The 55,614-nt window shown below is 71.0% G+C and carries 58 protein-coding genes and 1 pseudogene (2 of these 59 cut by a window edge); 34 read left to right on the top strand and 25 right to left on the bottom strand.

The window, feature by feature from the left end; all coding sequences use genetic code 11:
- Together melA and AB0J88_RS33410 are read left to right on the top strand one after the other, a co-directional pair.
- On the top strand, positions 1–170 hold the end of the coding sequence (melA, locus tag AB0J88_RS33415; RefSeq protein WP_364356746.1) for an alpha-galactosidase. The gene continues 1,117 nt to the left of window position 1, outside the view; only the last 170 of its 1,287 coding nucleotides appear in the window; its start codon lies off the left edge, out of view; its stop codon occupies positions 168–170.
- Positions 167–1,204 (top strand): amidohydrolase family protein, encoded by a 1,038-nt coding sequence (locus AB0J88_RS33410; protein ID WP_364356749.1) that lies wholly within the window; start codon positions 167–169, stop codon positions 1,202–1,204. Before melA ends, AB0J88_RS33410 begins: the two co-directional genes overlap by 4 nt.
- Before the next feature lie 41 nt (positions 1,205–1,245).
- Here AB0J88_RS33410 and AB0J88_RS33405 read toward each other — a convergent pair whose 3' ends face one another.
- Entirely contained in the window at positions 1,246–1,662 is a 417-nt protein-coding gene (locus tag AB0J88_RS33405; RefSeq protein WP_364356752.1) for a DUF6069 family protein, read from the bottom strand.
- A gap of 182 nt (positions 1,663–1,844) precedes the next feature.
- On the opposite strand from AB0J88_RS33405, the gene AB0J88_RS33400 reads away from it, so the two are divergent.
- Together AB0J88_RS33400 and AB0J88_RS33395 are read left to right on the top strand one after the other, a co-directional pair.
- Positions 1,845–2,951, top strand: coding sequence for a histidine kinase (locus AB0J88_RS33400; protein ID WP_364356755.1), 1,107 nt, complete (start codon positions 1,845–1,847; stop codon positions 2,949–2,951).
- Positions 2,948–3,607 carry a response regulator transcription factor gene (locus AB0J88_RS33395; protein WP_364356758.1) on the top strand — a complete coding sequence of 220 codons (660 nt, stop codon included), beginning with the start codon at positions 2,948–2,950 and terminating at the stop codon, positions 3,605–3,607. Before AB0J88_RS33400 ends, AB0J88_RS33395 begins: the two co-directional genes overlap by 4 nt.
- A 59-nt stretch (positions 3,608–3,666) precedes the next feature.
- Here AB0J88_RS33395 and AB0J88_RS33390 read toward each other — a convergent pair whose 3' ends face one another.
- The 7 genes from AB0J88_RS33390 to AB0J88_RS33360 all read right to left on the bottom strand — a co-directional run bounded on the left by AB0J88_RS33390 (position 3,667) and on the right by AB0J88_RS33360 (position 8,607).
- On the bottom strand, positions 3,667–3,879 hold the full coding sequence (locus AB0J88_RS33390; RefSeq protein WP_364356761.1) for a hypothetical protein: 213 nt from the start codon (positions 3,877–3,879) through the stop codon (positions 3,667–3,669).
- Between the two features lie 165 nt (positions 3,880–4,044).
- Entirely contained in the window at positions 4,045–4,569 is a 525-nt protein-coding gene (locus AB0J88_RS33385) for a hypothetical protein (RefSeq protein WP_364356764.1), read from the bottom strand.
- 51 nt (positions 4,570–4,620) lie between these two features.
- Positions 4,621–5,517: a DMT family transporter gene (locus AB0J88_RS33380; RefSeq protein ID WP_364356767.1), complete on the bottom strand. Its 897-nt coding sequence runs from the start codon at positions 5,515–5,517 to the stop codon at positions 4,621–4,623.
- A gap of 73 nt (positions 5,518–5,590) precedes the next feature.
- Positions 5,591–6,085 (bottom strand): PepSY domain-containing protein, encoded by a 495-nt coding sequence (locus tag AB0J88_RS33375; RefSeq protein ID WP_364356770.1) that lies wholly within the window; start codon positions 6,083–6,085, stop codon positions 5,591–5,593.
- Between the two features lie 57 nt (positions 6,086–6,142).
- A complete protein-coding gene (locus AB0J88_RS33370) occupies positions 6,143–7,453 on the bottom strand; it encodes an ATP-binding protein (protein WP_364356773.1) in 1,311 nt (436 codons plus the stop codon).
- Positions 7,446–8,111, bottom strand: coding sequence for a response regulator transcription factor (locus AB0J88_RS33365; protein ID WP_364357403.1), 666 nt, complete (start codon positions 8,109–8,111; stop codon positions 7,446–7,448). The genes AB0J88_RS33370 and AB0J88_RS33365 overlap by 8 nt, the downstream gene beginning before the upstream one ends.
- Positions 8,112–8,172: 61 nt before the next feature.
- Positions 8,173–8,607: a nucleoside 2-deoxyribosyltransferase domain-containing protein gene (locus AB0J88_RS33360; protein ID WP_364356776.1), complete on the bottom strand. Its 435-nt coding sequence runs from the start codon at positions 8,605–8,607 to the stop codon at positions 8,173–8,175.
- A gap of 259 nt (positions 8,608–8,866) precedes the next feature.
- Between AB0J88_RS33360 and AB0J88_RS33355 the strand changes: the two genes are divergently transcribed.
- The 4 genes from AB0J88_RS33355 to AB0J88_RS33340 all read left to right on the top strand — a co-directional run bounded on the left by AB0J88_RS33355 (position 8,867) and on the right by AB0J88_RS33340 (position 14,300).
- Positions 8,867–10,609 carry a VanW family protein gene (locus tag AB0J88_RS33355; protein WP_364356779.1) on the top strand — a complete coding sequence of 581 codons (1,743 nt, stop codon included), beginning with the start codon at positions 8,867–8,869 and terminating at the stop codon, positions 10,607–10,609.
- A 24-nt stretch (positions 10,610–10,633) separates the two neighbouring features.
- Positions 10,634–11,566, top strand: a complete 933-nt coding sequence (locus AB0J88_RS33350) for an arabinan endo-1,5-alpha-L-arabinosidase (RefSeq protein WP_364356782.1) — start codon at positions 10,634–10,636, stop codon at positions 11,564–11,566.
- Between the two features lie 171 nt (positions 11,567–11,737).
- Positions 11,738–12,907 (top strand): TerB family tellurite resistance protein, encoded by a 1,170-nt coding sequence (locus tag AB0J88_RS33345; RefSeq protein WP_364356785.1) that lies wholly within the window; start codon positions 11,738–11,740, stop codon positions 12,905–12,907.
- Entirely contained in the window at positions 12,897–14,300 is a 1,404-nt protein-coding gene (locus tag AB0J88_RS33340; protein WP_364356788.1) for a hypothetical protein, read from the top strand. Before AB0J88_RS33345 ends, AB0J88_RS33340 begins: the two co-directional genes overlap by 11 nt.
- A gap of 20 nt (positions 14,301–14,320) precedes the next feature.
- On the opposite strand, the gene AB0J88_RS33335 is transcribed toward AB0J88_RS33340, so the two are convergent.
- Complete coding sequence (locus tag AB0J88_RS33335) at positions 14,321–14,935, bottom strand: helix-turn-helix transcriptional regulator (RefSeq protein ID WP_364356791.1); 615 nt, start codon at positions 14,933–14,935, stop codon at positions 14,321–14,323.
- Positions 14,932–17,046, bottom strand: coding sequence for an AAA family ATPase (locus tag AB0J88_RS33330; protein ID WP_364356794.1), 2,115 nt, complete (start codon positions 17,044–17,046; stop codon positions 14,932–14,934). The genes AB0J88_RS33335 and AB0J88_RS33330 overlap by 4 nt, the downstream gene beginning before the upstream one ends.
- Before the next feature lie 100 nt (positions 17,047–17,146).
- Between AB0J88_RS33330 and AB0J88_RS33325 the strand changes: the two genes are divergently transcribed.
- From AB0J88_RS33325 to AB0J88_RS33305, 5 genes and pseudogenes are all read left to right on the top strand, one after another.
- Positions 17,147–17,866 (top strand): SDR family oxidoreductase, encoded by a 720-nt coding sequence (locus tag AB0J88_RS33325; protein WP_364356797.1) that lies wholly within the window; start codon positions 17,147–17,149, stop codon positions 17,864–17,866.
- Positions 17,867–17,885: 19 nt separating this feature from the next.
- A pseudogene (locus AB0J88_RS33320) lies at positions 17,886–18,077 on the top strand (hypothetical protein); the annotation flags it as partial.
- 128 nt (positions 18,078–18,205) lie between these two features.
- Positions 18,206–18,577 carry a DUF427 domain-containing protein gene (locus tag AB0J88_RS33315; RefSeq protein WP_364356800.1) on the top strand — a complete coding sequence of 124 codons (372 nt, stop codon included), beginning with the start codon at positions 18,206–18,208 and terminating at the stop codon, positions 18,575–18,577.
- A 13-nt stretch (positions 18,578–18,590) separates the two neighbouring features.
- Positions 18,591–19,304, top strand: coding sequence for an SDR family oxidoreductase (locus AB0J88_RS33310; RefSeq protein ID WP_364356803.1), 714 nt, complete (start codon positions 18,591–18,593; stop codon positions 19,302–19,304).
- A gap of 14 nt (positions 19,305–19,318) precedes the next feature.
- Entirely contained in the window at positions 19,319–20,209 is an 891-nt protein-coding gene (locus AB0J88_RS33305; protein WP_364356806.1) for an alpha/beta hydrolase, read from the top strand.
- Here the strand turns inward: AB0J88_RS33305 and AB0J88_RS33300 are convergent.
- On the bottom strand, positions 20,178–20,786 hold the full coding sequence (locus AB0J88_RS33300; protein ID WP_364356809.1) for a pyridoxal-dependent decarboxylase: 609 nt from the start codon (positions 20,784–20,786) through the stop codon (positions 20,178–20,180). The two genes, AB0J88_RS33305 and AB0J88_RS33300, sit on opposite strands and share 32 nt — an antisense overlap.
- 28 nt (positions 20,787–20,814) lie before the next feature.
- On the opposite strand from AB0J88_RS33300, the gene AB0J88_RS33295 reads away from it, so the two are divergent.
- From AB0J88_RS33295 to AB0J88_RS33270, 6 genes are all read left to right on the top strand, one after another.
- Positions 20,815–21,978: an agmatinase family protein gene (locus tag AB0J88_RS33295; protein WP_364356812.1), complete on the top strand. Its 1,164-nt coding sequence runs from the start codon at positions 20,815–20,817 to the stop codon at positions 21,976–21,978.
- Positions 21,979–22,075: 97 nt separating this feature from the next.
- Positions 22,076–23,182, top strand: a complete 1,107-nt coding sequence (pstS, locus tag AB0J88_RS33290; RefSeq protein WP_364356815.1) for a phosphate ABC transporter substrate-binding protein PstS — start codon at positions 22,076–22,078, stop codon at positions 23,180–23,182.
- Between the two features lie 4 nt (positions 23,183–23,186).
- Positions 23,187–24,125 (top strand): phosphate ABC transporter permease subunit PstC, encoded by a 939-nt coding sequence (gene pstC / locus AB0J88_RS33285; protein ID WP_364356818.1) that lies wholly within the window; start codon positions 23,187–23,189, stop codon positions 24,123–24,125.
- Positions 24,126–24,225: 100 nt separating this feature from the next.
- Positions 24,226–25,260, top strand: coding sequence for a phosphate ABC transporter permease PstA (gene pstA / locus AB0J88_RS33280; protein ID WP_364357406.1), 1,035 nt, complete (start codon positions 24,226–24,228; stop codon positions 25,258–25,260).
- Between the two features lie 22 nt (positions 25,261–25,282).
- On the top strand, positions 25,283–26,059 hold the full coding sequence (gene pstB / locus AB0J88_RS33275) for a phosphate ABC transporter ATP-binding protein PstB (RefSeq protein WP_364356821.1): 777 nt from the start codon (positions 25,283–25,285) through the stop codon (positions 26,057–26,059).
- 52 nt (positions 26,060–26,111) lie between these two features.
- A complete protein-coding gene (locus AB0J88_RS33270; RefSeq protein ID WP_364356824.1) occupies positions 26,112–26,468 on the top strand; it encodes a DoxX family protein in 357 nt (118 codons plus the stop codon).
- Between the two features lie 3 nt (positions 26,469–26,471).
- Here AB0J88_RS33270 and AB0J88_RS33265 read toward each other — a convergent pair whose 3' ends face one another.
- Positions 26,472–28,979, bottom strand: coding sequence for a helix-turn-helix domain-containing protein (locus AB0J88_RS33265; RefSeq protein ID WP_364356827.1), 2,508 nt, complete (start codon positions 28,977–28,979; stop codon positions 26,472–26,474).
- A 166-nt stretch (positions 28,980–29,145) separates the two neighbouring features.
- Here AB0J88_RS33265 and AB0J88_RS33260 point away from each other — a divergent pair, with 166 nt between their 5' ends.
- Positions 29,146–30,372, top strand: a complete 1,227-nt coding sequence (locus AB0J88_RS33260) for a hypothetical protein (protein WP_364356830.1) — start codon at positions 29,146–29,148, stop codon at positions 30,370–30,372.
- A 59-nt stretch (positions 30,373–30,431) separates the two neighbouring features.
- Positions 30,432–31,874 (top strand): FG-GAP-like repeat-containing protein, encoded by a 1,443-nt coding sequence (locus AB0J88_RS33255; protein WP_364356833.1) that lies wholly within the window; start codon positions 30,432–30,434, stop codon positions 31,872–31,874.
- 53 nt (positions 31,875–31,927) lie between these two features.
- Here the strand turns inward: AB0J88_RS33255 and AB0J88_RS33250 are convergent, their stop codons facing one another.
- From AB0J88_RS33250 to AB0J88_RS33235, 4 genes are all read right to left on the bottom strand, one after another.
- Positions 31,928–32,572 (bottom strand): response regulator transcription factor, encoded by a 645-nt coding sequence (locus AB0J88_RS33250; protein WP_364356836.1) that lies wholly within the window; start codon positions 32,570–32,572, stop codon positions 31,928–31,930.
- Positions 32,569–33,699 carry a histidine kinase gene (locus AB0J88_RS33245; RefSeq protein ID WP_364356839.1) on the bottom strand — a complete coding sequence of 377 codons (1,131 nt, stop codon included), beginning with the start codon at positions 33,697–33,699 and terminating at the stop codon, positions 32,569–32,571. The genes AB0J88_RS33250 and AB0J88_RS33245 overlap by 4 nt, the downstream gene beginning before the upstream one ends.
- Positions 33,696–34,736 carry a DUF418 domain-containing protein gene (locus tag AB0J88_RS33240; protein WP_364356842.1) on the bottom strand — a complete coding sequence of 347 codons (1,041 nt, stop codon included), beginning with the start codon at positions 34,734–34,736 and terminating at the stop codon, positions 33,696–33,698. The genes AB0J88_RS33245 and AB0J88_RS33240 overlap by 4 nt, the downstream gene beginning before the upstream one ends.
- 90 nt (positions 34,737–34,826) lie before the next feature.
- Positions 34,827–35,294, bottom strand: a complete 468-nt coding sequence (locus AB0J88_RS33235; protein ID WP_364356845.1) for a DUF417 family protein — start codon at positions 35,292–35,294, stop codon at positions 34,827–34,829.
- 87 nt (positions 35,295–35,381) lie between these two features.
- Between AB0J88_RS33235 and AB0J88_RS33230 the strand changes: the two genes are divergently transcribed.
- The gene (locus AB0J88_RS33230; RefSeq protein ID WP_364356848.1) at positions 35,382–37,115 is read left to right on the top strand and encodes an FAD-dependent oxidoreductase; all 1,734 of its coding nucleotides are present in this window, start codon (positions 35,382–35,384) and stop codon (positions 37,113–37,115) included.
- Here AB0J88_RS33230 and AB0J88_RS33225 read toward each other — a convergent pair.
- Genes AB0J88_RS33225 through AB0J88_RS33195 form a run of 7 tightly spaced genes read right to left on the bottom strand, consistent with a single transcriptional unit; the run spans position 37,075 to position 42,661 of the window.
- Complete coding sequence (locus tag AB0J88_RS33225; RefSeq protein WP_364356851.1) at positions 37,075–38,022, bottom strand: hypothetical protein; 948 nt, start codon at positions 38,020–38,022, stop codon at positions 37,075–37,077. The genes AB0J88_RS33230 and AB0J88_RS33225 overlap by 41 nt on opposite strands.
- A complete protein-coding gene (locus AB0J88_RS33220) occupies positions 38,010–38,501 on the bottom strand; it encodes a hypothetical protein (RefSeq protein WP_364356854.1) in 492 nt (163 codons plus the stop codon). Before AB0J88_RS33220 ends, AB0J88_RS33225 begins: the two co-directional genes overlap by 13 nt.
- A 3-nt stretch (positions 38,502–38,504) precedes the next feature.
- Positions 38,505–39,671, bottom strand: a complete 1,167-nt coding sequence (locus tag AB0J88_RS33215; protein WP_364356857.1) for a macrolide family glycosyltransferase — start codon at positions 39,669–39,671, stop codon at positions 38,505–38,507.
- A complete protein-coding gene (locus AB0J88_RS33210) occupies positions 39,668–40,531 on the bottom strand; it encodes a patatin-like phospholipase family protein (RefSeq protein WP_364356860.1) in 864 nt (287 codons plus the stop codon). The genes AB0J88_RS33215 and AB0J88_RS33210 overlap by 4 nt, the downstream gene beginning before the upstream one ends.
- Before the next feature lie 10 nt (positions 40,532–40,541).
- Positions 40,542–41,399 (bottom strand): aldo/keto reductase, encoded by an 858-nt coding sequence (locus tag AB0J88_RS33205; RefSeq protein ID WP_364356863.1) that lies wholly within the window; start codon positions 41,397–41,399, stop codon positions 40,542–40,544.
- A 13-nt stretch (positions 41,400–41,412) separates the two neighbouring features.
- Positions 41,413–42,051: a helix-turn-helix domain-containing protein gene (locus AB0J88_RS33200; protein WP_364356866.1), complete on the bottom strand. Its 639-nt coding sequence runs from the start codon at positions 42,049–42,051 to the stop codon at positions 41,413–41,415.
- A gap of 34 nt (positions 42,052–42,085) precedes the next feature.
- A complete protein-coding gene (locus AB0J88_RS33195) occupies positions 42,086–42,661 on the bottom strand; it encodes a TetR family transcriptional regulator (protein ID WP_364356869.1) in 576 nt (191 codons plus the stop codon).
- A gap of 90 nt (positions 42,662–42,751) precedes the next feature.
- On the opposite strand from AB0J88_RS33195, the gene AB0J88_RS33190 reads away from it, so the two are divergent.
- On the top strand, positions 42,752–44,140 hold the full coding sequence (locus AB0J88_RS33190; RefSeq protein WP_364356872.1) for an MFS transporter: 1,389 nt from the start codon (positions 42,752–42,754) through the stop codon (positions 44,138–44,140).
- Positions 44,141–44,159: 19 nt separating this feature from the next.
- Here the strand turns inward: AB0J88_RS33190 and AB0J88_RS33185 are convergent, their stop codons facing one another.
- The gene (locus AB0J88_RS33185; protein WP_364356875.1) at positions 44,160–44,984 is read right to left on the bottom strand and encodes an MBL fold metallo-hydrolase; all 825 of its coding nucleotides are present in this window, start codon (positions 44,982–44,984) and stop codon (positions 44,160–44,162) included.
- A gap of 100 nt (positions 44,985–45,084) precedes the next feature.
- Between AB0J88_RS33185 and lepB the strand changes: the two genes are divergently transcribed.
- The 8 genes from lepB (at position 45,085) to AB0J88_RS33145 (ending at position 51,654) form a co-directional block, all read left to right on the top strand.
- Positions 45,085–45,630, top strand: a complete 546-nt coding sequence (gene lepB, locus AB0J88_RS33180) for a signal peptidase I (RefSeq protein ID WP_364356878.1) — start codon at positions 45,085–45,087, stop codon at positions 45,628–45,630.
- Positions 45,631–45,723: 93 nt separating this feature from the next.
- Positions 45,724–47,511: a CocE/NonD family hydrolase gene (locus tag AB0J88_RS33175; protein WP_364356881.1), complete on the top strand. Its 1,788-nt coding sequence runs from the start codon at positions 45,724–45,726 to the stop codon at positions 47,509–47,511.
- A gap of 61 nt (positions 47,512–47,572) precedes the next feature.
- On the top strand, positions 47,573–48,460 hold the full coding sequence (locus AB0J88_RS33170) for a fructose bisphosphate aldolase (RefSeq protein WP_364356884.1): 888 nt from the start codon (positions 47,573–47,575) through the stop codon (positions 48,458–48,460).
- An 84-nt stretch (positions 48,461–48,544) separates the two neighbouring features.
- Positions 48,545–49,486: an NAD(P)-dependent oxidoreductase gene (locus tag AB0J88_RS33165; protein WP_364356887.1), complete on the top strand. Its 942-nt coding sequence runs from the start codon at positions 48,545–48,547 to the stop codon at positions 49,484–49,486.
- Entirely contained in the window at positions 49,487–50,401 is a 915-nt protein-coding gene (gene sigJ, locus AB0J88_RS33160) for an RNA polymerase sigma factor SigJ (protein ID WP_364356890.1), read from the top strand.
- A gap of 72 nt (positions 50,402–50,473) precedes the next feature.
- The gene (locus AB0J88_RS33155; RefSeq protein WP_364356893.1) at positions 50,474–50,857 is read left to right on the top strand and encodes a DoxX family protein; all 384 of its coding nucleotides are present in this window, start codon (positions 50,474–50,476) and stop codon (positions 50,855–50,857) included.
- A 31-nt stretch (positions 50,858–50,888) separates the two neighbouring features.
- A complete protein-coding gene (locus AB0J88_RS33150; protein WP_364356896.1) occupies positions 50,889–51,230 on the top strand; it encodes a PadR family transcriptional regulator in 342 nt (113 codons plus the stop codon).
- Positions 51,231–51,246: 16 nt separating this feature from the next.
- Positions 51,247–51,654: a hypothetical protein gene (locus tag AB0J88_RS33145; RefSeq protein ID WP_364738112.1), complete on the top strand. Its 408-nt coding sequence runs from the start codon at positions 51,247–51,249 to the stop codon at positions 51,652–51,654.
- Positions 51,655–51,674: 20 nt separating this feature from the next.
- Here the strand turns inward: AB0J88_RS33145 and AB0J88_RS33140 are convergent, their stop codons facing one another.
- Positions 51,675–52,706, bottom strand: a complete 1,032-nt coding sequence (locus tag AB0J88_RS33140; protein ID WP_364356902.1) for a Gfo/Idh/MocA family oxidoreductase — start codon at positions 52,704–52,706, stop codon at positions 51,675–51,677.
- A gap of 168 nt (positions 52,707–52,874) precedes the next feature.
- Between AB0J88_RS33140 and AB0J88_RS33135 the strand changes: the two genes are divergently transcribed.
- The 3 genes in view from AB0J88_RS33135 to AB0J88_RS33125 are tightly spaced (at most 57 nt apart) and all read left to right on the top strand, a layout consistent with a single transcriptional unit that may run on beyond the window.
- Positions 52,875–54,149 (top strand): extracellular solute-binding protein, encoded by a 1,275-nt coding sequence (locus AB0J88_RS33135; protein ID WP_364356905.1) that lies wholly within the window; start codon positions 52,875–52,877, stop codon positions 54,147–54,149.
- Between the two features lie 57 nt (positions 54,150–54,206).
- On the top strand, positions 54,207–55,085 hold the full coding sequence (locus AB0J88_RS33130) for a sugar ABC transporter permease (protein WP_364356908.1): 879 nt from the start codon (positions 54,207–54,209) through the stop codon (positions 55,083–55,085).
- 11 nt (positions 55,086–55,096) lie between these two features.
- On the top strand, positions 55,097–55,614 hold the 5' portion of the coding sequence (locus tag AB0J88_RS33125; protein WP_364356911.1) for a carbohydrate ABC transporter permease. Its footprint extends 316 nt past the window's final position; only the first 518 of its 834 coding nucleotides appear in the window; its start codon is at positions 55,097–55,099; the stop codon falls past the right edge of the window.

Below are 55,614 nucleotides of genomic sequence, written 5' to 3'. Positions count from 1 at the left end.
GCGACCTCACCGTCGCCGCCGCGGTGACCGGCGACCGACGGCTCGTGCGTCAGGCCGCGATGGTCGACCCCAACACCGCCGCCTCACTGACCGTCGACGCGATCTGGGAGCTGTGCGACGCCCTGACCGAGGCGCACGGCGACCTTCTCCCCGAAGGGCTGCGCGCATGACGGAGCTGCGGCTGCGTGACTACACGCCCGTGCCGGCCATTCGCCGACCGTTGTCCCACGTGCCGCGGGCGGCGGTGCCCGCCGTCGACGTGCACAACCACCTCGGCCGCTGGCTGGGCGGCGGGGACTGGCTGGTGCGGGACGTGCCCGCGTTGGTCGCCCTGATGGACGAGGTCAACGTGCGCACGATCGTCAACCTCGACGGCCGCTGGGACGGCGAGCTCTCCGCCAATGTCGCTCGCCTCGATGACGCGTACCCTGGACGTTTTGTGACTTTTTGTCATCTCGACTGGTCGCTGCTGCACGGCCCGGACCCGACCGGCGCGCTGATCGCCTCGTTGCGACGCGCCCGCGATGCCGGCGCGCGCGGGGTCAAGGTGTGGAAGGACTTCGGGCTGACCGTCACCGACGCGTCCGGCGCGAAGGTGCTGCCCGACGACCCGCGCCTGACCGACGTGTTCGCGGCGGCGGGAGAGCTGAACCTGCCGATCCTCATCCACACGGCGGACCCGATCGCGTTCTTCCGGCCGCTCGACGCGCGCAACGAGCGGTTGGAGGAGCTGGCGGAGAACCCGTCGTGGTGGTTCGGCGCACCCGGCTATCCCACGTTCGACCGCCTGATGGCCGCGCTGGAGGCGGTGGTGTCCCGTGCGGCGGGCACGACGTTCATCGGGGCGCACGTCGGCTGCGCGGCCGAGGATCTCGGCTGGGTCGACGGCATGCTGACGCGCTACCCCAACTTCCACGTCGACCTGGGCGGCCGGCTGGCCGAGCTGGGCCGGCAGCCGCGCGCCACCCGCCGCCTGATCCTGGCCCACCCGGACCGCGTCCTGTTCGGCTCGGACGCGTTCCCCCCGAGTCGCGCGGCGTACGAGGTCTACTGGCGCTTCCTCGAGACCGAGGACGAGTGCTTCCCGTACGCGCCGGGCAGCCCGATCCCTCCGCAGGGTCGCTGGGACATCTCGGCCGTCGGTCTGCCGCCGGACGTCCTGTCCCAGGTGTACGCGGGCAACGCGCGGCGCCTACTGGGCTGAGCCGGCCCCGGGTGTCGCCCCGCGGCCGGCTCACTGTGGGGTCAGGCGTTCTTGTTACTTCGGGCCATGATCGGGATCAGCACCGCGCCGGTCGCCAGGTGCATCGCCAGCAGGGCGATCGTCGCGCCGGCTCCTTCCGCCGAGCCGAGCGGTCCGAGCAGCGACACCGCCAGGAAGGCCGTGGCGATCCACGTCCAGGTCCTCGTGCCCCGGCTGGTGAACCGCTCGAGCAGAGCCAGCAGCCCCCACCCGGCCAGGCCGGCGAGCACCGTCACGAGGACGACGGCGGCTGGGGTCACGGTGGTGGCGCCGTTGTCGACGACCAGGTCGACGCCGGCGATCTGGTGCGCGACGGTCCAGACCGTGAAGGTGGCCGCGGCGGCCGCCACCACGGCGAGGCCACGGGCGCGGCGGCGCTTGCGGGCGCATTCGGCGGCGGTGATGGTGGTGGTCGTCATGGGGCTCTCCTCGGATCGGGTTCGTCGTGTCGTTGTCGGCACCTACGATCCGTGGCGCGGGCCTCATCCCGGATCGGGCGCGGGACGGGACCCGATCTCCGTCTGCGGACGGATGCGCGCGGGCGACGGAGTCGGTCTCGCGGCCGATGGCCCGTTGCCGCCGGCCGCCTACCGTGAAGCGCATGAAGTCTTCCCGGGTTCCTCCGAGGGCGGTCGGCGCGACCTGGGCCGGCGTGGTCGCGGTCGTGCTGACGGTGCTGATCCTGCTGGTGCCCGACGGCCCCGCCACACCGCTGACGACCGCTCTGGCCCTGGCCTGCGGGCTCGCGCAGGCGGCGTCCGTCCTGTTGATCGGGCGGCGGCCGGAGTGGGCGATCACCCTGGCGATCGCCGCGGGCATCGGCGTCGAGGCGTTCGCGCCGCAGGTCGGCTGGCTGGGCCTGGCCGCGGGTCCGCTGATCGCGTACGCCCGGATCCGGCCGCCGCGGCGCTCGCTCTGGGCGCTCGGCGTGATGGTCGCGCTGACCCCGTGGAAGCTCGTCGACGGCGGCTGGCGCGAGGTGGTCATCGCCGTGTTCGCGTCGCTGCTCGGCTGGACGTGGGGCGAGCTCGACCGGTCCCGCTGCATCCGCCGCGAACAGGAGCGTCGCCGGATCGTCTCGGACGAGCGCGCCCGGCTGGCCCGGGAGCTGCACGACGTGGTCGCGCACAACGTGTCGCTGATGGTGGTGCAGGCCGGCGCGGCCGCCGACGTCTTCGCACGGCGGCCCGAGCAGGCCCTGGCGGCCCTGGACACGATCCAGGAGGCGGGCCGCTCGGCCCTGGGCGAACTGCGGGCGATGCTGCAGACACTGCGCCCGGACGGCACCGAGCCGAGGGCGCCGCAACCGGGCCTGGACCAGCTCGACTCCCTGGCGGCGTCGCTCGGCGCGGTCGGGCTGCCGGTGGCGGTCACCCGGGCGGGGGAGGCCCGCGCGGTGCCGGCCGACGTGAGCCTGTCGGTCTATCGGATCGTCCAGGAGTCCCTGACCAACACCCTGCGCCACGCCCGCGCGACCAGGGCCGAGGTCCAGTTGCGCTGGACCGACGCGGAGCTGCACGTCGAGATCACCGACGACGGCACGGCCGGCGCGGCCCGCGTACCGGCGGCGTTCGGTGGGGGTTCCGGCGCGGGCCTGGCCGGCATGCGCGAACGCGCCCGCCTGGTCGGCGGTAGCCTCGACGCCGGTCCGCTGCACGAGGGCGGGTTCCGTGTCTCGGCCAGCCTGCCCCTGGGAGCGCCCGCGTGACCGTCAACGTCCTGCTCGCCGACGACCAGGAGCTGGTCCGAGCCGGCTTCGCGATGATCCTCGGCGCCCGCGACGACATCGAGGTGGTCGGTCAGGCCGCCGACGGCCTGGAAGCGGTAGCGCTGACCGCCGAAGCCAAGCCCGACGTGGTGCTGATGGACGTCCGGATGCCCCGCCTCGACGGCATCGAGGCGACCCGCCGGATTGTGGCGGCGGGCAGCCTTGCCCGGGTCGTCATGCTCACGACCTTCGACCTGGACGAGCCGGTGTTCGCGGCACTGCGGGCGGGAGCCAGCGGCTTCCTGCTGAAGGACATCCGCCCGGCCGACCTGGCGGACGCGGTGCGGGTAGTGGCCCGCGGCGAGGCCCTGCTCGCCCCGACGGTGACCCGACGCCTCCTGGACCGGTTCGCGACCGGCCTGCCGGCGCGCTCGGCTCCGGATCGGCGCCTCGAACCACTGACCGCCCGGGAGGTGGAGGTGTTGACGCTGGTCGCGAGGGCCATGACGAACGCCGAGATCGCCGAGCGCCTCTTCCTCACCCAGGCGACGGTCAAGACCCACGTCTCGGCCATCCTGACCAAGCTCGACCTGCGCGACCGCGTCCAGGCGGCGGTGCTGGCCTACGAGACCGGCCTGGTGCGGCCAGGCTCCTGAGGACCGGTCCTCGGAACGACAGGATCTGGAACCCGGCAGTCCGGCCTTGATGGAACGGGTCAGGGGTAGAACGAGACCCGGGTGTCGACGGCGATGGCCAGCACCTGCTCGACGGTCAACACCGCGCCCGCCGGGCTCTCCAGGTAGATGCTCACCATGGATCCGTCCGGCCGGTCGACCCGCATGTCGCAGGAGTCCGCGATCAGGCGCTCCAGGGAGACGCTGATGTTGCCCCGCCTGCCCGCCACCTCAACGCCCAGCGGCGTCGGCATGTCGTAGAAGAACCTGGCCGGATAGGTGCCGCCGGCCCGGTCGGAGTGGCAGGCACGTTCCGCCGAATGACGGTGGGATCACCAGCGAGGTGCACACCCGGGACGGCGTCGCGGATCGCCTGCGGAATGGCGGATCTCAGGCGAGCGATGGCGTGCGTGGGGCGTTCATGGGATTCGGCTCCGCGCAAGATCGAGGGAACCGGAGGGCGGGGGCTGGGCGACGCTGAGGTGGGCGTCGCCGTCATCACGGGAGTGACCGGCGTTCCCGGCCTGGACGCGACCGCGAAACCGCCCGCTTCGACGATCACGATCCCGCCGGCGGCCGCTCCGAGGCGCTGGAGCGCGAGCCTGCGCCGCGCCCGGCCGATGACAACGTCCACTGTGTCCCGCGTCGGCGGCGTCGACCGTGCCGTCGGCCGGGAACTCGTCGACCAGGTGCTCGCGACGCCACGGCCGGCGCGTCTCGTCGACGACCGCACGCGCCAGCATCCCGTTGACGTAGGCATCGACGTCATTGATCTCCGAACGGCGGCGCCAGCGCCGGTAGAGCCTGCCCAGCACCGTGCCCACCAGGTCGTCGGCCAGGTGCCAGTCGCGGCACATCAGGTAGGCGGTGCGCCGCCAGGTTGGCATCCGTGCGCTGACGTAGTCGCGGAACGACGCCTCGTCCGCGGCCGTCATGCGGTTCATCTCCACCCCATGTAGTTGGGACGGAGGCAGTAGGCGTCGAGGTTGCCGGTGTCAGCTCAGAACGGGTCGGGGAGTACGGACCAACGGTGAGTGGGCCAGCCCGATGGCTCCCAAGGCGATGAGGGTGCCCGCGACCGCCAGGCCGAGCAGGGCTCCGGCGGTGCTGGGCGGCGAGACCGCGAACGCGTAGACGCCCAGGAGATAGCTGGCCACCGGGTTCGTGATGGACATCGCGGCGACCGCTGACGGCAGTGAGCCCGCTGCCAGGGCGCCCTGGCCCAGGATCAGGCCGCTGACCGTGGAGACCGCCAGCAGGTAGCCCGGCCAGTCCCGGGCCGTCGCCAGCACGCCGCGTACCAGCAGGTCGTCCGTCGTCAGTTTGATCATCGCGGCGCTGATCGCGTAGCAGATGCCCGCCGCGATCGCGATCATGGTGGCGCGGACCAGGCGCGGGCGGCCTTCGCTCAGGGGCAGGATCAACAGCACCGCGGCCGCCGCGACGATGCAGCCCAGCAGCACGTGGGACCGGTTGGGCTCGCCGTCCTGCGGTGCGATCCCGCGCACCGCGAAGAAGGTGGCCAGGCCGCCGCAGATCAGGATTCCGGCTGTCCAGTCCCGTCGGCCGGGGCGGCGTCGTTGCCACGCGGCCGCCATCGGCAGCGCGAACAGCAACTGCGTGACCAGCAGCGGCTGGACCAGCGCGACCGACCCGAACCGCAGCGCGATCGCCTGAGCGCCGAAGCCGCCCAGGTTGGTGAGCCAGCCGATCAGCCACAGCGGCTCCCGGACCAGTCGCCGGATGAGCCGCCACAGGCCCACGAAAACGTCCGAGCGCCGGTGCGGGCCGTCGTCCTCCGGTTGGTGCCACTGCGCCGCCTGCTGCTGGAGTGAGGCGGCGGCGGCGAACAGGAACGCCGCGAGCACGCCGAATCCAACAGCCAGGGTCACGCCGCGGGACTCTACGACGCGGGCCGGGGCGGTGGCCATCCGGCTGCCGCCCCGGCGCTCCTGCTCACACCGGTCAGTTGTCGGCCGTCTTGCTCAGCACCTTGAATCCCGCGTCGAGGTCGACGTCCCACTCGGCGTTCGCGGCGTCGCGGACGTCGACCTCGTAGGCCGCCTCACCCTCGTCGCCGGCCTCCACCGAGGTGACCGTGCCGCCGCCGACCGCGGCCAGGGCCGCCTGCTCGGCCGATGCCCGCTCGGCAGCGCTGAGCACGCGACCGTCGCTGTCGGAGGATCCCTGGCCGATCACCTTGAGGTCCTTGTCGAGGGCGACGTCCACCTCGGTGCCGTCGTCCTTGCGGACCTCCACCTCGTACGCCTCGCCGGGGTCGTCGCTGGTCTCGACGTCCTGCACGGTCCCGGGGACCGCCTGCGTGGCCGCGTTGGCGACCCGCTCCCGCTCGCCGCCGTCGACATCGGCGCTCGCCGTGGTGGCCCAGACCGTCCCACCGATCCCGAGGACGACGACGGCCGCGACGGTGGAGATGACAACGCGCTTGGAAATCTTCATGAGACGCAGCGTGCCTGAAGGTCCCTGAAACCAACCTGAATGCACCTGAAGTCCGTTTCAGCTGGGGAGCCGGACGAGGAACCTCGCCCCGCCCAACGCCGCCGACGACGACGCCCCGACCGTTCCGCCGTGGGCCGTGACGATCTCCTTCACGATCGCCAGGCCGAGACCACTGCCGCCGGCATCCCGGGTACGCGCCTCGTCGAGCCGCACGAACCGCTCGAAGATCCGCTCGCGCTCGGACACCGGCACCCCGAGACCGTCGTCCTCGACCACCAGCTCGACCACACGGTCCGTCGCCCGCACCGCCACGGCCATCCGCCCCTCGGCGTGCCGGGCGGCGTTGTCGACGAGGTTGCGTACGACCTGGGCCAGCGACGTCGCATCGCCCCGCACCCGCCCGGCCCCGACGCCGGCCGTGTCGACCTCGAGCCCGGACCAGGCGACGCGCCGAGCCTCCGCGAGCACCAGGTCGTCCAGGTCGACATCCTGCCGCGTCGGGGCGACTCCCCGGGTGAGCAGCAGCAGCTGCTCGACGAGCCGCTGCATCCGTGCCGACTCCTCCAGCACGGCCGCGGCGAGCTCACCCTCGGGCAGGGCGCCCGGGTGGTCGCGGGTCACCTCGGCCACCTGGCGGATGGAGGCCAGCGGCGAGCGGAGCTCGTGGGAGGCGTCGGCGACGAACCGCTGCTGGCGGTCGCGCGCGTCCTCCAGCCGGCCCAGCATCTGGTTCATGGTGCGGGCCATGCGGTGGACCTCGTCGCGGGAGCGCGGCTCGGGCACCCGCCGGTCGAGCCGGTCACCGGTGATCTCCTCGACCTCGCGCCGGATGCGCTCGATCGGTGCCAGCGCCCGGCCCGCCACCACCCAGACGGTGCCGCCGACCAGCAGCAGGAGCGACGGCACGCCGACCAGCAGCGGGGTGACCAGCGCGTCCGTCGAGTCGTCGACCTCCTCGAGGGAGACGGCCACGGAGACGACGTAGTCCTCGGCGTCGGAGGTCACCACGAGATAGCGGTCGTCCTCGACGGTCGCCGAGCGCTCGTCCTCCGTGGGCAACGGCTCGCGCAAAGGTTGGGACGACCGCAGAACAATGCCGCGGGCGTCGGCCACCTGCCAGACGAGCTCGTCGAGCTCGTCGTCCGCCGACCCGTCTGCCGGCCCGTCCGCCGACCCGTCCGCCGGCAGGCCAGAGACCGCGATCTGCTCGGCGAGACCCGAGGCGCGCTGCTGGGCAGTGGTCTCCAGGCCGTCCCGCAGTGACGCGCGCACGAGCGCCACGAGCGCGACCGCGCCCACCAGCAGGGCGACCGCGACCACGAGCACCGCTACCGCCGTCGTCCGGAGCCGCACCGAGAGCTCAGCCACGGTCCCTCCGCAGCCGGTACCCCGCACCCCGCAGGGTCTCGATCGCCTCCCGACCGATCTTGTTCCGCAGATGCCGGACGTACACCTCGACGATGTTGGGGTCCCCGACGAAGTCGACGTCCCACACCCCGTCGAGGATCTGCCGTTTCGAGACCACGTCGCCGGGGCGGCGGGCCAGGAACGCGAGCAACGCGAACTCGCGGGCGGTGAGCTCGACCTCGACGCCGGAACGCCACACCCGCCGCGCGGCCGGGTCGATCCGGATGTCGCCGACCTCGAGGGTGGCGGGTCGCTCGCGCGCGCCCCGCCGGGCCACCGCACGCAGGCGCGCCACGAGCACCGGGAACGAGAAGGGCTTGGTCAGGTAGTCGTCGGCTCCGGTGTCGAGCCCTTCCACCTGGTCCCACTCACCGTCCTTGGCGGTGAGCATCACGATCGGCGTCCAGTCGCGCTCGGCGCGCAGCGTCGCGCAGACCTGATAGCCGTTCATTCCGGGCAACATCAGGTCGAGGACCATCACGTCGTACGTGTTCTCGCGCGCCAGCCACAGCCCGTCGGTGCCGTCGTGGGCGAGGTCGACCGCGAAGCCCTCCGCCACCAGTCCGGCCCGCAGGGACGCGGCGAACCGCTTCTCGTCGTCGACGACGAGCACGCGCATGGGCTCCTCCGGGCGGTCGGGAAAGACCATCCTCGCCCACCCGGGCTGAACCCGCGCTGAATCAGAGCGCCCGAACGACGTCTTCCAGCAGCTGGTCGAGGCGATTTCGCAACGGTACGCCGTACACCTCGGCGGTTATCTCGAGGTTGCGCCGGCGGCCGTAGGTCTCGTCGGCCCCGAGGACGAGCCTCCCGGACCGCAGGTGCAGACCGGTCTCGAGCAGCGAGATGGGTGCCGACGAACCCGCCGGGAACCACATGAGGATCAGGTCGGCGGCCTCGAGGGCGTGCAGCTCCCAGCGGATCTGGTGGTCGAGGTCGGCAAGGTCGAACTCGGGCCGGCGGGGGTTGAGCAGGACCAGGCCGTCGTGACCGGCCAGCGCCCGAACGACGTCGGCCTGCCAGTCCGGCGCCGCACCCAGATCGATGGCACCGCCGAGGAAGACCCGTTTCCCGGGCACGTCGATCGGATCGGGTGGGCCGATCACCACCGTCACCGGGTGACCTCGGGCTCACCCGGCGACGGGCGGCACGTCAGGTCGCTCTGGCCGTGGATCACGCCGAGCATCTCCAGTGTGAGCACACCGCCAAGGTACGCCCGTGCGAGGCGCCCCGCTGCCGTCGATCTCTGGTGCGTGCCGTCGACGAACGCTCGACGGTTGCGGCGGTGCGGCGGCTTTCTCGCTAGCATCCCGACGGGCGTTCGTCCGGGCGCCCGTCGGCCGTCGGCCGACCCGGCCGAGCCCGAGGTGGCGTGTGAGCCAGCACCCGCGAGCCAGCGACGCACCGACCGTGCAGTTCCCGGCGCCAGCCCTGGACGAGAAGCGTTCGCCGCGCCGGCGGCTGTTCATGGCGGGCGTCGTCGTCGCGGCCGTGCTGGGCGCCATCGGTGGCGCGGGCGCCTACGCGTACGCCGGTGAGGTCCCGCGTGGCACGTCGGTCCTCGGTGTCGACATCGGCGGCAAGAGCCGGTCCGAGGCGGTCGCCGCGCTCACGTCGGGGCTGGCCTGGAAGGTGCAGACCCTCGGCGCCCCGGTGCCGGTGCGGGTGGGCTCGCGTGACGCCGAGATCAACCCGGCCGACGTGGGGCTCGCGGTCGACGTCGAGGCGACCGTCGCGGCGGCCATCGAGCGCAGCACCGACCCGGTCAGCCTGCTGTTCGGCTCGCACGCGCTCGACCCCGTCGTCACGGTCGACGAGGGCAAGCTCCACGACGTGCTGGGCGCGGCCCTCGGCAAGGACTCGCGGGCGATGAAGCTGCCGTCGATCACGTTCGCGGGCACCACGCCCAAGGCGACCTATCCGGCGCCGGGGCGTGGCCTGCACGCGGAGAAGTCGGCGGACGCGCTGCGCAGCGGCTGGCTCGGCGAGGCCCCTGTGGTCGTGCCGATCGTCGACATCCACCCGGCGACCTCGACGGACGACGTCGACAAGCTGATCGCCGAGTTCGCCCGGCCGGCGGTCGCGGCCCCGGTCACCGTGACCACCGAGCGGGGCGACGTGACGGTGTCCCCGGCGGCGATCGCGAAGAGCCTGCGGCTGGTCGCCGACAAGTCCGGCCGGATCGAGCCGGGCCTGGACGCGAAGAAGCTACGCGCCGCGCTGGCCGGCCCGCTCGGCGCGGTCGAGGTGGCGCCGAAGGACGCGCAGGTCTCGATCGTGGGCGGAAAGCCCCGGGTGACGCAGGGCGCGGAGGGCCGGCAGCTCGACCTCGGCGCGCTCACCCCCGCGCTGCTGGAGGTGCTGCCGCTGCGGGACGGGCGCACGGTCGCCGGCACGCTCGTGACCGCGAAGCCCGCGACGACCGCGGCCGACATCGCCAAGCTCGGCATCAGGGAGCGCGTCTCGACGTTCACGACGAGGTTCACCGGCGGCCTGTCCGCGCCGCGCAGCCAGAACATCGTGCAGGCCGCCAAGGAGGTCGACGGTGCGCTGGTCAAGCCGGGTGCCGTGTTCTCGCTCAACGGGCGCACGGGCGAGCGCGGCTACGCGCAGGGCTACCGGGACGCGCCGGTCATCCTCGACGGCAAGCTCGTGCCGGGTGTCGGCGGCGGCACCTCGCAGTTCACCACCACCCTGTTCAACGCGGCCTACTACGCGGGGCTCGAGGACATCGAGCACAAGCCGCACTCGTACTATTTCGACCGTTATCCCGCGGTCATCGAGTCGACGATCTTCTGGCCGAACCTGGACCTGAAGTTCCGGAACGACACGGAGTACGGCATCGCCATCGACACCTCGTGGACCGCCGACTCGATCACGGTGTCGATGTACAGCACGAAGGTCTGGGACAGCGTGACGACCCAGTACGGCCCACGGCGAAACATCACCACCCCGAAGGTGACGAAGCTGCCGAAGAGCCCGACCTGCATCGCGACCAACGGCATCCCGGGCTTCACCCAGGACGCGTTCCGCGTCTTCAAGAAGGCCGGCAAGGAGGTCAAGCGCGAGAGGTTCACCTGGACCTACCTCGCGGAGCCGCGCTTCACGTGCGGATAGACGTACGTCTATGATGTGGGCATCATGGTCTCACTCGCGCACCTCGCCGTCGTGGTCGTCGCCGCCGTGGCCGTGGCGTACCCGAATCCGGGCCGGGTGACCGGCGACGTCAGCGTTCACGATCCGGCGATGGTGCGTCGGCCGAGCGGCGGATATCTGGTCGCGCACACCGGCAACGGCATCAGCCTGAAGACCTCGACGGACCGCACGGCGTTCCGCAACGCGGGCGCTGCGTTCCCGGGCGGCGCCCCTTGGACGACGACCTACACGGCCGGCAGCCGCAACTTGTGGGCACCGGACCTGACCTACGCCAACGGCCGCTACTGGATGTACTACTCGGCGTCCACCTTCGGCTCCAACCGGTCGGCCATCTTCCTGGCGACCAGTACCACCGGCGCCTCGGGCACGTGGGCGCACGCCGGCCTGGTCGTCGAGTCCCGCCCGACGGACACCTTCAACGCCATCGACCCCAACCTGGTGGTCGACGCCGCGGGCCGATGGTGGCTGAGCTTCGGATCGTTCTGGTCGGGGCTCAAGATGATCGCGCTCAACCCGTCGACGGGCCTGCGCTCCGGCACCACGACGGTGAGCATCGCGGGCCGCAACGGCGGCGCGATCGAAGCACCCTTCATCGCGCGACGAGGCGCGTACTACTACCTCTGGGTGTCGTTCGACCGCTGCTGCCAGGGAGCGGCAAGCACGTACCGCGTGATGGTCGGTCGTTCGGCCGACGTCACAGGCCCGTACGTGGACCGAAACGGAGTGGCGATGACCGCCGGCGGCGGCACGGAGGTGCTGGCCGGGCACGGCAGCATCCACGGCCCAGGCCACCAGGCGGTGCTCACCGACACAGACGGAGACGTGCTCGTCTACCACTACTACGCCGACAACGGCGCCGCACTGCTGGGCATCAACCTGGTCGCGTACGACACCACCGGTTGGCCGTACGTCTACTGAGGAACATCGCTGACCCGGAACGGACAACCGTTACAACGTGCGTGGGTCGCCTCGCAATGCCACCCATCGCCATTTCGTGGATGAGGACGTGGGCCAAGCTCGTCTGAAAGGACGTCGTCTTTCGTCGGTGGGTGCCGATAGCCTCTCGCCACAAGACGCGAAAGGGCTGGCGTGGACTCTCTTGAAGTCGGGCTCGGACGGTTGAAGGGCGTTGCCGGCGCCGCTGGACGGAAGGTTGCCGACACCACGAGCGTCGCGAGGCAATTTGTCGCCGATGCTGCTGACGATGCCCACGGGAGAGTGAAGCAGTCCGCCGAGCTGGTGAAGGCGAAGGCCGCGGGAGTCAAGGACAGCTTGTCGGAGCGGTCGGCCCGCACCCGCGCCGACTCGTTTGACGTGTCCACGCTCGACGTCGACGCGAGGTTGATTTACTGCCGGGTGTTGGTGAGTTTGGCGCTGGTCGACGGCCTTCTCGATCCTCGCGAGATCGCGAATCTGTACTTGTTCGCGTCGGCGATCGGTCTTGACGGCGAAGCTCGCTCGGAGTTACGCGGTGAGATCACCGGGGCGCAACGTGACGCGGGCAACCTCGACGCGACGGTGCAACTGGCCGGGGAATTGCACTCCCTCCTCGCGGACGATCAGCGCGAGCCGGTCTTCACGCTGCTGGTGCGCGATCTGGTGCGGATCTCGCGTGCCGACAGGCACGCCGCAGACGTCGAACGCGAGCGAATCGTGCTTGTCGCACGGCTCGTGTTCACCGATTCGGCCGACAAGGTTGTCCAGGCAACCGAACGGCTGGTGACGACCGAAGAGGACTTCGCGTCAGGAAAGATCACGACCACCCAGTTCGAGACCACCACCAAGGACATCGCTGCCAAGGCGGCTGCCTTCGGTGCCCCGATCGGCGCCGTCAGTCTCGCCGGCAGCGTTTCAGGCCTCGGCGGGGCGGGGATCACCTCGGGTCTGGCGGCGCTGGGGTTTGGCGGCCTGCTGGGTCTGAGCGCGATGGTCACTGGGATCGGCACGGTGGTGATTCTCGGGGTCGCGGTCCATCAGGGCACGCGCTTCCTGTTGGCGACCAACGAGCGCGAACGCGAGAAGCGGCGCGAGCATCTGATTCAGCAAGTCATCAAGAATCACCAGCAGGTGATAGCCGAGATCACCGACGACATCGCTGGCCTGGCCCACCGGATGGATGCCTCACTTGCGCAGTCCATGAGGAACGAACAGCGGCTTACCACGCTCCGGGCCGAGCTGGCCGCCTTCGAACTGGCCCTGGTGAATCTTCAGACGAGTCAGGAGGCCTTCGAACGGCGGGAGCCGCTCCGTGCCGGATGACCAGCTTTCGGCTGCTGCCACGGTCGTGGCTTACCAAGCCGTCACGCTGACCGACCTTCGGGGATTGTTCGACCAGGTGGAATTCGACCTCCGGGATGTCCTCGAACGGGAACTTCGGCTCAGCGACTCCTTGGACTCGATCGAATCCGAGTTCGACGCCGCACGCGCACGTCTCCTCGCTATGGGTGCCGTCGTGCCGGCCAAAGGCTCCGAGTCGAGTCCACCAGCAGCCGTGAATGTCGAGACACCGATTCGCCCGCGTTACTTCGTGCCCGTCGTGCCGGCTGACGACGACTTCGGTCAGCTCGTCAGGCTTGCTGAAGCCCGCTTGGATCTGTTGGGCATCGACCTGACCCAGGACCCGCTCCAGCAGGTTCTTCCCACCAGCCAGATAGCTCGCAGCCTGCGCAGCTACGGCGAGGAGCACGGCGACGTCAGTTGGAACAAGGCCGACTGGGCGGTCGTCCTGGCCGCCGGAGCCTTAGCGTCCCTTCTGGACGTCATCCTCGTCCGCATCCCGCAGGATTCCACCTTCCTCGGCAGGAAGTATTCGGGATCGCCCCTCACCAAGTGGCTCCAGGACGGTGACCGCGCACGGGGCATCCACGACCATTACTTCAAAAGGTTCGAGAAGCTGGCCAAAGTGCCGTACGACGCCGCCACCACCAAGGCCACCAACGGATTGGTCAGCGGCATGCGGCCGCATACCCATCGACTCCAGAGCCTCGGCCACGATCCGGCCATGGGTTTCCTCGTCGGCGTGGCGGATCTCATGCACGGGACCGGCACCTATATCGACAAGACGGGGCAACTGGTTCAGGTCGCGGTCAATGCCACGCCGGTCGGTCTGATCAGCGCTCTGCTCACTCAGGTGCGCCACCTGCTCTCGGACGTCTACACCCCTGCCGGCCTGCAACCCCCGTTGTTCAGCCTGCTTCAACTCGGCCAGGTTGAGTCGCCGTTCGCGTTGGGCCCTTCGGGCGTCAAGGTGCCTTGGACCGACGTCGCCCGCTACATGTATACGAACGGCTACGACCTGCGCCATTTCTTCACGATGGGCATCACGCCAGCCGTCGTGTCCTCCGTCATCCGTGGCTACTGGCTTCTCAACAGCTTTGCCACCGGGGGCACCGCCGCGCAACGGAAGCTGGAGCACGCCAAACTCACCTCCATGCTCCTGCTCGGCCATACCATCGCGACCTCGGGCACCCTTCTCAAGACCGGACTGCTGTTTGGCATGAACCCGGCCGCCCTCAACTACAACCAGATCCTGGCTATGGCGCCCGCCACCATCGCCTGGTTCAGAGAAGCCATCGCGCGGGACCACCGAATCAAGCAGGCCATGGACAACCAATGGCATGTGCTCCTCGCGGAATCGCAGATGCAGTCCTGACCTCGATCCTGCCGGCGCGCTCAGGGCTGTCGTGGAGCCGTCGCGTGACGTCCTTCGAGGACCCTGGGGAGTTGGGTGCGTGAGCTGATTCCGAGCTTTGTGAAGACCTTGCGCAGGTGGTACTGGACCGTGCGCGCGCTGATGAACAGCCGCGTCGCGATTTCCGGGTTCGAGAGGCCCTCGCTGGCCATGCGGGCGATCTGCGCCTCCTGTGTGGTCAGGTTGTGGTCGCGGGTCGGTGCGCGCGGGTGTGTCCTGCCGCCCGCAGCGCTCAGCTCGCGTCCCGCCCGCGCCGCGAACGCCGTCGCGCCGATGTCGGTGAACAGGTCGTACGCCGTCCGCAGTTGGAGACGCGCGTCCGTGCGCCGGCGCCGGCGTCGCAGCCACTCGCCGTAGAGGAGGTGCGCGCGGGCCAGGTCCACCCGCATCCGGGTGCGGCCCAGGTGGTCGAGGGCCGACACGTAGAAAGCCTCGTCCGAGCTCAGCAGCGCCTGCGAGCGTGCCTGGATGCCCAGTGCCCAGTCCGTGCCGCAGGCGACCCGCATGTCGGACAGCAGCGCGAAGACGTCGTGGGCCGCTGCCGGCTGGCCCGTGCGGACCGCGGACTCGACGAGCTCCGGCGCAGCCCAGATCAACGAGCCCGGATCCTGCGGGTACGCCGTCGCCCGGGACGCGGCCGCCAGCGCCTCCCGTAGTTGCCCAGGCCGTTGTGCAGCAACGCGTACGCCCATTCGGCGAACGTCAGTCCCACGCCCTCGCCCCGCCGCGCGACGTCCGCCTTAGTGGCCTCCACCAGCGCTGGGCCGGCGACCGCGTCGCCGCGGAAGGCGGCCAGGCCCAGCTCGCCGTACGGCGCCTGGCTGCTGCCCGTCGCCTCCATGATCGCGGTCATCTCGTCGGTCAGCGACGCCGCCGCGGCCAGGTTGCCGCTGAAGAGGTGCAGGTAGGCGCGAGCGGTGAGAGCCAGCGGCAGGTGTCCGAGCGCACCGGACGAGCGAGCCAACCGCAGATAGCGATCGGAGAGGGCGTCCCAGCCGTCGTCGTCCCACACCCGCAGGGTCGTCGTCACCGCCATCCACAACAGGTTCAAGTCGTCGGCGGACCGCAGGCCGGCCAGCGCTTCCCGCAGCACCGGCAGCCCGGCCGCGTAGCCCAGGTCGTAGGACAGCACCGTCCCGTCCAGGAGCAGGTCCGCCGCCCACGGTGCCGGAGCCGGCGGTGCGGCCCGCGCCAGGCGGGCCACCGACCGCACGTCGGCGGACGGACCCGCGAACCGGCCGGCGAAGATCGACGCCGACAGCGCCTCCAGATAGGTGGCCCGGGACAGCGCCGCGTCGACCTGTTCGAGGCGCTGCGCGGCCTGCACGAGCAACGGCGCCGCGTCGTGGCCCCGGTCGGTCACGAAGGCGAGCTCGGCCCGGGTCAGGTCCGCCTGCGCCCGCTGCTGGTCGGTCAGCGGCGCGTCAGCCACCGTGGCCAACAGGGACCGCGCCGCCTCGAACCCGCCGGCCCGCACCTCCGCCTGCGCCGCCGCCAACGCTCGCACGCCACGCTTCGCCGGGGCAGGGCTCAGCGCGGCCGCCCGCCGCAGGAACGCGGCCGCGGCCGCCGGGCCACCGCGCGCCTGGGCGCGCCCGGCCGAGCGCTCCAGCTCGACCGCCACCTCCTCGTCCTCGGTGGCGGCGGCCTCGGCCCGGTGCCATGCCCGGCGGTCCGGGTCGGTGCGGACGTCCGTGGCGGCGGCCAGCGCCTCGTGTGCCGCCCGCCGTTCGTCGGCCGGTGCGGCCAGGTAGACCGCGGACCGCGCCAGCGGATGCCGGAACCGGCCGTCGTCGTCGACCAGTCCGCCGTCCAGGCCCGGTCCGGAAGCCGAACGGTCGACACCCCAGCGCTGCGCGGCCCGGGCGACCAGTGCCGCGTCTCCTGACGGGTCCGCCGCCATCAGCAGCAACAGTCGCCGCGTCGGAGCAGGCAGCTCGTCCACGCGGCGCTGGAACTGCGACTCGATCCCGCCGGTCAGCGCCGCCGGCAGCCCGAACCCGCCCGCCAGGTCGGCCGGGCCGATCCCGCGCGGCAGTTCCAGCAGCGCCAGCGGGTTGCCGTGCGCCTCGGCGACGATCTGGTCGCGTACCCGGATGTCGATCGGACCCGCCAACGCCGAGTCCAGCAGGGCACGGGCCTCGGCGTCCGGCAGCGCGCCGACCGCGAGAGACGGCAGCCCGGCCAGGGACGGGGGCACGGAACGAGCCGCGAGGACCAGGCCGACCGACTCCACCTCGAGGCGGCGGGCCACGAAGGCGAGCACCTGCGCCGACTCGCGGTCGAGGTACTCCAGGTCGTCGACGAGGCAGACCAGCGGCCGGTCCGCCGCCACCGTGGAGAGCAGGCTCAGCACGGCCAGGCCCACGAGGAACCGCTCGGGCGGCGGCCCCGCGCTGATGCCGAACGTCGTGCCCAGGGCCTCGCGCTGCGGTGCCGGCAGGCGGTCGAGCACGTCCAGGAGCGGACCGCAGAGCTGGTGCACGCCCGCGTACGGCAGCTCCATCTCCGACTCGACGCCGGAGGCGCGGACGACCCGGCACGGACCGACCCGCGTGGCCGCGTGGTCCAGGAGCGCCGTCTTGCCCACACCGGCCTCACCGTGCAACACCAGCACCTGGCTCGCGCCTCCGCGGACGGCCTTGACCAGGTCGTCGAGCACCGCGCATTCGGTGCGACGGCCGGTGAGTCCGGCGGACCCGCGCACAACCCCACGCTAGCGGGGTCCGCTGGCCAGTGGCGGATGCGCCGCGCGAACGCCGGCGAGCAGGCTGTTCGCATCAGCCACCCGACCAGGAAGGAACCCCATGCCTGGGCTGCTGAAGGACCAGAGCGTGCTCGTCGTCGGGCGCGGCAGCGGGATCGCGTGCGCGGTCGCGGTCGTCGCCCGGGACGCGGGCGCCCGGGTGGTCGCCGCCGGGCGGGACGGGCGCGGGCTCGCCGACGCGTACGCGGGGGAGCCCGACATCACCACCGACACCGTCGACCTCACCGACGAGGCTTCGATCGCCGCGCTCGGCGAGCGCCTCGGCGCCGTCGACCACGTGGTCTCGACCGCCTCGGCGCGCGCCCGCGGCCATCTGGCGGAACTCGACCGGGACGCGGTGCGGCGCTCGTTCGACACCAAGGTGATCGGCCCGCTGATGCTGGCCAAGCACCTCGCGCACCGGATCGGCGATGGCGGCTCGATCACACTGTTCTCCGGCGTCGCCGCCTCCAAGATCGCCGTCGGCACGCTGGCCGTCGCGATCACGAACGGCGCCGCCGACATCCTGGCCCGCTCCCTCGCGCTGGAGCTCGCCCCCATCCGGGTCAACGCGGTCTCGCCCGGCGTCGTCGACAGCGGTGCCTGGGACGACCTGGGCGCGCGGGAGAAACAGGGCTACATCGACACCATCCGGCGCCGCAACCCCACCCGGAGCGTCGGCACCACGGGCGACATCGCCGACGGCGTGCTGTTCGCGATGACCAGCCCCTTCCTCACCGGCACGACGCTGCACATCGACGGCGGCGAGCCACTCACCTGACGAGCGAAAGGCACCGACCATGGGACTCTCCTGGCAGCAAGGCCCGCTGGCCGCGCACTCCGTCGGCCGCTTCCTGGTGCCCGACCCACTGCCAGAACGCCTGTTGTACGCGGAGCCGCTGCGCCGCCGCCTGCGGGTGCGGTTCGGCGGCGACTGGATCGCCGACAGCGAGGACGTCGTCCTGCTGCACGAGCCGGGCCGCTACCCGGTCGCGTACTTCCCGGAGCGGGCGATCGCGCCCGGCGTGCTGCGCGCGAGCGACCACACCACGAGCGGATCTTCGGGCACGCCGCCGACATCTACCACCGCATCGACATCCGCCGGACCTCACGCCACCTCGTGGTCCGCGACGGCGACCGGATCGTCGCCGACACGGTGCGGCCACGCGTCCTCTACGAGTCCGGCTTCGCACCGCGCTGGTACGTGCCGCGCGCCGACGTCGACACCGGCGCGCTGGCGTCTGTGGAGCGCCAGACGTTCTGCCCGTACAAGGGCCTCGCCAGCTACTACGACATCGGTGACCGCGCCCGGGCCGCCTGGTCCTACGAGGAGGCGTGGCCCGAGGTTCACCTCATCTCCACCTTCGTCTCGTTCGAGCCCGACAAGATCGACGTCGACCTCGACGGGCGGCGGCTAGCGCTCGAACCCGGGCAGGCCGTCGTCGCGCACGGCATCGACCGGGACTTCGACGAGGTCTTCGCCACCACCTGACAGGAGGAGCATCATGAGCACCCTACGAGACCGCACCGTCCTGGTCGTCGGCCGCGGCAGCGGCATCGCCCGGGCCACCACGCTCGCGGCCCGCGCCGCCGGCGCCGACGTGATCGTCGCGAGCCGGGACGCCGCCGCCCTCGACCAGGCCTACGACGATCCCGGCATCACAGCCGAGAGCGTCGACCTGACCGACGAGTCCAGTGTGGAGGCGTTGGCCGAGCGACTCGGCCACGTCGACCACGTCGTCTCCACCGCCTCGGCCCGGGCGCGCGGCACGGTCGACGCGCTGAAGCCGGACGTCGTCATCGCCTCGCTCAACACCAAGGTGGTCGGCCCGATCCTGCTCGCGAAGCATTTCGCTCCACGGATGCCGCGGGACGGGTCGTTCGTGCTGTTCTCCGGCGCCACCGCGGACAAGCCGACCGTCGGAATGCTCGCCGTCGCCGCGACCAACGGCGCCGTCGACGCCGTGGCCCGGTCGCTGTCGGTGGAGCTGGCGCCGATCCGGGTCAACTCCATCTCGCCGGGCACCATCGACACCGGCGCGTACGACGCGCTCGGCGACCAGAAGAAGGCGGAGCTCTACGAGCAGCGCCGCACCCACGTGCCGGCCCACCGCGTCGGCACCTCCGACGACGTCGCCGACGCCGTCGTCTTCGCCCTGACGAACACGTTCCTGACCGGAGTGAGCCTGCACGTAGACGGCGGCGAGACCCTGGTCTGAAGGAGGGGACAGTCATGAACACCACGCACCACCGCTACGCCACCGTCCATGGTCGACAGCTTTTCTACCGGGAGGCGGGACCGACCGACGCGCCGGCGATCGTGCTGCTGCACGGCTTCCCGGCCAGCTCGTACATGTTCCGCGACCTGATCCCGGCGCTCGCCGACCGCTACCACGTCGTCGCGCCGGACCACATCGGGTTCGGGTTCTCCGACGCGCCGGGCGTAAGCGAGTTCGACTACACGTTCGACAACCTGACCGTGTACACGACAGAGCTGTTGGACCAGTTGGGCATCGAGCGCTATGCCGTCTACGTGCACGACTACGGCGCGCCGATCGGCTGGCGGCTCGCGTTGAGGAACCCCGACGCCGTCACCGCGATCGTCACGCAGAACGGCAACGCGTACGACTCGGGCTTCGTCGAGGGTTTCTGGAAGACCGTCTGGGACTACCAGCACGAGCAGACGCCGGAAACCGAGGCCGCGATCCGTCAGGTGCTGAGCCTCGACATGATCAGGTGGCAGTACGTCACCGGCACGCCCGACCCGAGCCTGGTCAGCCCGGACACGTGGAACCACGACTACGCGCTGGTCAGCCGGCCCGGCAACGACCAGGTGCAGCTGGCCCTGTTCCGGGACTACGCGACCAACTCGCCGATGTACCCGCGCCTGCACGACTACCTGCGCGACACCCAGGTGCCGGTGCTCGCCGTCTGGGGGCGCAACGACCCGATCTTCGGCCCCGACGGCGCGCGTGCCTTCGCGGACGATGTCGCCGACGCGGAGATCCACCTCCTGGACGGCGGCCACTTCGTGCTGGAGTCCGACGGCGACGAGGTCGCGGGCCTGACCCACGACTTCCTGGACCGAAAGGTCACGGGCCGACAGCGGCAGCCGCAGCCGTGATCAGCGCGATGGCCTCCTCGACCTGGGGTGCGTGGCTGCGGTGCGCGACGACGGTCACCCGCAGCGTCTGCCGGCCGCCGACCACCGTGCTGGACAGGTAGACCCGCTGGCTCGCGTTGACCCGCGACAGCACCTCCCGGGCCGCCGCGTCGCCGTCGGCCGCGCGGACCCGGAACGCGACCGTGCTCAGGTCCGGCAGCCACGGCACCTCCAGGAGCGGCACGGCGCGGAGGTAGTCGGCGGTGCCCTCGTGCGCCGCGGCTAGCTTGGCGGGGTCGCGCACGACGAGCGCGCCCGTGCCGAAGGGCAGGAACAGCGTCTTGTGCGGGTCCAGCGTCACCGAGTCGGCGAGCTCCGTGCCGGTCAGCCGGGCGCGGCCCCGATCGGTCAGCCGGAAGAAGCCGCCGTACGCGGCGTCGACGTGGAACCACAGGTCCTCGCGGGCGGCGAGCGCGGCGATCCGGCGCAGCGGGTCGATCGTCCCCGTGTCGGTGGTGCCGGCCGACCCGACGACCAGGCATAACCCGAGGCCCGCACTTCCGCGCGGCGATCGGGAGGTGCCCGTCGCCAAGCTCACGTGGCGATTTGCGGCTATTGTCCCCGGAATGACGCACTCGCACAGCGACGCCTTCGCGAACAGCGAAGGTCAGTGGGCACAGCTCGCCGAGGAGCGGCTGTCGCTGTTCCGCCACGACGAGGAGATCGAGCGCGGCCTGGCGTTCGGGCTGCCGGGCTCGCCGACGCTGGTCGACCGGACCATCCCGACGTTCTCGCGCGGCGAGCTGCCGCATTTCGCTGGGGAGCGGGGCACGTTCCTCAACGCGCCGTACCTGGAGGACGTCAACGACGTCGCGGACGCCGAGGTGGCCGTCTTCGGGGCACCGCTGGACTCCGGAGCCACGTACCGGCCGGGTGCGCGCTTCGGGCCGCAGGGCATCCGCCGCTCGACGAACCTGTTCGGCACCTACTGCTACGAGCTCGGCGTGGACCTGCGCGAGCAGCTCAACCTGGTCGACGTCGGCGACGTGTTCACGATCCCGGGCAACCTGGAGAAGAGCTTCGACCAGATCAGCCAGGCGATCTCCCACGTGTACGCGCGCGGCGTGCTTCCCGTCGTCCTGGGCGGTGACCACTCCATCGGCTACCCGACGATCCGGGGCATCGCGCCGCACGTCGACGGGAACATCGGCATCATCCACTTCGACCGGCACGTGGACACCCAGGAGACCGACCTGGACGAGCGCATGCACACGACGCCGTGGTTCCACGCGACGAACATCGGGAACGCGCCGGCGACCAACCTGGTCCAGGTGGGCATCGGCGGCTGGCAGTCGCCGCGGGCCGGGGTCAAGGTCGGCAGGGAGCGGGGCACCACCGTCATCACCGTCGGCGACGTCGAGCGGGTCGGCGTCGAGAAGGTCGCCGAGGTGGCGCTGGAGACGGCGTGGAAGGGCGCGAAGGCGGTCTACCTGTCCTTCGACATCGACGTGATCGACGCCGGGTTCGTGCCCGGGACGGGCTGGCCGGAGCCGGGCGGACTGTTGCCCCGGGAGGCGCTCAACCTCGTCCGGGCGGTCGCCGCACCGGGGCTCGCCGGCATCGAGGTGGTCGAGTGTGCGCCGCCGTACGACTGGGCGGAGCAGACCGCCCTGCTCAGCTCCCGGGTGGTCCTGGACGCGCTAGCCGTCATGGTGCGCGAGGGCCGGCTCGGCAAGAAGGCGGCCACGAAGAACCGGCACGCGTGGGGGCCGACCAGCGATACCCGCTGAGCCAAATTCCCCTATTACCCCGAAAACGTGTCCAAAACCCCCTTAGGTGCACTTAACTCGTGCTTGGTGGTCGGGACACGCGAAGGGACATCGTCAGGTGAGACTCCGGCGGTACGGCATGATCGCGTCTCTCGCGGCGACGGCGACGCTCGCGCTCAGCGCCTGCGGCGCGGACAACGCGGACTCCGACGCGACGGTGGCCGGGGCGGGGGTCGCCCAGGCGATCAACTGCGCCACGGGCACCCTCAACGCGCAGGGCTCGTCCGCGCAGAAGAACGCCATGGACGAGTGGCGCAAGAACTACCAGCAGCAGTGCAACGGCTCGACGATCAACTACGAGCCGTCCGGCTCGGGTGCCGGTGTGCAGGCGTTCATCGCCGGCACCGCGGACTTCGCGGGCTCCGACACGGCGCTGTCCGCCGACGAGCAGTCGCAGGCGAACCAGCGGTGCAACGGCGGCCCGGCGGTCAACCTGCCGATGGTCATCGGTCCGATCGCGGTCGCGTACAACGTGTCGGGGGTCGACGACCTTCAGCTCAAGCCCGACGTGCTCGCCAAGATCTTCGCCGGCGAGATCACGCAGTGGGACGACGGCGCGATCACGGCCGACAACCCGAACGCGTCGCTCCCGTCGACCACGATCCAGACCGTCCACCGCTCGGACGAGTCAGGGACGACCGACAACTTCACGAGCTACCTCGCGGCCACGGCCGGCAGCAGCTGGACGTTCGGCGCGGGCAAGGCGTGGAAGGCGCCGGGCGGCACCGGCTCCAAGGGCTCCGACGGCGTGGCGAGCTCCGTGAAGAGCACCGACGGCTCGATCGGCTACATGGAGCTGTCGTTCGCGGAGAACTCCGGGCTGAACATCGCCAAGATCCAGAACGGCGCGGGGCAGTTCCAGGAGCTCACGCCCGAGGCGGCCAGCAAGACCATCGAGGGTGCGGCGGTCACGGGCAGCGGCAACGACGTGACGTTGGACATCGACTACGCCACCAAGACGGACGGCGCGTACCCGATCGTGCTGGCCACGTACGAGATCGTCTGCAGCAAGGGCGCTCCGTCCGACAAGGTCGCGCTGCTGAAGGGCTTCCTGGGCTACACGGCGAGCTCCGAGGGGCAGGGCATCCTGAACGGCCTGGGCTACGCGCCGTTGCCGGGCAACGTCCAGTCCCGGGTCCAGACCTCGGTCAACAACATCTCCTGAGCCGATGTTGCCTCGCCGCAAGGGTTTCGGTGCGGAGTCCGTCTTCCGCACCGGCACCCTCGCGGCGGGCACGATGGTGCTGGTCATCATCGTCGCGATCACCGCCTTCCTGATCGCCGAGGCCGTGCCAGCGCTGAAGGCCAACACCGCCAACTTCATCACCGAGACCGAATGGTTCCCCAACCAGACCCCACCCGAGTTCGGCATCGCCGCGCTCGCCTGGGGCACCCTGGTCACCTCGGCCATCGCGCTCGTGGTGGCCGTGCCGGTCGCGTTGGGTATCGCGCTCTACCTGTCGCACTACGCCAACCGGCGCGTCGCCACCACGTTCGGCTTCCTGATCGACCTGCTGGCCGCGGTGCCGAGTGTCGTGTTCGGGCTGTGGGGCTTCACGGTCTTCATCGAGCCGGTCCGCAGCTTCTCCGTCTGGCTCAACAAATATTTCAGCTGGATCCCGCTCTTCGGCGGTGACGGCCCGTTCGGCCGCTCGTTCCTGCTGGGCGGCCTGGTCCTCGCCATCATGGTGCTGCCGATCATCACGGCGCTGTCCCGTGAGGTGTTCCGCCAGACCCCCACCGCCAACGAGGAGGCCGCGCTCTCGCTCGGCGCCACCCGGTGGGAGATGATCCGGACGGCGGTCCTGCCGTACGGGCGCGCGGGTGTGATCGCGTCGGTGATGCTCGGCCTCGGCCGGGCGCTCGGCGAGACCATCGCGCTCGCGCTGACGCTCGGCTTCATCAACGAGATCACGGTCAACGTCATCCAGAACGGCGGCAACTCGATCGCCGCGAACATCGCGAACGGGTTCGGCGAGGCCGGCGAGATCGGCCGGGGAGCGTTGATCGCCTCTGGCCTCGTGCTGTTCGCCATCACCCTCGTCGTCAACATCGCCGCCCGCGCCATCATCTACCGCCGCCGCGAGTTCACGGAGTCAGCGGCGTGACCGCGCGGCTCTTGGCCGGCGGCACGCGGCCGCGAAGCGGGGAGAGGGCGTGAACGTGTCGACCCAGACGCCACCGGCCGCGCCCGGCCAGGTTCCCGGGTTGCGCGGGCATCGCACCCCGCTGCTCGTCCTCGCCGGCGTCGCCGTCGTCGCGTTCGGGGTGGCGGCGGCTATCTGCTACGGCACCGGCTTCGGCAACTGGGTACTCGTCCTCGTCATGGGGCTGGTCCTCTACCTGATCGGGTCCTTCTTCGCGGTCAACCGGTACGAGGGCCGCCGCGCCGCCCGCGACCGCACCTGGAGCGCGTTGATCCACTCGGCGTTCGTCCTCGCCCTGCTGCCGCTGGTCTCGGTGGTCTGGACGCTGATCTCGAAGGGGGTCGAGCGCTTCGACCTCACCTTCTTCACCACGTCGATGAACAACGTCGGCGCCCGCGACCCCGACGGCGGCGCCGTCCACGCGATCATCGGCACGATCGAGCAGGTCGGCATCGCCGCGGCGATCACCATCCCGCTGGGGGTGCTGGCGGCCGTGTACATCGTCGAGTATGGCCGCGGCCGCTTCACCCTCATGATCCGGTTCTTCGTGGACGTGATGACCGGCATCCCGTCGATCGTCGCCGGCCTGTTCGTGCTCTCGTTCTGGGTGCTGATCGTGACGCCCTGGTTCAACAACGGCCAGCCGGCCTTTTCCGGATTCGCGGCCGCGCTGGCCCTGAGCGTGCTCATGCTGCCGACCATTGTCCGGTCGACGGAGGAGATGCTCCGTCTCGTGCCGGCGCCGCTGCGGGAGGGCGCTTACGCCCTCGGCGTGCCCAAATGGAAGACCATTATCAGGATTGTGATCCCGACGGCTCTTCCCGGAATCATCACCGGCATCATGTTGTCGATCGCACGCGCGGCGGGGGAGACCGCACCGGTACTTTTGGTGGCAGGCGGCAGCGATGCCGTCAACATCAACCCATTTGAAAACAACCAGACGTCGCTCTCGTTATTCGTCTTCCAGCAGGCGGGCGACGCATCCCGATTCGCGCCGGCGCGCGCCTGGACCGCGGCGCTCACCCTGGTGGCATTGGTGCTCATCCTCACCATCGCCGCCAAGTTGCTCGCGGGGCGCAACCGCCTCCGCCGTTGACATCAGCAACGAGGACTGACAAATGGCCAAGCGTGTCGAGGCGACCGGGGTCACCGCCTTCTACGGTTCGTTCAAGGCGATCGACAACATCAACCTGCGGGTTGAGCCGAAGACGGTGACCGCGTTGATCGGTCCGTCGGGTTGTGGCAAGTCGACGTTCCTGCGCTCGATCAACCGGCTGCACGAGGTCCTCCCGGGCGCGCGGGTCGAAGGCAAGGTGACGGTCGACGACGAGAACATCTACGACAAGGACGTCGACGTCACGGCGGTACGCCGGATGATCGGCATGGTGTTCCAGCGGCCGAACCCGTTCCCGACGATGTCGATCTTCGACAACGTGGTGGCGGGGTTGAAGCTCAACGGTGTGCGGCGTAAGTCGGTGTTGCAGGACGCGGCGGAGAAGGCGTTGCGGTCGGCGAACTTGTGGGACGAGGTCAAGGACCGGTTGGGCAAGCCGGGTGCGGGCCTGTCGGGTGGTCAGCAGCAGCGGCTGTGCATCGCGCGGACGATCGCGGTCGAGCCGCAGGTGGTGCTGATGGACGAGCCGTGCTCGGCGTTGGACCCGATCTCGACGTTGGCGATCGAGGACCTGATGTTCAAGCTGAAGGACCGCTACACGATCATCATCGTCACGCACAACATGCAGCAGGCGGCCCGCGTCAGCGACCGCACGGCCTTCTTCTCGATCGACAAGACGGGCGACCCGGGCCGCCTCATCGAGTACGACACCACCCACCGGATCTTCAACACCCCCGGCGAGAAGAAGACCGAGGACTACATCACCGGCCGCTTCGGCTAGCTCGGTCCTGGCATCCTGAGGCGATGACACCACAGCTGGCGAACCGCCGGTCATGACGTTCGCGCTGGTCGCGATCTGCTCCGTGGCGCTGGCTGCCGTGCTGCTGCTGGCCGCGGTCCGCAAGGCCCGCTCGGCCCCGACCTCGGCGGCGCTGCGGGACCGGCTGGGCGTACCGCCGGCGGTGTGGTCGGGAGTCGCCGTCCCGGAGGCGATCGCGGCCGTCGGGCTGATCGCCGGCCTGTGCTTCCCGCCTCTGGGCATAGCCGCGGCGGCCGGCGTGGTGCTGCTGATGGCCGCCGCGCTCCTGCTCCACCTCGCCGCCCACGTCCGTGGCCTGGCGCTGGCTCCACCGCTCGGCGTCGCCGCGCTGGCGGTCACCACCGTGGGCCTGCACCTGGCCAACACCTGACAGTCATCGGGCCTGAATTCCGAGCCTGACGGCGAGCTGTGCGGCGGCCGGCATCTGCAGGCGCTGGTAGAGCTCGTACGCCCGCATCAGCAGGTCCCGCGCGGCGGCGTCGCCGGACTGCTCGGCGGCCGAGCCCAGCGCCACCAGCGTGCGGGCCTGGAGGGCCGGCACGTTCTCCTCCGTCCAGTAGCGCAGCGAGCGCTGCAGGTGGTCGGTTCCGGTCTCGACGCCGTTGCGGACGCTGACTTCTCCGAGCGTCAACTCCGTGAGCGCCAGGCCCCAGTAGTTGCCCCGTTCGCGGAAGATCGTGGCCGCGGCCCGGAGCGCCACCATCGCCTCGGCATGGCTGCCGGGGTCGTCGGCGAGTGACTCGCCCAGGGCCCGGAAGCTCTGTGCGGCTCCGATCGGATCGCCGATCACCACGAACTGGTCGGCGGCCTGCCTGGCCGTGGCCGCCGCCTGTGCGGAACGCCCAGCGGCGAGCAGGGCGCCGGCGAGACCACGCAGGACGTACGCCTCGACGAACGCGTCGCCACACGAGCGGGCGATGGCCAGCGCGGTGCGGATCGTCGCGATCGCCGCTTCCGTCTCGCCCCGCTGGCGCTGCACGAAACCGAGACTGGACAGTGCCATGGCTCTGGTGGGTTGGCGGTCGACGGCGCTCAGCTCGCGATCGGCGGCGCGCAGCTCGGTCTCCGCCTCGACTAGGCGTCCGGACAGCGACAGCATGAAGCCGCGGTCCTTGCGCACCATCGCCGCTCCGGCCCGGTCGCCGACCTCCTCGGCCAGCGCCCTGGCCGCCTCCAGTGTGGACAGTGCTTCGGCCGGCTGCCCGAGCTCCACCTGAGCACTGCCGAGCCCCCGCAGCAGCGCGGCCTCCCGCGCCCGGTCGCCGGTCCGGCGGCAGCACCGCAGGGCGACGGTCGTGGCCTGCTGCCAGTCGGTGTAGTAGCCGCGCAGCTCGTAGAAGTCGGTGCTGGCGCCGACGATCCCGTGCGCCAGGGCGGCCAGGCCGGCGTCGGCGCAGTCCTGGACGACCGCCATCAACGTCTCGCGCTGTGCCTCGAACCAGTCGAGCGGCTGCTCCGCCGCGACCGCGGCCGCGACCGCATCGGGCAGGGTCGCGGGCAGCAGTCCGTCGTCGATGTGGAACCGTTCGCAGTCCAGTCGTGCCTGCGCGACGCGGGCGAGCGCCAGTAGGCCGGACGCCACCCGCTCCACCGCCGCCTGCGACCCGTCGTCGGGGTCGGCCTCGAACCGTTCCCGCGCGTAGAGCCGGGTGACCTCGTGGAACCGGTAGCGGCGCTGTCCCGCCCGGTCGGGCCCGAGGTCGTCCAGCAGCCGCGCGTCCAGCAGATCATCGAGAGCGGAGACACCGAGCGCCTGGTCGGCGCCGAGCACCGCGGTGACCATCCACGCGGGACATGCCGGCAGGCGCAATGATCCCAACAACCTGAACGCCCGGGCGGCGGTCGGCGTCAGGTCGGCGTAGCTCATGTCGAGGCTCGGACGCACGGCGAGGTCGCCGTGGCGCAGCTCGTCGAGTCGGCGTCGGTCGTCGGCCAACCGGTCGGCGAGGCTCCGCACGGTCCAGTGCGGGCGCGCGGACAGGCGTGCTCCCGCGATGCGGACCGCGAGGGGCAGGCCACCGCAGGCGTCGACGAGCTCGGCGGCCGCGGCCGGCTCGGCCAGGACGCGGTCGGTGCCGGCGATCCGCTGCAACAGCTCGACGGCGGTGACGGCGGTCAGGGGACGCAGGTCGAGGTTGCGGACGCCGGCGAGTCCGGTCAGGGGCAGCCGACTGGTGACGACGAGAACCGAGCCGTTCACCGGCATGAAGGGCTCGACCTGCCGGTGGCCCGCGGCGTCGTCGAGCAGCAGCAGCACCGGTCGTTCGGCCAACCGCGCTCGCAACAGGGCGGAGCGCGCGTCGAGTCCGGCGGGCATCGCCGAGCCGTCCGTGCCGAGGGCATGCAGCATGTTGCCGACGACATCGACCGGGTCGACCGGTTGACCGGTCGTGTCGCGCAGTCGCGCGAAGAGTTGGCCGCCCGCGAACCGGGAGGCCACCCGTTGGGCGGCGTGGACAGCCAACGCGGTCTTGCCCACGCCGGGCGGCCCGGAGACCGCGACCACGGCGCCGCGATCCTCGCCCAGCGCGAGCAGCATCGCATCCAGCTCCGCGTCTCGACCCACGAAGTCGGGCAGGTCTCCCGGGAGCTGTCGCGGCGCCGCGACCGCGGGCAGGCCGCCGTCGGGCGCGGGCGACCGCCGCTGGCCCGGCCGATTCGCCCAGAAAAGCTCACGGCCCGCCGCCACGAAGGCTTGCGCCTCGGCTTCGCCGAGCCGCAGCGCTGACGCGAGCTGCTCGAGATTGCGTGGCCGTGGACTGCGTCCTCGTTCCAGCTCACCGATCGACCGTGAGCTGACTCCCGCCAGCGCGGCGAGCTCCTCCTGAGTGAGCTGTCGTTCCAGCCGGTGCCGGCGCAGCAGCGTAGCGAAGGTCTCCACCTCGACGCGATCCTCCCCGTCAATGTCTTCCCGGCCTCATTCAAATCCGGGTCCGCGTGAAACGTCCAGAAGAACGTCCGGTTCAAGATTCTGGATCACGTGCGGGATCGACGGGTCTGATTGACGCGCCGAGCCGCCGCCCGCGGCCAGACCACAAGGGGCAGTCGTGAACCGGACCCTCACCAACCCGCCCGACCAGCGGATCCGCCGCCGGCTAGCCAGCCTGGTCAGCCTGTTCGCCGTAGCCGCCGCCGTGTTGCTCGACCAGCCGGCCCCGGCCCTGGCTGCGACGCCGACCCTGTTCGGCGCGTCCGTCCACCAGGTCGCCGGACAGACGTTCGGCCAGGCGCTGACCGCCGCCGACGCCCGATACGGCGTGTTGCCGATCCTCCGGGTCTTCTATCCCGGTGCGCCGGGCGCCTGGACCGACGCCAAACTCAACACCCCCGACCGGGCCACGGTGGTCTCGTTCAAGTACGACGCGGACGCCGTTCTCACCGGCGCCGCCGACGACTACCTGCGCTCATGGTTCGCCGGCGCGCCGCGGGACCGGGACGTCTTCTGGTGCTTCTACCACGAGCCGGAGGACGACATCCGCGACGGTGCGTTCACCGCGGCCGCCTATCGCGCCGCCTGGCAGCGCATCGCGGGCCTGGCGGACCAGGCCGGCAACGACCGGCTCTTCGCCACGACGATCCTGATGGACTGGACGCTGGACCCGGCCAGCGGTCGGAACTGGCGCGACTACTACCCCGGCGCCGCGTACGTCGACGTGATGGCCTGGGACGTCTACAACTTCGACGTCACGCGGTCGGAGACGATGGCGGCCCACAATGCGCGCCGGCCGGCCTTCGAGGTGGCCCGGTCGCAGGGCAAGCCGTACGCGGTGGCGGAGCTCGGCGTCGACGACCACGCCAACCGGCCGGCGATGCTGCGCGAGATCGCGAGCTGGCTGCGAGGCACCGCGGACGCCCGGTTCGTCACCTACTTCGACGCGCCCGGGTGGCCGGAGTACGACCTGATCGGGGACACCGCCAGCAGCCAGGCCTGGCGCGAGGCGGTGACGGGCGGTCTGTTCGCCGGCACTCCGACGCTGACCACCTCGGCCGGCCCGGCGGCGCCGGGGAACACCAGCATCCAATGGACGACGCGGGTCGACCCCGCCCAGCAGACCGGCTGGGTGTCGTGCGCTTCGTGGCGCGTCAGCGGCGCGGACTTCGCCGAGGGACCGCGCCGGCGCGTCTACGGCAACCCGGAGACGGTCACCTGCGACCGCGGCGGGCTGGCGCCGAACACGGCGTACCGCGCGCGGCTCAAGTGGTGGAACGCCCAGTCGGGCGGCTCCCTGCTGCACACCAGCAACACCGTCGACCAGGTCACCCGTCCGGCCTGACGGTCGCACCCCTCCAGTGTGGTCAGGCATCGGCCTGACCAGGAAGGAACCCACCCACCATGAATCGCCACTGGCTCAGGCGCCGGCTCGGGCGCAAGCTCGTGCTGACGTTGACACTGGCCGCCACGACCGCCGCCGCCGTCGTCTTCTCGCCGGCCGCGCCGGCCCAGGCCGCCTCGTCGATCGGGGGCAAGATAACCCGGTCCGAGGTGCTGGCCCGCGCCGCGAACTGGTACCTCCGTCGGAACGACTCGGACATGACGTACAGCATGGAGCTCAAGACGTGGGACGGAACCCACTCCCGGACGTACCGGCGGGACTGCTCCGGCCTGGTCGACATGGCGTGGCACCTGGGCGATGATCCGAACACCCACGGCCTCGACGACCCGACGTACACGACGCCCATCAGCCGCAGCGAGCTCCTCCCCGGAGACCTGCTCGACGACACCGTCAACGACGATCCGGGCTACCCGTACCACGCCCTGCTCTTCGGCGGCTGGGAAGACGCGGCGAAGACGAAGTTCTGGTACTACAGCTTCGGTGGCACGCCGATGAAGAAGGAAGAGCACAAGTCCTTCAGCGACGCGACGCTGTCCGGCCACGCGACCTGGCAGTACAAGGCCTACCGTTACAACAAGATCGTCAACGACCTGGACGACGACGACCCCGCGATCGCCAGTGTCACCGGCGACGGGTTCCACGACATCGTCGCCCGCAAGTCCGACAACTCGCTGTGGCTCTACCCGAACAACTACGTCCGCGACGGCGGCGTGCCGTACAGCGGGTCGACCGCGCGGCAGATCGGCAGCGGCTGGGGCAACTTCAACTCGATCGTCGGCGCCGACGTGACCGGTGACGGCTTCACCGACCTCGTGGTGCGCAAGACGGTCGACAACTCTCTCTGGCTCTATTCGAACAACTACGTGCGCGACGACGGTGTGCCCTACAGCGCGGGGTCGTCGCGGCAGATCGGCAGCGGCTGGGGCAACTTCAACCTGCTCGTCGGGGCCGACGTCACGGGTGACGGATTCACGGACCTGGTCGGCCGGACGACGGACGGGTCGCTGTGGCTCTACCCGAACAACTTCGTCCGCGACGACGGCATCCCCTACAGCTCGTCGTCCGCGCGGCAGATCGGCAGCGGCTGGGGCAACTTCAACAGGATCATCGGCGCGGACGTGACCGGTGACGGGTTCACGGACCTGGTGGGTCGCAAGGCCGACGGTTCGCTGTGGCTCTACCCGAACAACTATGTCCGTGACGGCGGCGTGCCCTACAGCTCGTCGTCCGCGCGGCAGATCGGCAGCGGCTGGAACAACTTCGACACCATCATCGGCGCCGACGTGACCGGTGACGGGTTCACGGACCTGGTGGGTCGCAAGGCCGACGAATCGCTGTGGCTCTACCCGAACAACTATGTCCGCGACGGCGGCGTGCCCTACAGCGGGTCGACCGCGCGGCAGATCGGCAGCGGCTGGGGCAACTTCAACACCATCCTCTGAGCGGCGTCGGGCGCCGACCGGGAAATCGCCGGTCGGCGCTCCGCGCCGTCGGTTCACTGTGGACTCCGGCGCACCAGTCGGTGCTCCCACGCCCAGGCGGCCATCTCCGTGCGGTTCCGCAGCTGGAGCTTGTCCTGGATGTTGGCAATGTGCGCCTTGACCGTGCTCACCGAGATGAACAGCTCCCGCGCGATCTCCTGGTTGGTGCGGCCGCGGGCCACCAGCCTGATCAGTTCGGTCTCCCGCTCGCTGAGCGACGGACCGGGCCGGCGCGGCGCACGGGGCTCGAACTGGTCGAGCAGCCGCTTGGTGACGGACGGCGAGACCAGCGCGTCGCCGGCGTGGGCCGCCCGCACCGCCTCGGCCAGCAGGGCCGGGCCGGACTCCTTGAGGATGAAGCCGACCGCCCCGGCCTGCAGCGCGCGCTCGACGTAGTCGTCCAGGTCGAACGTCGTGATGATCACGACCTTGGGGCCGCCCCGACCGGCGAGGGCACGGGTGACCTCGATGCCGTCCAACCGGGGCATCTCGATGTCCACGAGGCAGACGTCGGGACGCAGCCGGCGGGCGAGGCTGATTGCCGTCGGACCGTCGGCGGCCTCCCCGACCACGGAGATGTCGGCGTGGCTCTCCAACAGCAGCCGGAGCCCTCGCCGGACGATGGCCTGGTCCTCGGCGACCAGCACGCGGATGGTCATGGCGCTCCCGGCGCGGGGATGGTGGCCTCGACCGTCCAACCCGACGGCGTGCCCGGCCCGGCGGTCAGCTCGCCGCCCAGGGCGGCCGCCCGCTCCCGCATCCCGACCAGACCGTGCCCGGCGGGGCGGGCGCCGCCACCGGGTCGACCGTCGTCGGCCACCCGCAGCCGCACGACCAACGGATCGTGCGCCAGGGTCACGGTGACGGTACGGGCATCGTGCGCGTGCTGGACCACGTTGGTGAGCGCCTCCTGGACGATCCGGTAGATGCCGTTGGCGGTCTCCGCCGGCCAGTGCGCGGGCGCCGGGCCGTCGGGCAGTTCGAGCCGGGCGTCGATGCCGGTGCGGCTGAAGCGTCCCACCAGCTCGGTCAGGGACTCCCGGGCGTGCGGTTCGTCGTCGCGCAGGAGCCGCACCACCTCCCGCAGCGACGTCAGCGCCCGGGTTCCGGCCGCCTCGATGTCGGCGAAGGCCGAACGGGCCGCGCGCGGGTCGGCGTCCGGGTCGAGCTGCGCGACCTGAGCCTGGATGATCAGACCGGTCAGGTGGTGGCCGGCGACGTCGTGGAGATCACGGGCCAGAGCCAGTCGCTCGGTGCGCCGTGCCCCGTCGACGATCGCCCGCCGACGCGCGTCGCCGAGCCGCAGCCAGAGTCCCACCGTCACCGCGACCGCCCACCCCGTCACCATGACCAGCGTGGCCGTCCGCGCGTTGGGCACGCCCTGCGACAGGTACGTCGCGTACCTCTCGACCGTGCCGACCGCGACCACGCCAGAGCCCGCGATCACCGCCACCACACCACCGATTCGCGGCAGGGAGCGCACCGTCGAGGCGACGACCACCAGCAGCGCCAGGCCGGCGACCGGCGCGGGTTGGCCCTCCCGGTCGGTCTGCCAGTCGATGAGCTCGGCGGCCGCACACAGCAGGATCGCCGAGGCCGCCGCGCGACCGGGGAACCGTCGTCGTGCCAGAGCCGCCGCGCACACCGCGGCCGTGATGGTCACGAGCGCCGCTCCGAGCGGCCACGCCGGGCGCCGGCTCAGCACGGTCGCGACCTCGAGCGCGAGACCGGCGGCGAGCAGCACCGCGAACCCGGCCTCGACCGCGCTGCGGACGCGGAAGGTCATGACGCCCCTCCTGCTCGGCGCAACGGTGGCCGCTGCCACCACGTCACCCATCGCCACAGCCACTCGACCGGACCCTGCCGGCACCGGCGCAGCCAGCCTACCGACCACGTCCACTGGACCAGCAGGACCGTCGAGGCGATCGCGACGACGCCGCCGGTCGACAGCCGGTCCGGGTCGCCGACCACCGTGGACAGTGCCAGCACCAGCACCGTGGCGGTCAGGTAGTTGGTCAACGCCATCCGTCCGAGCGGCCGCAGGACGGCCGTCAGCGGCCGGGCCAGCGGTGTCCGCAGCAGCAGCAGCAGGCCGCACACGTAGGCGCCGGCGGTCAACAATCCGGCCGTCGGGTAGGCGATCCGGAAGGCGACGGTGTCGGTGGCGGCGCGCAGCTGGACGACGGTCACGGGGATCGCGGCGAGGACGAAGACCAACCACAACGTCGCGGTCGCACGAGGACGCGAGTCCAGCCGCGCGGTCACCCCGTAGCGGGTCAGCGCCGAACCGAGCAGGAAAAGCCCCGGAATCATCGAGTACCAGCCACCGAACAGCGTCAGCGACAACACGACGAGGACGGCGGACGCGATGGCCACGACGCGGCGTGGCAGCCAGGTCGAGGGAAGCAGGACGAGCAGGCCGAGCGACGCGTAGACGGTGAGGACGTCACCGTTCCACAGCAACAGGAAATGGACGAGGCCTACGGCCAGCAGCGCCACGAGGCGCCGCAGCAGGATCACGCGCGGCCGCGGGGCGCGCGCCCGCGCCGATTCGAGCAACAGCGAGAAGCCGACGCCGAACAGCAACGAGAAGATCGGGAAGAACCGCTGGTCGACCAGGAGGTGCAGCACCGTCGCGGCCGTCGTCTCGGGCGCGCGCCCGGTGCCGAGCGCGGAGCCCCGGTGGGCGATGGGCTTCACATTCGCGAACAGGATCCCGCACAGGGCGAACCCGCGCAGCACATCGAGCGCGACGACGCGCTCGCGGACCGGTGACGCGACCGAGGGGCCGGCGTCGAGGTAGCTCAGGCCGTTCGAGGACATGCGGGAAGCCTGGGCCAAGGGCCTCCGCGGCTCATCGGCCCAAAGGTCACGTCGACGTCCGAGCCGTCGTACTTTCGGCCAGGTTCCGACCTAGCGGAAACCGGCCGCCCGCAGGGAATCGGCGGCCGTGAGGAGGCAGGCGCCCAGCAGGACGCCGTCCTTCAGGAGGGCCTCGCCCAGCACCGACAGCTGCGGCACGCCGTGTCCCTCGCGCCAGGCCTCCGGTGTGGTCACCAGGAAGCTGAGCGTGCCCACCATCATCCCCGCCGCCCCTAGGCTGCCGAGCGCCGAGGCCCGTGGTGCCAGCGGTTTGGCCGCGATCAACGCGCCGAGGGCGACCTGCGACACCGCGACGAGCCGGCCGAGGCTCCGCGCGCCGAGTCTCTTGCGCAGCCGCGAGGTCAGCGGGCTGTTCGTGACGAGCGGCTCCGCGTTCTCGATCTCGTACTCCGTGAACTTGAGCCCACCCACCCACACGAACACCGTCGCGAGGCCGTAGCGCATGACGTGGATGCCCACCGGCGTCAGACTGCCGACGGGCGTGAGTGCTGTGCGCATGGTTTGGCCCCCAGGGGTGGTATCCACCCGGTCATGCCGGATTGACCGACTCCGGTCCATCGCCATCTTGAGCTTAGCTTTGGAGGCATGTCGGAACGTTCGGAACGTCGCCTGTCCACGTCCGTCCTCGTGATCGGCACCGGCGGGTCCGGGCTGCGGGCCGCGATCGAGCTCGCCGAGCGCGGCGTCGACGTGCTGGTCCTGGGCAAGCGTCCCCGGCTGGACGCGCACACCACGCTGGCCGCCGGCGGCATCAACGCGGCGCTCGGCACGATGGACCCGCAGGACACCTGGCAGCAGCACGCCGCGGACACCATCAAGGAGAGCTACCTGCTCGCCGACCCGCGCACCGTGGAGATCGTGACGCGGGGCGCCGCCGCCGGCATCCACGACCTGGAGCGGTACGGCATGGCGTTCGCCCGCGAGGACGACGGCCGCATCTCGCAACGCTTCTTCGGCGCGCACACGTACCGCCGGACCGCTTTCGCGGGCGACTACACGGGCCTGGAGATCCAGCGCGCGCTCGTGCGGCGGGCGACGAAGCTGAACGTCCGGATCCTGGACTCGGTGTACGTCACCCGCCTGCTCGTCCGCGACAACACCGTCTTCGGCGCGTACGGCTTCGACGTGGGTGACGGCACCCGCGCGGTGGTGCACGCCGACGCGGTGATCCTGGCGACCGGCGGCCACACCCGGATCTGGCGGCGCACCTCGTCGCGGCGTGACGAGAACACCGGCGACTCCTTCCGGCTCGCGGTGGCCGCCGGCGCGCGCCTGCGCGACCCGGAGCTCGTGCAGTTCCACCCGTCCGGCATCCTCGAGCCCGAGAACGCGGCCGGCACCCTCGTGTCCGAGGCCGCGCGGGGTGAGGGCGGGATCCTGCGCAACGCGCTCGGCGAGCGGTTCATGGAGCGCTACGACCCGCAGCGGCTCGAACTGTCCACTCGCGACCGGGTGGCGCTGGCCGAGTACACCGAGATCAAGGAGGGCCGCGGCACCGCCAACGGCGGCGTCTGGCTCGACGTGTCGCACCTGCCCCGCGAGACCGTCATGCGGCGCCTGCCGCGGGTCTACCAGATGATGCTCGAGCTCCAGATGCTCGACATCACGGCCGGACCGATCGAGATCGCCCCGACGGCGCATTACTCGATGGGCGGCGTATGGGTGCGGCCCGAGGACCACAGCACGGACGTCGCCGGCCTCTACGCGGTCGGCGAGGCGGCCAGCGGCCTGCACGGCGCGAACCGGCTGGGCGGCAACTCCCTGTCCGAGCTCTTGGTCTACGGCCGCATCGTGGGCGCGGCGGCGGCCGCCTACTCCGCCGGTCTCGACGCGCAGCGCCGCTCGCGGGACGCCGTCGACGAGGCCCGCGCCGAGGTCGACGATCTGCTCGCGGCGGACGGGCACGAGAACGTGCGCGCGTTGCAGCGGGCGGTGCGCGACACGATGACCGCGTGCGCGGGCGTCGTCCGCGACGAGCCGGGACTGCTGGCCGGCCTGGCGGAGCTCGACGCGATCGAGGACCGCATGCGGGACGTGGGCATCCATCCGGACATCGCCGGCTTCCAGGACCTGGCGCACGCCTTCGACCTCGCGTCGTCGGCCCTCGCGGCGCGAGCCACGCTGGCGGCGGCGCTGGAGCGGCGGGAGACCCGGGGCTGCCACAACCGCGGCGACTACCCGGACCTGGACCCCGCGCTGCGGGTCAACCTCGTCTGGTCGCCGGCGACGGGCGTCGTCCACGAAGAGATCCCGCCGGTCCCCACCGAGCTCGCCGAGCTCATGACCGAAGTGTCGAGTGTGGGCAAGCTGGTGGAGTGACGTTCGCGCGGATCAGGGAGATCACCGTGTCTGTCGTGCGGTCGAGATGGCTGCGGCCGTCGGGCAGCACCGCCTGCGGGCTGATGTAGCTGCTCGGCCCGATGTGGGTGGCCGGGTCGAGCCGGTGCACGCTGACCTGCCCCGCGCGCGTGGCCCGGTTCCACGGGCTCCGGCGGAACAGCCGCCACCGTTGCGGGAAGATCCGGGTGCCGAGGCGCTCGATCCAGTCGGCGTCGCTGGTGAGCAGGTGGACGTGCCCGGCGTGGGTGAGGTCGTTGGCGCCGTTGTGGAACCCGCCCAGGTTGATCAACTGAAGCGGAGACCGCAGCTGCGCCCGCAGCTCCTCGACCGCCCCGGTCGCGACCTGGGCACCGCCGCTGTAGCTGAGCAGCACGACCGGGATGCCGCTGCCACGCTGGTAGCCCGCGAGCCGGAGCTGGGTCGCGATCTGCGAGCCGACCGCGCGGTTGTAGAGCGGGCGGTAGCGGTGGTCGGCGGCGATGAAGATCTGCATCACGTTGTGCAGGAACAGCAGCAACCCGACGTGCCGGCGCAGCCAGATCCACACCGGACGCTCGGCGAGCGCGTAGGCCAGCGGGGAGTACGGCTGCACATGGCCCAGCACCCGCAGCTCCGGCGCGGCCGCGATGATGGCCTTGACGAGCCGGCCACCGTCGCGCGTGTCGCGGTAGTGCCGCTTCCCGATGCCGTCCAGATAGACGAGGTACGCCGCCGGCGGCCGATCCGGTTCGGCGCCCCGGGCATGCGGGATGCGCGTGCGGAGCCCGCCCGTCGGCGCCCGCCAGCCCGCGGCGTAGGCCAGCACCTCGTGCCGGGCCAGCAGGGCCTCGGCCAGCAGGACCGGCCCGAGCACGCAGAGCAGCAGCATGAGTGTCAGGCCGGCCATGTCAGCGCCTCCCGGGCCGGTGCGGTGTTCAGCCACGCAGCCAGGCGGCGGACCACCTCGACGGTGACGCCGAGCCCGACTCCCGCGACGGCCACGCAGCCCGCCGCCGTCCACCAGCCCAGCCCGACCAGCGGGGCCAGCGCGCCGGTCAGGCCGGCGCCCACGCCCACGAAGAGGGCCAGGTGCAGGAACGGCCCGAGCAACGGGAACGCGAGCACGGCGGAGAGCAGCAGCGGCGCGAGCAGCCCCGGTGACCAGACCAGCGCGGCGCCGTCGGTCGGCACGACGAGCGTGGCCACGGCCCAGGCCGACAGGGGCCAGAGCGCGAACACCGCCCCCTCGACGACGGCGCCCGCGGTGATGAGCCCGGCCGCCCGGGTGCGGGACACGCCGGACCGCGCCGCCACCACGGGCAGCACGCGCCCGACGGCCTCGGACAGTCCGGCGAGCAGGAGGAGGATGACGACGAGGGGCGACATGGGTCAGCCCCGCACCGTCTCGAGCTCGTCGGCCGCGCGCCGGTAGCCGCCCGCGGCGCGCTGGGCCGCCCGCAACTGGTCGGCCGCCGCCCGGAACCGGGGCTCGTAGAGCAGGCGTTGGGCCAGGTCGCGCACGACCATCACCTCGACCTCGTCGGTCCGGAGCGTGAGGCCGCCGCCGAGCTCGACGACGCGGGCCGCCACCAGCGGCTGCTCGGCGCCCTGCGGGATGACCAGCATCGGGACGCCGGCGTGCATGGCCTCGTTGACGCTGTTCATGCCGCCGTGGGTCACGAACAGCGAGGCGCGCTCCAGCACCTCCAGCTGCGGCACGGAGCGGCGGGCCAGCACGTTGGCCGGCAGCGGACCGAGCGCGGCAGGATCGGTCTGCCCGGTGGAGACGACCACGGTGCCGGCCAGCGGCGACAGGGCGGTGGCGAGGCTGCGCAGCAGGCGCGGCTCGGCGTTGAACACCGTGCCCAGGGAGGCGTACACCACCGGCTCTTTGAGGTCGTCGATCGGGAACGACGGATCGCTCGCCCGGGCACCGATGCTGGGGCCGACGAACCGGAACGACTCGTCGAAGTTCTCGGCGCCGAGCTGGAACTCCCGCGACGTGTAGACCAGGTTGAGCGGCTCGGCGATGTTCCCCAGGTCGAGCAGCGGCAGGCCGCGCGCCGCGAAGCGGCGGTGCAGGGTCACCTGCGACCGCACGAAGGCCCGCAGCGTACGAGGCCGCGCGGCGGCCAGCAGCTCCCACGACCCGCGGGTGGGGCTGGGCACCTGCCGGTTGAACGCGAAGGTGGTGAACGAGGCGACCGCCGGCACCCCGAGCTCGCGTGCGGCGACCGCGCCCCACAGGCACGCGGCGTCGTGGACGATCAGGTCCGGGCGGATGCGCCGCAGGTCGGCCAGCACCGTGGGAAGCACCGCGACGGCGGTCCGCGCCAACCCCGCCAGCAGGGTGGCCGGCGTCGGCGGATCGGGCAGGGGCTGGTCGCCGCCGGGATAGAGGCACAGGGTCGCGCCGGCGGCGGTGACCACCGCGCCGAAGGCGGGGGAGACGTGGTACGTGACGGAGTGTCCACGTCGGACAAGCTCAGCCACGACGGGCAGCGTCGGGTTGACCCGACCGTGCATGGGGATGTTGACGAACGCGATGGTGCTCACGAGACCTCCTCCGTGCGGTACAGGCCGGGGCCGTCGACCCGCAGCCGGTCGAGAAACCGTCCGGCGGTGACGGACGCGGTGTCGATCAGCCGCTGCGACTGGTCGAAGTCCCATGGCGCGGGCCAGGCGTCCACGCCGGTCGGCAGCACGACGGTCGGGATCTGTCCGGACACCTCGGCCAGGTCGCGCTCGATCTGGTGGCGGATCATCAGGAGACCGGCGCGGGCGGCGATCGCGTCGGCGCGGCGGCGCGGTGCGAGGTGGGGCAGCGGGCCGCTCTCCGGGCCGGTGGACAGCACCACCACACTGGCCGCACCGGCCTGACGGGCGGCGCGCACCGGGACGTACGCCGTCACGCCGCCGTCGACCAGGATCCGGCCGTCGCGGGTGACCGGTGGCAGCACCCCGGGAATGGCGGTGCTGGCCAGCAGCGCGGATTCGAGGTCGCCGTGGTCGAGCAGCGCCTGCTCTCCGGTGACCAGGTCCATCGCGACGGCCGTGAAGGGGACCTTGAGTCGCTCGATCCGGGACGGCAGGGCGGCCCGGGCGATCAGGCGACGCAGGCCACGGTCGGCGAAGACGCTGGCCCGCGAGGGCGGGTAGCCGAAAGGGAACACCTCACGGCGCCGCAGTCGGGTCCACACCTGCTCCAGCCATGGCGCGGCGCTGTCGGGGTGGGCGGCGGCGATCGCTCCGGTGAGCGCGCCCACCGAGGTCCCGACGATCAGGTCCGGGATGAAACCGCGTTGCTCCAACGCGTGGCCGACACCGACGTGCGCGGCGCCGAGCACGCCACCGCCGCCGAGGGCGACGGCCACGGGGCGGGGCAGGTCGTGCAGGCCCGCCGGCTCCAGTCCCATGATCCACCTCTTAGGTCAGCGCCGCGTCCTGGACGTTCAATCCACCCGCGGCGAGGTTGGCGGCCAGGTGCTCGGCGTTGCCGGTGCCGGGAATGAGCAGCACGTTCGGGGCGTGCTGGAGCAGCCAGGCGAGGCCGACCTGGGCGGGGGTGGCGGCCAGGTCGTCGGCGGCGGCGCGGACGGCCGGGTCGTCGGTCACCTTCGGCAGGCCGGGGGAGGCGCCGCCGAGCGGGTAGAAGGGCACCCAGGCGATGCCCTCGGCCCGGCAGACGTCCAGGAGGTCCTCGTGCTCGCGGTGCAGCAGGCTGTAGGCGTTCTGCACCGCGGCGATGCCGGCCGGGACCGCGCGCTTGAGACCGTCGAGGTCGACGGCGCTCAGCCCGACCGCTCCGACCGTGCCCTCGTCGCGCATCGCGACCAGTGCGGCCAGCTGGTCCTCGAGGTCGACCACCTGGTCGTCGGCGAGCGGCATCCGGGCGCCGGCGTCGAACCGGCGCAGGTAGACCAGGTCGAGCCGGTCGACGCCGAGGCTGCGCAGGTTGTCCTGCACCGTCGCCCGCAGGTCTTCGGGCCGCTGTGCGGGACGCATGGGGAAGCGGCCGTTCGGGTCGGGGTCGATGCCCACCTTGGTCGCGACGACCACGCCGTCGGTGGGCCGCAGCGCATCGCGGACGAGCCCGTTGACGAAGCCGGCGCCGTAGACGTGGGCGGTGTCGACGTGGTCGACACCGAGCTCGACGGCGCGGCGCAGCAGCGCCATCGCGGCGGGCCGGTCGTCGCGGAGGCGGGCGAGCTGCATGGCCCCGTACCCGATGCGCGAGACGTCATGGCTGGCGAGGCGGCCGATGCCGCCCGGGCGTGTCTTCATGGGTGCTCCTGGTTCAACTGATGGCTTCGATGGCCGCGAGGTCGATGGCGTCGGTCGCACCGAGGGCGGCGCGCACGAGGTGGGCCTGGTAAGCGGCGACGAGCTGGTCGGCCAGCCGCTCTGCCCGCGGTCCGGCCTCGGATGGTGCGTAGTCCTTGACGGCGACGAGCCACTGCGCGCAGCTCTCCCGGAACAGCCCACGAATGCGATCGACCATCGCGACGACGATGTCGTGTATGGCGGGATCGGTCGTGGCCTCACCCCAGGCCTGAAGGGCGACGCGCGCCTCGTCAGGATCGGTGGCGGCGGCGAGGTGGCCGATCACCTGGGCGGGACTCGGAGGCCGGGTGCGGGAGGCGTACGCGGCCAGGATCGCGGCCCGCCGATCCATCACGTCCTGCACGACCGCCAGGACGATGTCGGCCTTGCTGCTGTAGTGCGCGTAGATCGACCCGGCGGACAGCCCCGACTCAGCGGTGATGTCGGCGACGGAGGTGCGCTCCATGCCATTGCGCACGAAGCAACGCCGAGCGGCGAGCACGATCTGATCGCGCCGCAACTGACTGCGAGCCTCGGTCAACTTGGGCACCGCGACCTCCTCTGCCAAACAGAATGACCCCTCCGTTAGTGAGCATACAAACGAAACGGTCACACTGTTTAGTGTCGGCGGTCACATCCGCTCAAGGTCATCCCTTTGCCGCGCTGAGCATCGACTGGATCGTCGCGGTGACGACGCCCCCGGCGTCCGCCGTCTTCAGGCGCCCCGCGCGGATCTCCTCGGCGGCGCCGTGCAGCAGGTACTGGACCGCGTTGACCAGCCAGGCCGTCGGTAGGTCGGTGCGGAACGCACCCTGCCGCTGACCGCGCTCGATGAGCTCTTCCATCCGCTCGGCCGCGTCCGCGTGCAGGTCGCGGACCCGGCCCTCCGGCAGCACCTTCTGCGCCGCCACGAGCAGGGCGGCGGACTCGCTGACCAGGGTCCAGCTCGACTCGAGCAGGCGGGTCAGGGCGTCGCGGGCGTCTCCGGTCAGGTCCAGGCCGCCGAGCGTTTGCTCGCCCGACCGCAGGGCGTCCGCGATGGCCGCCTCGACGAGCTCCGGGCGGGTGCGGAAGTGGCCGTACAGCGTCATCCGGCCCACGCCCGCGGCTCTGGCGATGTCGTCGACCGTGGCGTCCGGGTCGCGGCTCAGGGCTTCGCGGGCCGCGGCGACGATCCGGGCGATGCTGCGCTCGGCATCGGCCCTGCGGCGGGGACGCGTCATGTGCGAACACTAGCTCGTACGCCCATGTACGAGCTAACCTCGCCGTAGAACTCGTACGCGAAAGTACGAATTAACGGTGGGAGGCCGTCGATGACTACCGACGAGAGACGCGACACCCCGGTGGGGCAGGAGGCGCCGCACCCCGCGCGGTGGCGGATCCTGGGCTTTCTCGGCATCGCCCAGCTCATGCTGATCCTCGACGTGACCGTGGTGGCCATCGCACTGCCGCACATGGAGACCGACCTCGACCTGAGCCGGGCGGCGCTGACCTGGACCGTCAGCGCGTACACCCTGACGTTCGGCGGTCTGATGCTGCTCGGCGGCCGGATCGCCGACCTGGTCGGCGCCAAGCCGGTCGTGCTCGCGGGTCTGCTGATCTTCACCGCGGCGTCCCTGGTCACCGGTCTCGCCGACTCGGCCACGATGCTGCTGGCCGGCCGCGTCGCCCAGGGCGCGGGCGCGGCGCTGCTGTCACCGGCGGCGCTGTCGTTGGTCGTCACCCTCTTCGGCGGCGAGGAACGCAACAAGGCCCTGGGGGTGTGGTCCGCGCTGGGCGGCGGCGGAGCGGCCATCGGCGTGCTCCTCGGTGGCCTGATCACCGCGGGTCCCGGTTGGCCATGGGTCTTCTACGTCAACGTCCCCATCGGACTCGTGATCGTGGCCGTGCTCGCGCGGATGCTGCCGAGCCGCGGCGGTTCGGCGTCCGGGCTGGACGTGCTGGGCGCGGTCCTGGTGACGGGCTCGTCGGCGGCCGTCATCTACGCGTTGATCCGCGCCGGCGACAAGGGCTGGTTGACCGCCACGACCGGATGGCTGTTGCTCCTGGCGGCGATCGGGTACGTGGCATTCGTCGCGTGGCAGCGTCGCGCCCGCCCACCGCTGATGGACGTCTCGCTGCTCGCCCGCCGTCCGGTGGCGATCGGCACGTTCCTCATCCTGGTCGCGACCGCCCTGATGATCGCGACGTTCTTCCTGGGCACGTTCTACTTCCAACACGCCAGGGGGTACGGAGCCCTGCGCACCGGGCTGCTGTTCCTACCCGTGGCCCTCGCGACGATCGTGGGCGCCCACGTCACGGGTCAGCTGATCGCGAGGATCGGCGGCCGGGTGCTCGCTGTGGCGGGGTTGGTGGTGGCGGCCGCGGGCCTCGCCGTGCCGGCGCTGACGATGGATCCGGTCGCGGTGGTGGCGGGTGTCGCGCTGGGCGCCGCCGGCACCGGCGCCATCTTCGTCGTCGCCTCGACCACCGCACTGGGCCAGGTCGCCCCGCACGAGTCCGGGGTCGCGTCGGGCATCGTCAGCACGTTCCACGAGTTCGGGGCGTCGCTGGGCGCGGCCGTCATCTCCAGTGTCGCCGCCGCCAGCCTCGTCGGAGACACCCTCGAGGGCTTCGAGAACGGCTTCACGGTCGCGGCGATCGCGGCAGTGGTGGCCGCCATCGTGGCGGGTGTGCTGACACCAGGGCGACGGACCGGCTGAGGCCCTGCCGGCGCGCTCGTCAGCCGCGTTGTCCGTAGCGCTCGGCGACGCGCTTGGCCTGTCCCTCGTGGACGTCGCTCACCCATTCCCAGCCGGGCTTCGCCGAGGGGCCGATCCGCGGGTCGTCGGGGTGCCGGCCGTCGCGCAAGGCGAGCACGTACGCCCGGTCGCGGTCGATCCGGGTGCGTAGCTCCGCGGCACCGCCGACCGAGCCGTGGCCGGGGACGACGACGTCGACGTCCCCGGCCACCGCCTCCAGCAGCCCCAGCGCGGCGAGGTAGTCCTCGATCGGGTCCTCGCCGCCGTGCAGGTCGAGCATCGGGATGAAGACGTCGGACAGCATGTCGCCGGCTACGAGGACCCCGCGCTCCTGCACGAACAGCGCCGCATGGCCGGGGGCGTGCGCCTGATGCTCGATGATCCGGACGTGCGGGCCGTCCCAGGGAACCCGCGCGGTCCCGGCGGGCAGGGCGGTGACCAGGCCGTAGAGGTCCAGCGGGACCTGGTCGGCGATGCCTGTCGGTTCCAGGTGCTCGGTGATGCGGGCCTTCGCCTCCGGGTCGGACAGTTCCTCCCGGACGGCTTCCGCGCCTCGCGCCGTGCAGTAACGAGGGGCGCTGCCGAACGCGGCGTGCCAGAGCAGGTGATCCCAATGTGGATGGGTCGAGAAGGCCGCTACCACCGTTGCCGGGGCCAGGTCGGACGCGAGGCAGGCCATTTCGTGGCTCTGCACTCCTGGATCGACGAGCAACACACCGCCGGCATCGCCGTGTACGACGACGGCGTTGCTCTGCACGAACTCGCTCTCGTGGACCAGCACACCCTCGGCGACCTGGCTCAGCATGTCTTAGCCCCCACTAGTGATTGCGTTTTGCAACCACTCTACGCGGCCCACGCATCCGCCGGGATCACGCGTTGCCCGACGTTCTGACAGGATCGGCCGGATGAAGAGCTTGCGGTGGCTGCCGGTCGTTGTCGCGCTGGCAGGGTTGAGCGGATGCGGTGGCGCCGCGGCCGCCGGCGGCGACCAGCCGGACCAGGCCTCCACCATCGAGCAGTTCACGCAGGGCGGCGTGAGCATGGAACCCACCGTCAAGTCCGGCCAGGTCATCACCGTCGTGGCCGTCGACGGCACCTACCGACCTCGGCGCGGCGACGTCGTCCTCTTCCGGCCGAGCGGCGGCAAGTGGGGCGCCCGGGACACGCCGTTCCTCAAGCGGGTCGTCGCCATCGGAGGCGAGACCGTCGCCTGCTGCGACGCCGCGGGCAACGTGACGGTCGACGGGGCGCCGTTGGACGAGCCGTACGTCGCCGACAACGCCCCGCTCGACGCACCGCCCAACCCGGACGTGTGCGACTCGCGCCGGTTCGGCCCGGTGAAGGTGGCCAAGGACGACGTCTTCGTCATGGGTGACAACCGCGCGAGCTCGAACGACTCGCGCTGCGCCGGCCCGATACCGGCGACCTCGGTGACGGCCGTACGCCGGTAAGCCGCCCATCGACGTCGGTGATCAAAAAGATATTCATATACCTGCCCGGTCGGGACTAGCGTGCGTAGTGAGCATCATCGATCGGGAGGTCAGATGAACGTACGCAGGCGGACAACAGCCGCCGCCGTCGGAGCGCTGATCACGACAGCCGTACTCACGGTCAGTGGCACGGCGACCGCCGCCGCCGCACCGTCGTCGGCGCCGGCGGGCATCACCCACGAGGAGAACCCCCGCGTCCCAGAGGGCGCCGTGTGGACGGAGGCCTACTTCAGGTCCGCCGACCACAGTGGCGTCGAGCTCCACGCCGACGTCCTGCGGCCGGCGCACCTGCCGGCCCGGGCGAGGACGCCGGTGATCCTCGCTGTCGGCCCCTACTTCAGCCACGCCGGCCAGACCGGGCCGGAGGGCTTCGCCCAGACCGGACCGTCCAGCCGGTTCGCCGACTTCACCACCGGCACCGACCTGTTCGCGCGCGGCTACACGTACGTCATGGTCGACCTGCGCGGTTTCGGTGGTAGCACCGGCTGCCTCGACTGGGTCGGCCCCGGCGAGCAGGCGGACGTGCAGGCCGCGATCCAGTGGTCGGCCAGCCAGCCCTGGTCGACGGGCAAGGTGGGCATGTACGGCAAGTCGTACGACGCCGTCACCGGGCTCGTCGGCAACAACCTGCGGCTCGGTGCGCTGAAGGCCGTCGTGGCGCAGGAGCCGGTGTGGAACATGTACAACTACCTGTTCAGCAACGAGGTCCCGCGGCCCAACGTGACCGGCACGCCTAACGCGTACAACGGCATCGCGACGATGGCTTCGCTGGCCGACGACACGGATCGTTACAAGGCCAACGCCGCCTACGAGGTGGCGCACCCCGAGTGCCTGAGCGACAACCTGACGAACAACAACAACCCTGACCTGGACTCGCGGTACTGGCGCGACCGCAACCTCGCGGCCGACGCCCGCGGCACGAGCACGCCGCTGTTCGTCACGCAGGGCTTCATCGAGAACAACACGAAGCCCGAGGACATGGAGGAGTACCTCGACAACCACCACGGCGTGGAGCGGGGTTGGCTGGGGCAATGGGAGCACGTGCGCGGCAACGAGACGAACAGCGCGGGGCAGCTGCTGCAGGGCCGGGCCGCGTTCTTCGACGAGGTCATGCGCTTCTACGACCGCTACCTCAAGGGCGTCAGGCCTTCGGTCAAGGATCCCGCGTACGCCGTCGAGGACAACACCGGCGCGTGGCGTGCCGAGCCGACCTGGCCGCCGCGGTCGTCGTCGCTCGAGGCGCGGCTGCCCGACGGCCAGTACGTGGACGACGGCATCGCCTCGACGCTGGCCGTCGGGTCCGACGACCAGCAGTGGGACATGGAGCACTATGTGGATCCCGCCCCCTCGGCCACCCGCGGCCTGGCACCGATGGTGGCCGACACGCACAGCTACTTCAGCTGGTCCACGCCGGTCACGTCCCGGGTGCGGATCACCGCGACTCCGCGCGTCACGCTGAACGCCGGCGCGACCGGCAACGTCATGGTGCGGCTGTGGGACGTCGCCCCCGACGGCACCTCGGTGATGTTCGACGAGAACGTCGCGTTGATCGAGCGCGCCGGCCGGGTCGCGTTCGACCTGAAGTCGACCGACTGGACCTTCGACGTCGGTCACCAGCTCGGGGTCCAGATCGGGACGATCGGCAGCGGGAGCTGGCGTGACACCCCGAGCGGCAACACGATCGACGTGAGCCGCGCGCGGTTGAGCCTGGAGCTCCAGGACCCGCGCTTCGACGTGCCGACCCAGGGCGACCGGTCGCCGTTCCTCGACACGTACCTGCGGCAGTACACCCGGACCCTCACCGGCGTCGGGGCGGGCACGTTCCCGCTCGGCCGGCACTAGGCCGGTCGGTGGCCGCCTCGCGCGTCGGTGTGCGAGGCGGCCACGCGGGTATGAGCCAGGCATGGACAAGGCGTGGACGGAGAAGATGGGCGGCGGTACGGGCTTCGTCGCCGCGCTTGACCAGAGTGGCGGAAGTACACCAAAGGCGCTCGCGCTGTACGGGGTGCCCGAGTCGGCGTACTCGTCAGACGAAGAGATGTTCGACCTGATGCACGAGTTCCGGAGCCGGTTGATCACCGCGCCGGGGTTCACCGGGGAGCGCGTCCTCGGCGCCATCCTGTTCGAGCAGACCATGTCCCGCGACGTCGCCGGCGTGCCGGCGCCGCGATACCTCTGGGAGGAGAAGAACGTCGTCCCGTTCGTCAAGGTCGACGAAGGGCTGGCGCCCGAGGCCGACGGCGTGCGGTTGATGAAGCAGTTCACCAAGCTGCCCGACCTGCTCGAACGCGCGCTGGAGCGGCAGGTGTTCGGCACGAAGATGCGGTCTTTCATCTCCCGCGCCGACGTGGGGGGAATTGCCGCGATCCTGGACCAGCAGTTCGGGTACGCGCGGGAGATCCTCGACGCGGGCCTCGTGCCGATCCTCGAGCCGGAGGTCGACATCGAGAGCCCGGAGAAGGCGCGCGCCGAGCAGCTGCTCAAGCAGGGGTTCCTCGACCGCCTGGGTGACCTGCCCGACGGGCGGCAGGTCATGCTGAAGCTGTCGATCCCGACCGAGGACGACCTCTATCTCGACCTGATCCGGCATCCGAAGGTCCTGCGGGTGGTCGCCCTGTCCGGCGGCTACACGCGCCAGGAGGCCGTGACCCGGCTCGCGCGCAACCACCGGTTGATCGCCAGCTTCTCGCGGGCGTTCACCGAGGGGCTCGAGCGCGACCAGGACGACAAGGAGTTCAACCGGATCCTCGACGAGTCCATCGCCGAGATCTACGCGGCCTCGACGACCTGAGGATGTGTGACCTGGGTAACCCCCGTTCATAGGGCCGGGGCGTGTCTCGTCTCTAGTTGGTGAGCCCGACCAAAGGGAGGCGTCATGAAGATCTTCGTCGCCGGTGCGTCCGGCGCCATCGGTAGCCAGCTCGTTCCCCAACTGGTCGCCCGCGGCCACGAGGTCGTGGGCACGACCCGCTCGGTCGCCAAGACCGACGCCCTGCGCGCGCTCGGTGCGGAACCGGTCGTCGTGGACGCGCTGGACCCGGACGCGGTCGCCGACGCCGTCGCCCGCGCCGAGCCCGAGGTGATCGTCCACCAGCTCACCGCGCTGAGCGGACCGGCGGACTTCCGGCACGCGAAGCGGACCTTCGAGGCCACCAACCGGCTGCGTACGGAGGGCACCGACCACCTGTTGGCCGCCGGACGGGCGGTCGGCGTGCGGACGTTCGTCGCGCAGAGCAACTCGCTGTGGATGGAGCGGACGGGTGCGCCGGTGGTCGACGAGGACGGACGGCTGGAGTCCGACCCGCCCGCGGACGCGGTGCCACTCGTCGCGGCACTGCGGCATCTCGAGGAAGCGGTGACGGGAATCGGCTGGGCGGACGGCATCGCCATCCGCTACGGCGGTTTCTACGGACCCGGCACCGACCTCAGCGCGGCCCCCGACGCCGTCATGACCAACGGCGTCCGGCAGCGGAAGTTCCCGATCGTCGGCAGCGGGGCCGGCGTGTGGTCGATGGTGCACATCAGCGACGCCGCGGCGGCGACGGTCGCGGCCATCGAGCGCGGCAAGCCCGGCATCTACCACGTCGCCGACGACGAACCGGCCGCGGTACGCGAGTGGTTGCCCTATCTGGCACACACGCTCGGCGCCAAGCCGCCGCGTCGGGTGCCGGCGTGGCTGGTCCGCATGCTGGCCGGCGACTTCGCGGTGGACATGATGACGCGCGCTCCCGGCATCTCGAGCGAGAAGGCCAAGCGCGAGCTGGGCTGGACGTTGCGGTTCCCGACCTGGCGCACCGGCTTCGTATCGGGGCTCTGAATGTCCACATCGGAGCTTTACGAGGAGCTGCGGCCGCGGGCGGTGGCGATCGCCTATCGGATGCTCGGCAGCGTGAGCGAGGCCGAGGACGTGGTGCAGGAGGCGTTCCTGCGCATGCACCAGACCGAGCAACGGGAGGAGCCGATCGCCTCGCCCAGGGCGTACGTCGCGACGCTGGTGACCCGGCTGTGCATCGACCAGCTGCGCTCGGCGCGCTCGCGCCGGGAACGGTACGTCGGCGAGTGGCTGCCCGAGCCCATGGTGACCGGGCCGTCGCCGGCGGACCAGGCCGAGACCGCCGACTCACTGTCGCTGGCGTTCCTGGTGCTCCTGGAGAGGCTGTCACCGGCGCAGCGGGCCGCGTTCCTGCTCCGTGAGGTGTTCGACTACCCGTACGCGGAGGTCGCCGAGATCATCGACGCCGACGTCGACAGCACCCGCCACCTGGTCGCGCGGGCGAGGGCACACGTCCGCGAGGGGCGGCCGCGCTACTACTCCTCCCGGCGGCAGCGCGAAGAGCTGGCCGAGCGGTTCTTCGCCGCCGCGGGCAACGGCGACCTGGCCGCGCTGGAGGCCCTGCTGGCCCACGACGTCGCGATGCACGGCGACGGTGGCGGCAAGGCACCGGCACTGGCCCACCCGGTCAACGGCCGGGAGCGCGTCGCCAAGACGCTGCTGGTCGGCCTGACGGCGCTGCCGCGCCTCGGCGTGCGCTTGGAGCTCACCGAGATCAACGGCCAACCCGGCGCGCTCGCGTTCGACCCGGCGGACCGGCTCGTCGCCGTGATCAGCCTCGACATCGCCGACGACCGGATCCAGGCGATCCACTCGGTCGTCAACCCCGACAAGCTGCGCCACCTCGGCCCGGTCGGCGACGCGGACGCCCTGGTCCGCGCCTCCCGACGTCGCCGCTAAGCGCATCCCCATCACCCTCGCGGCTTCCGCCCTCGGCGGGAACCGCCGATGACCTCTGCGAGGAGTCTGCTCATGAACCTGTTGCTGTGGATCGTCACTGGCTTGCTGGCCGCCGTGCTCCTGGTCAGCACGTCCAAGATGGTCGTGCCCCGGGAAAGGATCGCGTCGGCGGGTCATGCCGCGGAGTGGGTGCTCGACTTCAGCCCAGCCGCTCTGCGGGCGATCGGAACGCTCGAGCTGTTGGCGGTGGCCGGTCTGATCCTGCCCGGCGTGCTCGACATCGCACCCGTCCTCGTGCCGATCACCGCGACCTGCGTCGCGCTGCTGTTCACCGGAGCGGCGACCATGCGCCTGCGCCGCGGCGAACGGGCGACGATCGTGCCCGACCTGCTCTACCTGGCCCTGGCGGTCTTCGTGGCCTGGGGCCGTTTCGGTCCGCAGCCTCTCACCGGTTGACGTGTATCCGTCGCGGATATAGTTTCGGTGCATGGCGCGCGGCGGACCCTTGACTCCGGCGGTGCTGCACATCCTGCTCGCGCTCTCGGCGCAGGACCGGCACGGCTACGGGATCATGAAGCAGGTCGAGTCCGACTCCAAGGGGAAGGTCACGATGGGGCCGGGCACGCTGTACGGCTCGATCCGCCGGATGACCGACGCGGGGTTGATCGCCGAGAGCGACCGGAGGATCGACCCGAGCCTGGACGACGAGCGCCGCGTCTACTACCGCATCACCGCACTCGGGCAGCAGGCGCTCGGGGCGGAGCTACAGCGTTATCGCGAGGTCGTGGCAGTCGCCCGGTCGCTGCGACCCAAGACGGCGGGTGCCTAGCGTGCGCTGGTACACAATGCTGCTCCGCCTCTATCCGAGGCCGTTCCGCGAGCGCTTCGCTCACAGCATGGCGCAGACGTTCGCGGACCTCCGCCGCGAACGCCCTGGACGTGCGTTCACCCTCTGGATCTTCCTGGAAACCCTCGCGGGCGTCGTCCGGGAGCGGGCGACACACGTTGGGAGACTGACGATGGCGGGAAACGTCTTCAGAACCGTCAAATACGCCGCGCTCGCCGTCGGAGCCCTGACGGTCGCGGGCATCGTCACGGTGATGCTGCTCGCCCGCGGCACCGGCGAAGACATCGCCGGTGTAGTGGCGCCGGCGTTGCTGCTGACGACTCTGTCGGTGGCGGCAGCCGTAGCCGCGGCCGTCATGCAAGGTCGGCAACGTAAGCGCGCGGGAGGCGACCCCCGGGCCGACTGACGCAGGCCGTGCGGCAGCTGTCAGACGACAGGCTCCCAGCGGCCCGACTTCATCGAGCGGTAGCAGGCGTCCACGACGGTGTTGACGACCCAGCCGTCGTGGAACGTCTCCAATGGAGGCTCGCCCGCCGCGAAGCGTTCCACGAAATGGCGCATCTCCTGCGAGAAGCCGTAGGCGCGGGTCTCCTCCGGCACCGGGTAGACCCAGCCGGTGTCCGCGTCGGCCTTCTCCACGAGGTAGCCGACCGGCTTGGTGATGAAGCCCCACACCGGCGTCGAGGCCGTGTCGGTGACCAGGCGGCCGGCGCTCCCGACGATCTCGTGTCGCAGTTGCATGCCGCCCTGCTCGACCCAGGAGCTCTCGATCGAGGCGACCTGGCCGCCGGCGAACTTCAGCAGCGCGATCGACGTGTCCTCACCCGTGGTCTTGTCCTGGTGGGCGAGCGTCGCCCCCCACGCGAAGACCTCGACGATCGGGTTGTCGCGGCCGAAGAAGTGCCGGGCCGACTCGATGGTGTGGCAGCCCATGTCGAGCAACGCTCCGCCGCCGGCCGTCTCCGCGTCCCAGAAGTGCGGCGCGTGCGGACCGGAGTGTCCCTCGCGCGCCCGCATCCACAGGACGTCGCCGATGCCGCCGGCCGCGACGATCTCGTGTGCCTTGGCGATGTTGGGCGAGAACACCGAGCTCTCCGCGTACCCGTGCCAGATCCCGGCGTCGGTGACCACCCGCAGGATCTCGGCGGCCTCTGACCCGGTGCGGGCCAGCGGCTTGGTGCAGATGACGCCCTTGCCGGCCGCGGCGACGAGGCGCACGGCCTCCAGGTGCACCTCGTTGGGCAGGGCGACGACGACCAGGTCGACGGCCGGGTCCGCACACAGCGACGCCATGGTTTCGTGTGGTCTCGTGTCCCGTCCCGGCTTCGCGGCGAAGGCGGCGGCCCGCTCGGGGGAGCGGGAGTAGTGCGCCACGAGCCGTGCGTCGCGAACGTCGTCGAGCGCTTCGGCGTAGGTCTCGCCGATGAACCCGGACCCGAGCAGGCCGACCCCGATCATGGACCCCTCCAAACCAGCAAGTGGTACGCGGTGGACCCGCACCCTAGCATCACTGCAAACCAAAGCTGTACCTCTTGTTACCACTGGGTCTACCTGTATATGCTCCCGCCTCAGGCGCCGGCCGCCGGGGGGAGCCGCGCGATGGCAACGATGACGAGAGGCAACTCCATGCGTGCACTACGTGCGTCCGTTGCGCTGGTCGCGGCGGCGGCAGTCGTCCTGACCTCGGGCTGCTCCCCGTCGGCGAGCGGCGGTGACTCCGGCAAGGTCGTGCTCACACTCGGCAGTTGGCGCACCGAGGACCTTGCGATGTGGCAGGACGAGATCCTGCCGGCCTTCGAGAAGACGCATCCGAACATCGACGTCAAGTTCAGCCCGACCAATACCAATGAATACAACGCCGCGATCCAGTCGCAGGTGGACGGCGGCACCGGACCCGACCTGATCACCTGCCGGCCGTACGACGTGAACCGGTCCTGGATCAAGAAGGGGTACTTCGAGAAGCTCGACGGCAAGCCGATGCTGGACGCTTTCGACAAGCTCGCGCTCGACCCGTGGGCCGGCGACGACGGCAGCCCCTACTGCCTGCCGACCGCCGCGGTCCTCGCCGGCTTCTTCTACAACAAGGACATCTTCACCGAGCTCAACCTGAAGGTGCCGACCACGCAGGACGAGTTCCTGTCGGTGCTGCGGGCCATCAAGGACAACGGGAAGTACGCACCGCTCGCGCTCGGCTCGGCCGAGTCCTGGCAGCTCGCCTACAACGGGCTCTACAGCATCGGCCCGGCGTACTGGAAGGGCGAGGACGGCCGGCAGGGGCTGATCAAGGGCACCAAGAAGGTCACCGACCCGGACTTCGTCGCCGCCTTCGAGGCGTTCGACGCCTGGAAGCCATACCTGCCGAAGGGTTCCGAGAGTCTGAAGTACGCGGACATGACGCAGTTGTTCGCCCTCGGCAAGGCCGCGATCCTGCCCGACGGCTCCTGGGACATCAACCAGGTCGCGGTGGGCAACCTCAACGTCGGCGTCTTCGGGCCTCCGGCGGCGACCGCGGGCGGCGAGCGCTACGTCCAGGAGATGCCGGACATGGCGATCGGCATCAGCGCGGCCAGCAAGCACAAGGCCGAGGCGGAGACGTTCCTCGCCTGGACCGCGACACCGGAGTTCCTGTCGCTGTACGTCAACAAGCTGCCCGGGTTCTTCTCGATGGGCAAGGAGCCGGTCACCTACACCAACACGCTCGCGCAGGAGTTCGCCGACCTCAAGCAGGGCGCCAAGCTCACGCCGCGGCTCGGCCTGGACCGGCTCAGCGCCGGCACGCCGCCCTTCGACGACGAGGTGTGGCGCGTTTTGCAGCTCATGTACACAAAGGACCTCAGCGCGCAGGACGCCACCGCGGAACTGCAGAAGGGCCTGTCTGCCTGGTACGAGCCGCAGAAATAGCGGCACTGACGGGGATGTGCCCCGCGCACATCCCCGTCACCACCGAAAGGACTGCCCGTGCGAAGGGCCCACTACCGGTACTTCCTCGCGTTCACGTTGCCCGCGCTCGCGGTCTACGTGCTCTTCGCGGCGCTGCCGCTGCTGAACTCCATGTACTACAGCCTGTTCGACACCGACGGCGAGGTGGCGCGGTTCGTCGGGCTCGACAACTACCACTACCTGTTCACCAACCCGACGACGAGCGAGCGGTTCTGGAACGCGCTGGTCAACAACCTGGAGTTCTTCGCGATCCACCTGCTCGTCGAGGTGCCGGTCGGGCTGCTGCTGGCCGCGCTGCTCACCTCGGGGCGGCTGCGGCGGTCCACCGGCCTCTACCGCACGTTGCTGTTCATCCCGACCACCCTGTCGGTGGTGATCGTCGGGTTCATCTGGCGGCTCGTCATCAACCCGTTGTGGGGACTGGTCGACTACCCGCTGCTCGGCAACGAGAACACGGCGCTGCCGACCATCTCGCTGATGTCGGTGTGGCAGTACGTCGGCATTCCGATGATCTTCCTGTACGCCGCACTGCTCGCCGTGCCCAACGACGTGCTGGAGGCGGCCCGGGTGGAGGGCGCCGGCGGCTGGACCACGTTCTGGCGCATCAAGTTCCCGCTCATCGCGCCGCAGTTCGGACTGATCGCCATCCTGACGTACATCTGGACGTTCAACGGGTTCGACCTCGTCTTCGCCCTCAACGGCTCGGCGCCCGGCCCGAACTACAGCACCGACATCCTCGGCACGCTGTTCTACCGCACGTTCTTCGGATCGAGCGGCCAGCTCGCCGACCTCGACCTGGGCGCCACCGTGGCCAGCGTCATCTTCCTGATCATCCTCGTCATCACCGGCGCGTACTTCGGTCTGTTGCATCGCCGGCTGAGGTCGTACGAGCTGTGAGTGGTGGAAACATGAAGGCCTCTTCCGAGCGCGCCGGCACCCTCGTGGTGCACGCCCTGCTGATCGTGTTCGCGGTGCTGGCGATCGCGCCGATCCTGCTGATCGTGGTCAACTCGTTCAAGACGACGCCGGCCATCTTCGAGCATCCGTTCGCGCTGCCCACGGCGGACACGTTCAGCGCGGCCGGCTACGAGCGGGTCTTCCAGCGCGGGCACTTCGTCGACAACTACCGCAACAGCCTGGTCGTCACGGTCGGCAGCACGGTCGCGACGCTGGTGCTGGCGACGCTGGCCGCGTTCGCGCTCACCGAGTACAAGGTGCGGTTCGCGCCGCTCGTGGGCGGGTTCTTCGTCGCCGGCATCATGCTGCCGATCCGGCTCGGCACGGTGCCGATCCTCAAGACGATGATCTCGTGGGGGCTGATGGACACGCTCACCGCGCTGGTCCTCGTCTACACCGCGATGAGCCTGCCGCTGGCCGTGGCGCTGCTGATGACGTACTTCCGGTCGGTGCCGCACGACCTCAAGGA

Source organism: Asanoa sp. NPDC049475 (assembly GCF_040676915.1).
Lineage (GTDB): Bacteria > Actinomycetota > Actinomycetes > Mycobacteriales > Micromonosporaceae > Asanoa.
The sequence above is the reverse complement of the archived record's forward strand: the minus strand, read 5'-3'. Positions and strand labels throughout refer to the sequence as shown.

What these genes read in the sequence shown, in the direction of transcription:
- AB0J88_RS33410 (WP_364356749.1), top strand. Translation starts at nt 167, where the DNA reads ATGACGGAGCTGCGGCTGCGTGACTACACGCCCGTGCCGGCCATTCGC.
- AB0J88_RS33405 (WP_364356752.1), bottom strand. Translation starts at nt 1,662, where the DNA reads ATGACGACCACCACCATCACCGCCGCCGAATGCGCCCGCAAGCGCCGC.
- AB0J88_RS33400 (WP_364356755.1), top strand. Translation starts at nt 1,845, where the DNA reads ATGAAGTCTTCCCGGGTTCCTCCGAGGGCGGTCGGCGCGACCTGGGCC.
- AB0J88_RS33390 (WP_364356761.1), bottom strand. Translation starts at nt 3,879, where the DNA reads ATGCCGACGCCGCTGGGCGTTGAGGTGGCGGGCAGGCGGGGCAACATC.
- AB0J88_RS33385 (WP_364356764.1), bottom strand. Translation starts at nt 4,569, where the DNA reads ATGAACCGCATGACGGCCGCGGACGAGGCGTCGTTCCGCGACTACGTC.
- AB0J88_RS33375 (WP_364356770.1), bottom strand. Translation starts at nt 6,085, where the DNA reads ATGAAGATTTCCAAGCGCGTTGTCATCTCCACCGTCGCGGCCGTCGTC.
- AB0J88_RS33365 (WP_364357403.1), bottom strand. Translation starts at nt 8,111, where the DNA reads ATGCGCGTGCTCGTCGTCGACGACGAGAAGCGGTTCGCCGCGTCCCTG.
- AB0J88_RS33350 (WP_364356782.1), top strand. Translation starts at nt 10,634, where the DNA reads ATGGTCTCACTCGCGCACCTCGCCGTCGTGGTCGTCGCCGCCGTGGCC.
- AB0J88_RS33325 (WP_364356797.1), top strand. Translation starts at nt 17,147, where the DNA reads ATGCCTGGGCTGCTGAAGGACCAGAGCGTGCTCGTCGTCGGGCGCGGC.
- AB0J88_RS33310 (WP_364356803.1), top strand. Translation starts at nt 18,591, where the DNA reads ATGAGCACCCTACGAGACCGCACCGTCCTGGTCGTCGGCCGCGGCAGC.
- AB0J88_RS33305 (WP_364356806.1), top strand. Translation starts at nt 19,319, where the DNA reads ATGAACACCACGCACCACCGCTACGCCACCGTCCATGGTCGACAGCTT.
- AB0J88_RS33295 (WP_364356812.1), top strand. Translation starts at nt 20,815, where the DNA reads ATGACGCACTCGCACAGCGACGCCTTCGCGAACAGCGAAGGTCAGTGG.
- pstC (WP_364356818.1), top strand. Translation starts at nt 23,187, where the DNA reads ATGTTGCCTCGCCGCAAGGGTTTCGGTGCGGAGTCCGTCTTCCGCACC.
- pstB (WP_364356821.1), top strand. Translation starts at nt 25,283, where the DNA reads ATGGCCAAGCGTGTCGAGGCGACCGGGGTCACCGCCTTCTACGGTTCG.
- AB0J88_RS33270 (WP_364356824.1), top strand. Translation starts at nt 26,112, where the DNA reads ATGACGTTCGCGCTGGTCGCGATCTGCTCCGTGGCGCTGGCTGCCGTG.
- AB0J88_RS33255 (WP_364356833.1), top strand. Translation starts at nt 30,432, where the DNA reads ATGAATCGCCACTGGCTCAGGCGCCGGCTCGGGCGCAAGCTCGTGCTG.
- AB0J88_RS33250 (WP_364356836.1), bottom strand. Translation starts at nt 32,572, where the DNA reads ATGACCATCCGCGTGCTGGTCGCCGAGGACCAGGCCATCGTCCGGCGA.
- AB0J88_RS33245 (WP_364356839.1), bottom strand. Translation starts at nt 33,699, where the DNA reads ATGACCTTCCGCGTCCGCAGCGCGGTCGAGGCCGGGTTCGCGGTGCTG.
- AB0J88_RS33240 (WP_364356842.1), bottom strand. Translation starts at nt 34,736, where the DNA reads ATGTCCTCGAACGGCCTGAGCTACCTCGACGCCGGCCCCTCGGTCGCG.
- AB0J88_RS33235 (WP_364356845.1), bottom strand. Translation starts at nt 35,294, where the DNA reads ATGCGCACAGCACTCACGCCCGTCGGCAGTCTGACGCCGGTGGGCATC.
- AB0J88_RS33230 (WP_364356848.1), top strand. Translation starts at nt 35,382, where the DNA reads ATGTCGGAACGTTCGGAACGTCGCCTGTCCACGTCCGTCCTCGTGATC.
- AB0J88_RS33225 (WP_364356851.1), bottom strand. Translation starts at nt 38,022, where the DNA reads ATGGCCGGCCTGACACTCATGCTGCTGCTCTGCGTGCTCGGGCCGGTC.
- AB0J88_RS33220 (WP_364356854.1), bottom strand. Translation starts at nt 38,501, where the DNA reads ATGTCGCCCCTCGTCGTCATCCTCCTCCTGCTCGCCGGACTGTCCGAG.
- AB0J88_RS33210 (WP_364356860.1), bottom strand. Translation starts at nt 40,531, where the DNA reads ATGGGACTGGAGCCGGCGGGCCTGCACGACCTGCCCCGCCCCGTGGCC.
- AB0J88_RS33205 (WP_364356863.1), bottom strand. Translation starts at nt 41,399, where the DNA reads ATGAAGACACGCCCGGGCGGCATCGGCCGCCTCGCCAGCCATGACGTC.
- AB0J88_RS33195 (WP_364356869.1), bottom strand. Translation starts at nt 42,661, where the DNA reads ATGACGCGTCCCCGCCGCAGGGCCGATGCCGAGCGCAGCATCGCCCGG.
- AB0J88_RS33190 (WP_364356872.1), top strand. Translation starts at nt 42,752, where the DNA reads ATGACTACCGACGAGAGACGCGACACCCCGGTGGGGCAGGAGGCGCCG.
- AB0J88_RS33185 (WP_364356875.1), bottom strand. Translation starts at nt 44,984, where the DNA reads ATGCTGAGCCAGGTCGCCGAGGGTGTGCTGGTCCACGAGAGCGAGTTC.
- lepB (WP_364356878.1), top strand. Translation starts at nt 45,085, where the DNA reads ATGAAGAGCTTGCGGTGGCTGCCGGTCGTTGTCGCGCTGGCAGGGTTG.
- AB0J88_RS33175 (WP_364356881.1), top strand. Translation starts at nt 45,724, where the DNA reads ATGAACGTACGCAGGCGGACAACAGCCGCCGCCGTCGGAGCGCTGATC.
- AB0J88_RS33170 (WP_364356884.1), top strand. Translation starts at nt 47,573, where the DNA reads ATGGACAAGGCGTGGACGGAGAAGATGGGCGGCGGTACGGGCTTCGTC.
- AB0J88_RS33165 (WP_364356887.1), top strand. Translation starts at nt 48,545, where the DNA reads ATGAAGATCTTCGTCGCCGGTGCGTCCGGCGCCATCGGTAGCCAGCTC.
- sigJ (WP_364356890.1), top strand. Translation starts at nt 49,487, where the DNA reads ATGTCCACATCGGAGCTTTACGAGGAGCTGCGGCCGCGGGCGGTGGCG.
- AB0J88_RS33155 (WP_364356893.1), top strand. Translation starts at nt 50,474, where the DNA reads ATGAACCTGTTGCTGTGGATCGTCACTGGCTTGCTGGCCGCCGTGCTC.
- AB0J88_RS33150 (WP_364356896.1), top strand. Translation starts at nt 50,889, where the DNA reads ATGGCGCGCGGCGGACCCTTGACTCCGGCGGTGCTGCACATCCTGCTC.
- AB0J88_RS33145 (WP_364738112.1), top strand. Translation starts at nt 51,247, where the DNA reads ATGCTGCTCCGCCTCTATCCGAGGCCGTTCCGCGAGCGCTTCGCTCAC.
- AB0J88_RS33140 (WP_364356902.1), bottom strand. Translation starts at nt 52,706, where the DNA reads ATGATCGGGGTCGGCCTGCTCGGGTCCGGGTTCATCGGCGAGACCTAC.
- AB0J88_RS33135 (WP_364356905.1), top strand. Translation starts at nt 52,875, where the DNA reads ATGCGTGCACTACGTGCGTCCGTTGCGCTGGTCGCGGCGGCGGCAGTC.